Source organism: Bacillus sp. RC251 (assembly GCF_044908765.1).
GTDB lineage: Bacteria > Bacillota > Bacilli > Bacillales > Bacillaceae_G > Bacillus_A > Bacillus_A wiedmannii.
The window spans coordinates 1,556,915-1,614,585 of the sequence record NZ_JBIYDP010000001.1 but is presented as its reverse complement, the minus strand read 5'-3'; the positions used below and the strand labels follow the sequence as shown (position 1 = coordinate 1,614,585).

Annotated in this window: 51 protein-coding genes, 5 pseudogenes, 1 riboswitch and 1 other annotated feature (2 of these 58 running past the window's edge); of the genes and pseudogenes, 11 read left to right on the top strand and 45 right to left on the bottom strand. The window is 32.7% G+C overall.

Annotation, left to right across the window (positions count from 1 at the left end):
• From tenA to ABH961_RS08090, 5 genes are all read right to left on the bottom strand, one after another.
• A protein-coding gene (tenA, locus tag ABH961_RS08110) for a thiaminase II (protein ID WP_087985859.1) crosses the window boundary here: on the bottom strand, window positions 1–256 show its 5' portion. 434 nt of this gene lie to the left of the window's left edge; the window shows 256 of its 690 coding nt (coding positions 1–256); the start codon lies at window positions 254–256; the stop codon falls past the left edge of the window.
• Window positions 257–378: 122 nt separating this feature from the next.
• Window positions 379–484, bottom strand: a riboswitch (TPP riboswitch).
• A 72-nt stretch (window positions 485–556) separates the two neighbouring features.
• Window positions 557–1,471 carry a D-alanine--D-alanine ligase gene (gene ddlB, locus ABH961_RS08105; protein ID WP_098077270.1) on the bottom strand — a complete coding sequence of 305 codons (915 nt, stop codon included), beginning with the start codon at window positions 1,469–1,471 and terminating at the stop codon, window positions 557–559.
• Between the two features lie 4 nt (window positions 1,472–1,475).
• Window positions 1,476–2,924 carry a MocR-like pyridoxine biosynthesis transcription factor PdxR gene (gene pdxR, locus ABH961_RS08100; protein ID WP_098077267.1) on the bottom strand — a complete coding sequence of 483 codons (1,449 nt, stop codon included), beginning with the start codon at window positions 2,922–2,924 and terminating at the stop codon, window positions 1,476–1,478.
• Between the two features lie 160 nt (window positions 2,925–3,084).
• Window positions 3,085–4,128 (bottom strand): homoserine dehydrogenase, encoded by a 1,044-nt coding sequence (locus ABH961_RS08095; RefSeq protein WP_205729810.1) that lies wholly within the window; start codon window positions 4,126–4,128, stop codon window positions 3,085–3,087.
• An 87-nt stretch (window positions 4,129–4,215) separates the two neighbouring features.
• A complete protein-coding gene (locus ABH961_RS08090) occupies window positions 4,216–5,457 on the bottom strand; it encodes an esterase/lipase family protein (RefSeq protein WP_404519204.1) in 1,242 nt (413 codons plus the stop codon).
• A 276-nt stretch (window positions 5,458–5,733) separates the two neighbouring features.
• On the opposite strand from ABH961_RS08090, the gene ABH961_RS08085 reads away from it, so the two are divergent.
• Window positions 5,734–6,075, top strand: a complete 342-nt coding sequence (locus tag ABH961_RS08085) for a DUF3914 domain-containing protein (RefSeq protein ID WP_048547092.1) — start codon at window positions 5,734–5,736, stop codon at window positions 6,073–6,075.
• A gap of 74 nt (window positions 6,076–6,149) precedes the next feature.
• Here ABH961_RS08085 and ABH961_RS08080 read toward each other — a convergent pair whose 3' ends face one another.
• The 6 genes from ABH961_RS08080 to abc-f all read right to left on the bottom strand — a co-directional run bounded on the left by ABH961_RS08080 (window position 6,150) and on the right by abc-f (window position 13,025).
• Window positions 6,150–6,821, bottom strand: coding sequence for a lipoprotein BA_5634 family protein (locus tag ABH961_RS08080; RefSeq protein WP_048547090.1), 672 nt, complete (start codon window positions 6,819–6,821; stop codon window positions 6,150–6,152).
• Between the two features lie 68 nt (window positions 6,822–6,889).
• Window positions 6,890–8,824, bottom strand: coding sequence for an ABC transporter permease (locus tag ABH961_RS08075; RefSeq protein ID WP_048547088.1), 1,935 nt, complete (start codon window positions 8,822–8,824; stop codon window positions 6,890–6,892).
• Window positions 8,799–9,569: an ABC transporter ATP-binding protein gene (locus ABH961_RS08070; protein ID WP_048547087.1), complete on the bottom strand. Its 771-nt coding sequence runs from the start codon at window positions 9,567–9,569 to the stop codon at window positions 8,799–8,801. Before ABH961_RS08070 ends, ABH961_RS08075 begins: the two co-directional genes overlap by 26 nt.
• 304 nt (window positions 9,570–9,873) lie before the next feature.
• Window positions 9,874–10,374 carry a DUF3267 domain-containing protein gene (locus ABH961_RS08065; RefSeq protein ID WP_098642397.1) on the bottom strand — a complete coding sequence of 167 codons (501 nt, stop codon included), beginning with the start codon at window positions 10,372–10,374 and terminating at the stop codon, window positions 9,874–9,876.
• A gap of 408 nt (window positions 10,375–10,782) precedes the next feature.
• Window positions 10,783–11,376, bottom strand: coding sequence for a GNAT family N-acetyltransferase (locus ABH961_RS08060; RefSeq protein ID WP_098077255.1), 594 nt, complete (start codon window positions 11,374–11,376; stop codon window positions 10,783–10,785).
• Window positions 11,377–11,396: 20 nt separating this feature from the next.
• The gene (abc-f, locus tag ABH961_RS08055) at window positions 11,397–13,025 is read right to left on the bottom strand and encodes a ribosomal protection-like ABC-F family protein (protein WP_404519200.1); all 1,629 of its coding nucleotides are present in this window, start codon (window positions 13,023–13,025) and stop codon (window positions 11,397–11,399) included.
• 500 nt (window positions 13,026–13,525) lie between these two features.
• Here abc-f and ABH961_RS08050 point away from each other — a divergent pair, with 500 nt between their 5' ends.
• Window positions 13,526–14,515 (top strand): aldo/keto reductase family protein, encoded by a 990-nt coding sequence (locus tag ABH961_RS08050; protein WP_048547080.1) that lies wholly within the window; start codon window positions 13,526–13,528, stop codon window positions 14,513–14,515.
• 72 nt (window positions 14,516–14,587) lie between these two features.
• On the opposite strand, the gene ABH961_RS08045 is transcribed toward ABH961_RS08050, so the two are convergent.
• Window positions 14,588–15,487 (bottom strand): LysR family transcriptional regulator, encoded by a 900-nt coding sequence (locus tag ABH961_RS08045; RefSeq protein ID WP_098077252.1) that lies wholly within the window; start codon window positions 15,485–15,487, stop codon window positions 14,588–14,590.
• 368 nt (window positions 15,488–15,855) lie between these two features.
• Between ABH961_RS08045 and ABH961_RS08040 the strand changes: the two genes are divergently transcribed.
• Window positions 15,856–16,482: a DUF6518 family protein gene (locus ABH961_RS08040; RefSeq protein ID WP_404519197.1), complete on the top strand. Its 627-nt coding sequence runs from the start codon at window positions 15,856–15,858 to the stop codon at window positions 16,480–16,482.
• Window positions 16,483–16,942: 460 nt separating this feature from the next.
• Here the strand turns inward: ABH961_RS08040 and ABH961_RS08035 are convergent, their stop codons facing one another.
• The 3 genes from ABH961_RS08035 to ABH961_RS08025 form a co-directional block, all read right to left on the bottom strand.
• A complete protein-coding gene (locus ABH961_RS08035) occupies window positions 16,943–17,926 on the bottom strand; it encodes a sensor histidine kinase (RefSeq protein WP_098077246.1) in 984 nt (327 codons plus the stop codon).
• Window positions 17,923–18,630 (bottom strand): response regulator transcription factor, encoded by a 708-nt coding sequence (locus ABH961_RS08030; protein WP_098077243.1) that lies wholly within the window; start codon window positions 18,628–18,630, stop codon window positions 17,923–17,925. Before ABH961_RS08030 ends, ABH961_RS08035 begins: the two co-directional genes overlap by 4 nt.
• A 126-nt stretch (window positions 18,631–18,756) precedes the next feature.
• On the bottom strand, window positions 18,757–19,671 hold the full coding sequence (locus ABH961_RS08025; protein WP_098077239.1) for an acetamidase/formamidase family protein: 915 nt from the start codon (window positions 19,669–19,671) through the stop codon (window positions 18,757–18,759).
• A gap of 156 nt (window positions 19,672–19,827) precedes the next feature.
• Between ABH961_RS08025 and ABH961_RS08020 the strand changes: the two genes are divergently transcribed.
• Complete coding sequence (locus ABH961_RS08020) at window positions 19,828–20,256, top strand: cell wall hydrolase (RefSeq protein WP_048547071.1); 429 nt, start codon at window positions 19,828–19,830, stop codon at window positions 20,254–20,256.
• A gap of 60 nt (window positions 20,257–20,316) precedes the next feature.
• Here ABH961_RS08020 and lysS read toward each other — a convergent pair whose 3' ends face one another.
• A complete protein-coding gene (gene lysS / locus ABH961_RS08015; RefSeq protein WP_098077237.1) occupies window positions 20,317–21,870 on the bottom strand; it encodes a lysine--tRNA ligase in 1,554 nt (517 codons plus the stop codon).
• Between the two features lie 83 nt (window positions 21,871–21,953).
• Window positions 21,954–22,210 (bottom strand) — a binding site (T-box leader).
• Between the two features lie 66 nt (window positions 22,211–22,276).
• Entirely contained in the window at window positions 22,277–22,447 is a 171-nt protein-coding gene (locus ABH961_RS08010) for a DUF2197 domain-containing protein (protein ID WP_000551050.1), read from the bottom strand.
• Between the two features lie 230 nt (window positions 22,448–22,677).
• Here ABH961_RS08010 and ABH961_RS08005 point away from each other — a divergent pair, with 230 nt between their 5' ends.
• Window positions 22,678–23,379, top strand: a complete 702-nt coding sequence (locus ABH961_RS08005) for a class I SAM-dependent methyltransferase (protein WP_098630512.1) — start codon at window positions 22,678–22,680, stop codon at window positions 23,377–23,379.
• A gap of 140 nt (window positions 23,380–23,519) precedes the next feature.
• Here the strand turns inward: ABH961_RS08005 and ABH961_RS08000 are convergent, their stop codons facing one another.
• Complete coding sequence (locus ABH961_RS08000; protein ID WP_404519194.1) at window positions 23,520–25,013, bottom strand: UDP-N-acetylmuramoyl-L-alanyl-D-glutamate--2,6-diaminopimelate ligase; 1,494 nt, start codon at window positions 25,011–25,013, stop codon at window positions 23,520–23,522.
• A gap of 439 nt (window positions 25,014–25,452) precedes the next feature.
• Complete coding sequence (locus ABH961_RS07995; protein ID WP_098642391.1) at window positions 25,453–25,965, bottom strand: hypothetical protein; 513 nt, start codon at window positions 25,963–25,965, stop codon at window positions 25,453–25,455.
• 506 nt (window positions 25,966–26,471) lie between these two features.
• Between ABH961_RS07995 and ABH961_RS07990 the strand changes: the two genes are divergently transcribed.
• Window positions 26,472–26,882, top strand: a complete 411-nt coding sequence (locus ABH961_RS07990; protein WP_001013790.1) for a hypothetical protein — start codon at window positions 26,472–26,474, stop codon at window positions 26,880–26,882.
• Between the two features lie 121 nt (window positions 26,883–27,003).
• On the opposite strand, the gene ABH961_RS07985 is transcribed toward ABH961_RS07990, so the two are convergent.
• The 5 genes from ABH961_RS07985 to ABH961_RS07965 all read right to left on the bottom strand — a co-directional run bounded on the left by ABH961_RS07985 (window position 27,004) and on the right by ABH961_RS07965 (window position 30,395).
• Entirely contained in the window at window positions 27,004–27,285 is a 282-nt protein-coding gene (locus ABH961_RS07985) for a hypothetical protein (RefSeq protein ID WP_098642389.1), read from the bottom strand.
• 218 nt (window positions 27,286–27,503) lie between these two features.
• Window positions 27,504–28,133: a class I SAM-dependent methyltransferase gene (locus ABH961_RS07980; protein ID WP_098642388.1), complete on the bottom strand. Its 630-nt coding sequence runs from the start codon at window positions 28,131–28,133 to the stop codon at window positions 27,504–27,506.
• Window positions 28,134–28,371: 238 nt separating this feature from the next.
• Window positions 28,372–28,869 (bottom strand): DUF421 domain-containing protein, encoded by a 498-nt coding sequence (locus tag ABH961_RS07975; protein ID WP_048547056.1) that lies wholly within the window; start codon window positions 28,867–28,869, stop codon window positions 28,372–28,374.
• Window positions 28,870–29,083: 214 nt separating this feature from the next.
• A complete protein-coding gene (locus ABH961_RS07970; RefSeq protein ID WP_048547055.1) occupies window positions 29,084–29,251 on the bottom strand; it encodes a hypothetical protein in 168 nt (55 codons plus the stop codon).
• Between the two features lie 217 nt (window positions 29,252–29,468).
• The gene (locus tag ABH961_RS07965; protein ID WP_098642387.1) at window positions 29,469–30,395 is read right to left on the bottom strand and encodes a zinc-binding dehydrogenase; all 927 of its coding nucleotides are present in this window, start codon (window positions 30,393–30,395) and stop codon (window positions 29,469–29,471) included.
• Window positions 30,396–30,506: 111 nt separating this feature from the next.
• On the opposite strand from ABH961_RS07965, the pseudogene ABH961_RS07960 reads away from it, so the two are divergent.
• A pseudogene (locus tag ABH961_RS07960) lies at window positions 30,507–30,749 on the top strand (hypothetical protein).
• Between the two features lie 27 nt (window positions 30,750–30,776).
• Here the strand turns inward: ABH961_RS07960 and ABH961_RS07955 are convergent.
• The 9 genes and pseudogenes from ABH961_RS07955 to ABH961_RS07915 all read right to left on the bottom strand — a co-directional run bounded on the left by ABH961_RS07955 (window position 30,777) and on the right by ABH961_RS07915 (window position 41,452).
• On the bottom strand, window positions 30,777–30,980 hold the full coding sequence (locus ABH961_RS07955) for a hypothetical protein (RefSeq protein ID WP_048547052.1): 204 nt from the start codon (window positions 30,978–30,980) through the stop codon (window positions 30,777–30,779).
• Window positions 30,981–31,263: 283 nt separating this feature from the next.
• Window positions 31,264–31,473, bottom strand: a pseudogene (locus tag ABH961_RS07950) (S-layer homology domain-containing protein); the annotation flags it as partial.
• A 222-nt stretch (window positions 31,474–31,695) separates the two neighbouring features.
• On the bottom strand, window positions 31,696–33,780 hold the full coding sequence (locus ABH961_RS07945; RefSeq protein ID WP_404519190.1) for a serine hydrolase domain-containing protein: 2,085 nt from the start codon (window positions 33,778–33,780) through the stop codon (window positions 31,696–31,698).
• A 93-nt stretch (window positions 33,781–33,873) separates the two neighbouring features.
• A pseudogene (locus tag ABH961_RS07940) lies at window positions 33,874–35,040 on the bottom strand (serine hydrolase domain-containing protein).
• Window positions 35,041–35,948: 908 nt separating this feature from the next.
• Window positions 35,949–37,118 (bottom strand): serine hydrolase domain-containing protein, encoded by a 1,170-nt coding sequence (locus ABH961_RS07935; protein WP_098077215.1) that lies wholly within the window; start codon window positions 37,116–37,118, stop codon window positions 35,949–35,951.
• An 804-nt stretch (window positions 37,119–37,922) separates the two neighbouring features.
• Complete coding sequence (locus ABH961_RS07930; protein ID WP_048547050.1) at window positions 37,923–38,555, bottom strand: type 1 glutamine amidotransferase family protein; 633 nt, start codon at window positions 38,553–38,555, stop codon at window positions 37,923–37,925.
• Window positions 38,556–38,629: 74 nt separating this feature from the next.
• The gene (locus ABH961_RS07925) at window positions 38,630–39,592 is read right to left on the bottom strand and encodes a helix-turn-helix transcriptional regulator (RefSeq protein WP_087985879.1); all 963 of its coding nucleotides are present in this window, start codon (window positions 39,590–39,592) and stop codon (window positions 38,630–38,632) included.
• Between the two features lie 96 nt (window positions 39,593–39,688).
• Window positions 39,689–39,966: pseudogene (locus tag ABH961_RS07920) on the bottom strand (helix-turn-helix domain-containing protein); the annotation flags it as partial.
• A 91-nt stretch (window positions 39,967–40,057) separates the two neighbouring features.
• Window positions 40,058–41,452 carry an aminotransferase-like domain-containing protein gene (locus ABH961_RS07915; protein WP_098077210.1) on the bottom strand — a complete coding sequence of 465 codons (1,395 nt, stop codon included), beginning with the start codon at window positions 41,450–41,452 and terminating at the stop codon, window positions 40,058–40,060.
• 176 nt (window positions 41,453–41,628) lie between these two features.
• On the opposite strand from ABH961_RS07915, the gene ABH961_RS07910 reads away from it, so the two are divergent.
• Window positions 41,629–43,320 (top strand): M3 family oligoendopeptidase, encoded by a 1,692-nt coding sequence (locus tag ABH961_RS07910; RefSeq protein WP_098077206.1) that lies wholly within the window; start codon window positions 41,629–41,631, stop codon window positions 43,318–43,320.
• Window positions 43,321–43,334: 14 nt separating this feature from the next.
• On the opposite strand, the gene ABH961_RS07905 is transcribed toward ABH961_RS07910, so the two are convergent.
• Window positions 43,335–44,429 carry a helix-turn-helix transcriptional regulator gene (locus ABH961_RS07905; RefSeq protein ID WP_404519187.1) on the bottom strand — a complete coding sequence of 365 codons (1,095 nt, stop codon included), beginning with the start codon at window positions 44,427–44,429 and terminating at the stop codon, window positions 43,335–43,337.
• Window positions 44,430–44,621: 192 nt separating this feature from the next.
• Between ABH961_RS07905 and ABH961_RS07900 the strand changes: the two genes are divergently transcribed.
• On the top strand, window positions 44,622–45,569 hold the full coding sequence (locus ABH961_RS07900; RefSeq protein WP_098077200.1) for a phosphotransferase enzyme family protein: 948 nt from the start codon (window positions 44,622–44,624) through the stop codon (window positions 45,567–45,569).
• An 88-nt stretch (window positions 45,570–45,657) separates the two neighbouring features.
• Here ABH961_RS07900 and ABH961_RS07895 read toward each other — a convergent pair whose 3' ends face one another.
• The 5 genes and pseudogenes from ABH961_RS07895 to ABH961_RS07875 all read right to left on the bottom strand — a co-directional run bounded on the left by ABH961_RS07895 (window position 45,658) and on the right by ABH961_RS07875 (window position 49,771).
• Window positions 45,658–46,407, bottom strand: a complete 750-nt coding sequence (locus tag ABH961_RS07895) for an aminoglycoside phosphotransferase family protein (protein WP_098077197.1) — start codon at window positions 46,405–46,407, stop codon at window positions 45,658–45,660.
• A gap of 116 nt (window positions 46,408–46,523) precedes the next feature.
• Window positions 46,524–47,318 (bottom strand): VOC family protein, encoded by a 795-nt coding sequence (locus tag ABH961_RS07890; protein WP_098077194.1) that lies wholly within the window; start codon window positions 47,316–47,318, stop codon window positions 46,524–46,526.
• A 208-nt stretch (window positions 47,319–47,526) separates the two neighbouring features.
• Window positions 47,527–48,279 (bottom strand): annotated as a pseudogene (locus ABH961_RS07885) (class I SAM-dependent methyltransferase).
• Between the two features lie 53 nt (window positions 48,280–48,332).
• The gene (locus tag ABH961_RS07880; protein WP_098077191.1) at window positions 48,333–49,196 is read right to left on the bottom strand and encodes a serine/threonine protein kinase; all 864 of its coding nucleotides are present in this window, start codon (window positions 49,194–49,196) and stop codon (window positions 48,333–48,335) included.
• A gap of 236 nt (window positions 49,197–49,432) precedes the next feature.
• Window positions 49,433–49,771, bottom strand: a complete 339-nt coding sequence (locus tag ABH961_RS07875) for a winged helix-turn-helix transcriptional regulator (RefSeq protein ID WP_048547027.1) — start codon at window positions 49,769–49,771, stop codon at window positions 49,433–49,435.
• A 153-nt stretch (window positions 49,772–49,924) separates the two neighbouring features.
• Here ABH961_RS07875 and ABH961_RS07870 point away from each other — a divergent pair, with 153 nt between their 5' ends.
• On the top strand, window positions 49,925–50,641 hold the full coding sequence (locus ABH961_RS07870) for an SDR family oxidoreductase (RefSeq protein WP_097890194.1): 717 nt from the start codon (window positions 49,925–49,927) through the stop codon (window positions 50,639–50,641).
• Between the two features lie 42 nt (window positions 50,642–50,683).
• Here the strand turns inward: ABH961_RS07870 and ABH961_RS07865 are convergent, their stop codons facing one another.
• The gene (locus ABH961_RS07865) at window positions 50,684–51,259 is read right to left on the bottom strand and encodes an NUDIX hydrolase (RefSeq protein ID WP_098642381.1); all 576 of its coding nucleotides are present in this window, start codon (window positions 51,257–51,259) and stop codon (window positions 50,684–50,686) included.
• A gap of 221 nt (window positions 51,260–51,480) precedes the next feature.
• Here ABH961_RS07865 and ABH961_RS07860 point away from each other — a divergent pair, with 221 nt between their 5' ends.
• The gene (locus tag ABH961_RS07860; RefSeq protein ID WP_098047560.1) at window positions 51,481–52,707 is read left to right on the top strand and encodes an MFS transporter; all 1,227 of its coding nucleotides are present in this window, start codon (window positions 51,481–51,483) and stop codon (window positions 52,705–52,707) included.
• Between the two features lie 96 nt (window positions 52,708–52,803).
• Here ABH961_RS07860 and ABH961_RS07855 read toward each other — a convergent pair whose 3' ends face one another.
• From ABH961_RS07855 to ABH961_RS07835, 5 genes are all read right to left on the bottom strand, one after another.
• The gene (locus tag ABH961_RS07855) at window positions 52,804–53,613 is read right to left on the bottom strand and encodes a MerR family transcriptional regulator (RefSeq protein WP_097890873.1); all 810 of its coding nucleotides are present in this window, start codon (window positions 53,611–53,613) and stop codon (window positions 52,804–52,806) included.
• Between the two features lie 121 nt (window positions 53,614–53,734).
• On the bottom strand, window positions 53,735–55,180 hold the full coding sequence (locus ABH961_RS07850; protein WP_404519183.1) for a serine hydrolase domain-containing protein: 1,446 nt from the start codon (window positions 55,178–55,180) through the stop codon (window positions 53,735–53,737).
• Window positions 55,161–55,691, bottom strand: a complete 531-nt coding sequence (locus ABH961_RS07845; protein ID WP_404519181.1) for a hypothetical protein — start codon at window positions 55,689–55,691, stop codon at window positions 55,161–55,163. Before ABH961_RS07845 ends, ABH961_RS07850 begins: the two co-directional genes overlap by 20 nt.
• Window positions 55,688–55,993 (bottom strand): PadR family transcriptional regulator, encoded by a 306-nt coding sequence (locus ABH961_RS07840; protein ID WP_000338007.1) that lies wholly within the window; start codon window positions 55,991–55,993, stop codon window positions 55,688–55,690. Before ABH961_RS07840 ends, ABH961_RS07845 begins: the two co-directional genes overlap by 4 nt.
• Before the next feature lie 421 nt (window positions 55,994–56,414).
• Window positions 56,415–57,671 carry the 3' portion of an ATP-binding cassette domain-containing protein gene (locus ABH961_RS07835; protein ID WP_404519180.1) on the bottom strand. The gene runs 1,914 nt beyond the window's last position, so only the last 1,257 of its 3,171 coding nucleotides appear in the window; its start codon lies beyond the right edge, outside the window; it ends in the stop codon at window positions 56,415–56,417.

The following is a 57,671-nucleotide window of genomic DNA, read 5'->3' as shown; positions in this document are numbered from 1 at the left end:
GTAAAGATAATTCCGCCTCGTATGTATTTTGAGCATGATGTGCCATACGAGCTGTCGTTTCTAATTCTAGAGCCTTTGCAGCTCCTAAAGTTTGTACTCTAGCGAAGTGACTCAAATAATATGAATCTTGAAGTACGTAATAGCGAAAACTAGCTAAATCTAACGTTCCTTCACCAAGTTGTTTTACAAAAGGGTGATGAAAACTAGCTTCCCAAATTGAATCTACTTCTTGACGTAATGATTGTGAAAATGTCATTTAAATCCCTCCAATAAAGTATAAAATTTAAGTATTTACCCACAGTTATTAAATCTGTAAAATAAAAAAACTTTCTTTACAAACGTAAAGAAAGTGAAATTGACAGTATTTATTCATAAAATAGTAATGTCTTCCCACTTCCCTACGCTAGTATTAACCAGATCAGGTACTAAGAGTCTCAAATTCTCATTTGATCTCAGCCTATAATAGGCCCCCCTAGTGGATAAATATTTAATTTTCGTATTGTATTCATCATAACATACTTCACGTTACTGTCAAAAGTATTCATGATAGCGCTTCTTAAAACCCTTCTTCTTTTCTTACTTTTAATGAAGTTTCAATAATCATATCTAATAGTTTACTATAATGAATACCAGCTGCATCTGCACTTTTCGGTAGTAAACTTGCTTGTGTCATCCCTGGTAATGTATTAACCTCCATTACATATGGAATTCCGTCCTTTACCATCATATCTACCCTTGCATAAACGCTGCATTTCAATGCTTTATAACAAGCCAGTGACGCTTTGTTTACACGTTCCTTCAATTCAGCTGGAAGTTCGATAACTTCTTCAATTGTACTAACATCATCATATTTTGCATTGTAATCAAAGAACTCAGCTGCATGTCGGATTGAAATAATAGGTAACTGTTTTCCATCAAAAATTGAACATGTAATCTCATCACCTTTTATATACTTCTCTATTACTACTTCAGAATCCCATTCAAATACAGTTTCCAGCATTGAAATTAATTCATCTTTATCATATACAATCTTTACCCCAACACTTGATCCACCAGAGTTTGGTTTTACCACTAACGGAAATCCTAACTTATCTAATTCATCAAGATTTAGATCCGCCATTTTTGTAAGTTCAATCCAATCGGGTGTTTCTATACCTTCAAAGCGTAAAATCTTTTTCGAAATATTTTTGTCCATACATATACCGCTAGATAACATATTGCTCCCGCTATAAGGAATACCTAAACTTTCAAGCGTGCCTTGAACCGTCCCATCTTCTCCATATTTTCCGTGTAATGCAAGCAGCGCAAAATCAATGTCTTTCGCTTTTTCGATTAAATCCATTTTTTCATTTAACGTAATTGGTACGATTTCATATTTATTTTTATCTAAATTTGCAATCATTTCATTTCCAGTCATAATTGATACTTGTTTTTCAGAGGATACTCCCCCCATAATAACGCCAATTCTCATTTCCTCAACTCCAAATTTCAGTTTTTATTGTATCACCGATTATTTTTATTCCACGAACTATTTCTTCTTCTTTCAGACGTGAAAATCCTAATCGAAAAGTAGTCGCTCCTCCTCCATCAGAATAAAAAACATCTCCAGGAGAAAATGTAACCCCTTGCTCATAACACTTTTGTAAAAGTGTGCGGGCATGAATTTTTCCTTCTAACTCTATAAATAAATGAAGTCCACCATCACCGGTCATTCTTTGAAACGGAATGTACTCGTTACACGCCCCAACAGCTAACTCATATTTTTTCTTATAAACTGATCTTGCCTTTTTTAAATATTTTTCAAAATATCCTTCATGTAAATATTGAAATAGAACAGCTTGATCTAACGTAGATGTGTGAATCGTTCTTGCTCTTTTTACACTTTCTAAATGATGAATCAGTTCTTTATCTGCGATGATCCAGCCTACACGTAAACCAGGGAAAAGTACCTTTGAAAAGCTACTAATATAAATTACATTATTACCAGCGCCAGCAAAAGTTAATAATGGTGCTAAATGTGAACCTGAATAACGTAGCTCTTCATTAAATCCATCTTCTATAATAGGAACTTTATATTTGGAGAATAATCTCATCAGTTCCGTCCTTTTCTCCGAACTCGTAACAATACCGGTTGGATTATGATAGGAAGGAATTAAATATGCGAAATCAAACTCTTTTTCACACAAACTTTTTTCTACTTCGTTCGTATCGATGCCATCTTCATTCATATTAATCCCGTGAACTTCAAGTCCATGTAAACGGAAAAGCTTCAATGCAGCATGGTGAGTTGGATTCTCACAAATAACCCGCCCTGATTTCTTCGATAACGAGGATAGCACGATGTCTAATCCTTCTGTAAATCCATTTGTAATTAAAATATCTTTGTTCGAAATATCTACACCTTTCATTTCCATATAATGAAGTAGATAATTCATTAACGGTCTATAACCTTTTGCGTATCCGTAGTTTAATACGACATCCCCTTCAATGGACATACGAGTAAGAAAAGCTCTTTTGAAATTTTCCACATCAAATAGCTTTTCGTCCGGAGCAATGCTATTAAAAACAATCATTCCTTTTTCCCAGCGAACACCATGTTTCATTAAATCTAATTCATCCGCTAATAAGGTAACGGTATTAAGTTTATTTTTCCAATCTATTTCAACAGAAGAAGTGTTCGATATATCAACCTTCGCTACAAAATTCCCTTTACCTTTAACTGCATAAATGAGTCCTTCTTGCTCTAAATCCGCATAAGCAGCGAGTACAGTATTTCTGCTCACACTTAGTAATTCACTTAGTTCCCTAGTTGAAGGGATTTTTTGATCCCCGAGCAAATGACCTTTCATAATCATCTTTTTCAAATAATCTTTCAATTGAATATAAACGGGACGATCTTTCACAACTTTAAAATCTTTAAACAATTCCTTACCCCCTGCAATCATTTTTGCATATTTATTTCATTCTTAAAAGGTCCACTACATATGTATTTTTTATAAAGGGCGGTACGGTCTTATAAAGTGGAACTTTAATCAATGGGGCTGATTATCACCCACTGATTATTATCCCTTAGTAACAGGCATTTTACTGCCTATTACTAAGGGATAAATCTTTGCGGTATAAGTTAATTACATCTTTTAAAGCTGCTGCTGCGGCTCCGCGTGGATTGGAAGCACCACCAATTGTAGTAACTTGCCCCATCGTATCTGTAAAGAATGTAATTCCTTTTTCTGTCCCATTTACTTTTGCTAGCGGATGATCTTTATCTATTTCGTACGGTTCCACATGAAGAACCACTTTACCGTCCTTATCCTTATATGCTGAAGCTATTAATTTAATATATTTATTATGTTCTTTAGCATTTCGAATTTGTTGTTTTGTAACATGTTCGATTCCTTTTATATGTATATCAGTAAGCGTATTTTCTGTTCCCATTAAACTATTTGTCAAAAGTAACAATTTACACGCACTATCAGAACCACTTACATCTAATATTGGGTTCGTTTCAGCAATCCCTTTACTTTGCGCTTCTTTCAGTGCTTCTTCAAACGTAATATCTTCCTCATTCATTTTCGTAAGAATATAATTTGTTGTCCCATTTAATATTCCTTCTATTTTTTCAATATGGCAACCAGCTAAACTAAATTGTCCGATATCTAGTGTCGGTAGTGCAGCGGCTGTTGCACCGCTATATCGAATTCGTACATTTGCGCTTCTTGCTGCTTCATTTATTTCTCTCCAGTTTGTAACGAGCGCACCTTTAGAAATTGCTACTATATCCATCTGTTTCTCAATCGCTTGTTTCATATATTGTTTCCCTGGATTTCCATCTTTAAGATTTGTAACTGTTGATTCTACCAATACAGTACCACTTATGCTAGTTGTTGCACGTTCCTTCGGATGATACTCTAAATATTTTTCAATTGCAGCGGTACCGCCACCATACATCAATAAATGATGAAGAGATAAGCCGTCTTCATTATGTATTGCAATATTTCTCCCTAATACGCCACTTACAACTAATTGAATCCCATATGTTTCATATATATATGAATACTTTTCATTTAATAATTTTATAAACTCTCTGCCTACTGTTCCGTATCCTGATAATACAACTTGAATTTTCATAATATCCCCCCATATTTTTCTACCAAATCCCTCTTTCAATATAATATAAAGCGCTCTCGAATTCCATCGAGAGCGCTTTATTATTACCTATTTCGGTAAACGTGATAGCTTTTCAGCAATTGTTCTATAAAATTCTTGAATGCTAGAAAAACCTAACGTATCTGAAACACTTAATCCTACCATGTCGAGATGGTCCCAATTCGCTTTCGTTTCGATATGATTCCATTTTCCAACCTGTAATGGCTCATTATTATTTACAGCAACATTAGAAGATGGTGCAATCATAGAATTTGTATTTACTACACCATCATTTTGCCACCAAGAAGTATCAACTAACGGACGGTTTTCTTCATATCTCGCATAAGAACCTAAGAAAAATGCATTCCCCATCAACACTTTATTCATCGTTATATGAGGTAAATGTAAACCTGTTATAGGTGCTGCTTCTGATGCATGTCCACTATAAGATAAGTAATACACATCCGGTTGCGTCTTTACCCAATTATTTAACTCCTTTGCACCATCAGTACTTAAATCCCATTGACTAATGTCTTTTGTATTTTTCCAAATTGAACTATTTAGAATACGATTACTATATTGGAAAAAGGACTCTCCAGCATTCTTCTTTATACCCCATTGATCCAATTTAAAATCATATAACGATAAATTATTGTTTCCTCCAAAGCTTGCAGCTGTAATGAGTAACTCTTTAACGAACGGCAGCAGAAGACTACCATCCGCAAGTGTTGTACCGTTGTGAGGGGTTGCTAATGTTGTCACACTATGAACATATGATTTTCCGCCTTCAAATAGTGGTGATATTTTAGTGTCTGGGTGATTTTTCACATAATTCTTTTCTTCAAAACTACCTTCTTTTAATAGCTGTACTAATGTTCTAATCGTTTGTCCACCCATACTATGCCCAACTAAATGAACTTTATTTGTTTCACTCCAATTCGGTGCAAAACCACTATAAGTTCTACCAAAACGATTATGTCCATGTTTCTCAGCATGTGCGGCACCGTAGTCTACTGTACCACCGTTAATTTGCGCATATAATTCACATGCACGATCCCAGTTACTAGAAACAGGTCCAACAGCTGCGGTATGTACCATATAACCACTTTGTTTCAAATCTTCCTGTATATCATGAACACCACCCCAATATTTTACGCCAAGCATTTCTTCTCTACCCCATCCAGCAAATCCATTCACCAATATGACAGGATAATTATTTTGTTGTCTCTCTTCAGCGTACGTTATTTTCATTGCGAATGAACATACAGTCACTAATACGAAAAAACATATTTTTAAAAATAACTTCCCCATACTTCCCCCCCTAATAAAACGTTTACATTTTTCTTTAAAAAAATTCACAGCATGCTTTAATAACTTAAACATAATGTAAAGCATTTTATATACGTTGTATATATAGAAAACATATACAAATGTTGATAAATATTAATTCAAGTAAACATTTACTGTTTACAATACAACTTGTAAATCTGATTATTAGAATTTATAATTAGATATAGTTTCCTCATGTTAAATAGATTTAAAAACCATAAGAAAACTAATCTCATTGCTTGAAAAGGAGGAAAAAGCATGAAAATCGGATCAAATATTCATACATTATCTCAACCTACTAACATAACTCCATCTACTCTTGAGCATAATACTATCTCTTCTACTAAACTTGAAAGTAAGAAAGTAAATGATCCTATCAAGTTTGATATTCGTTCATCTGAAAAAGAAATGAAACAACCTGAGCATAAATTTAACGGATTAGATTTATGGAAGATGTTAAAAGATAAAGGTGTTCCTTTATGGATCATACTTGAAATGCTACAAAGGTCTCGTAAGGAAAAAGAATCTCAAAATAATTCAGTTCAAAATTCAAATGCGATTGAAGAACTGAGCGAGACGCGATTAAATGAAGTAATGTAAACTATGTTATCTAAATGGTCTAAATTAAAAAGAGTTCAAGGCTGATAAAATTCCTATCAACCTTGAACTCTTTTTTATGATTTTTCTCCAATCGTGACAAATTGAACTGATACTTCTTTCTCAAAATCTTTAATTAACTTTCTTACTTTTACATATTCATTAGTCAATGTATTATCTGTCGACATTTTAGGTTTTTCGTCCCCTAAAGATTTTTTCAGATGAAGAAGTTGCATTTTTGTTTCATTTGCCTGTATTTCTTTATATACACTATTGCTCGCCACAATTACATACCATAGTGTTCCATAATTTCGATTATTACCAAGCCAAGCATCACTTTCATATGTAACTGGTATCGCTTTACCTTCTATTTCAATACTTTTTATATTCTTTTCTTCTTCATTTATAAATAATAGTGAACTTTCTTTTGGAAAATTCGGTAACGTATCTAAAGGTTTAGAATGAGATGTATGATCTCTTTTACGAAAAATTTTTGCTGTAATCATCGCTTTTGCAGTAGATTCATTTAATATCAAAACCCTTTTTTGATCAAATCTACCTGTTTTCACCGAAAAAACTTCATGTTCTTTCGTATTTTCCTTATAACGCTTCATAACTGTTGAAGTATGATTCTCATCTCCAATGATTAATACGCCGTTAGCTGGAAATCTGTTTTCATTTTTAGAGCATGCACTTAAACTTATTAAAATTAATATACTTAATATGAAAATAGAGAGTGGTTTTTTCATCACAGTTCCTTTCATAACTCAAATTGTTTTTTTACATGCTTTTCTGCAATCTTACTTGCTGACATTCTCTACTGTTCCATAGTTTTATAAAGCTTTTGTAAGTAACGCCAACGAGTTATAAAGAAATATAAAACTTGTATACATATAAATGAAATTAAAATTATGATAGAGCTATTCATAATAGAAAAATCGACTAATTGTTGTAATGCCATATAAGCGACCACAGTATGAATCACTGCAACTATAATCGGTAAGAAGAACATTAATACTAATTGTCTTGTTACAACTTTTTTCAACTCTCGTTTACTTAATCCCATTTTCGAAATCATCTTATATTGCTGCTGATCGCGGTCCAAATCAGTATATAACCGGAAATAAATAAAACTAGCAGCGAAAGTAAAGAAGACGATTCCAACTAAAACACTTGCCATAAGTAATAACCCATTTGTTTGTTTTGCACTTAACAACTCTATAGTTAGTGCTCTAAATTCAAAATGTATGTCTCTAGGATCTTGATCGAATATGTCACTTAATTGGTTTGAAATCTCTTTCGTTTTTATCCAATCATCTACAACAAATCCATAAGTTCGATATTGAATAATATTTTCAAAATCTAGATTACTATTAAGCGGAATCTCATCATACACATGATCTTGAATCGCAATATTAATCCCTTCTGTATCGTGTGGCAAAACTAAATTATCTACAGTTTTTTTCACATGAAATGTCTTTGTCCAATCGCCTTGAATGACTTCAATATTCTTTTTATAATCACCATTTTTAAACTCTTGTTTTTGTGATACGACTCCAGGGATTAATAACATTTCATCTTCTTTTTCAATCGTTTCTTGTTGGTACCCGAGTGCTCTCGCAAGTTCGTTATATTCACTTAACTTCATTACATTTACATTACTTTCTGTATAAATATCTGAAGTGGAAGCCATTCGATATGGAATATTAGAATCAGCAAGATGTTTTTTTATAATCGAGAGATGTTTATCCGTTATTTTATTTTTATCAGGAGCTGTATACAGAAATGTATACGGGTTTGTCATCCTTACCAAATCTTTGTTTCCAAGAGCTGCTGTCGTGCCAATTGCTGTAAAAGCAACTGCTGAAATAATAGATACTATAAAAAACATTGTTGCATTATCTTTCATACGGTATATTAATTCTGAAAATGTTAATATGTTGGTTCTCTTTAAAAAGAAAGATTCACTCCTTTTCACAAGATGCAATATATAAACGCTACACTGTGTATATAAAAAGTACGTTCCTATAATTACTAGGAGAACACCCATTCCGAGCGTAATAAAACTATAACTTGGGATAAAGCGAAATACTAAAATATAGCCATATCCTATACTAAATAAAGAAAAAATTGATAATAAAATTGACGATTTCGGTTCAGGCTTTGGCTTTTCCCCTGCTTGAATAAGTTCCACAAGTTCTGTTACTTTTATCATTTTAAAAGTAACTAGCGAAACAATTAAAAATAAGAATAGAAACGTGATGCCAGTTAATAATACCGCCTTCACTGGCATATAAAAAGGTAAGCCGTTACTAATCATTAATACACTGGCACTTATTAATAAAACTAGTTTAGAAAATATAAGTCCAATAAGAACCCCTATACAAATTGAACCAAGTCCAATTAACATATTTTCAATTAACAATAACTTCTTAAGCTGTCTCATTGACATACCTTGCATCATTAAAATGCCAAATTCTTTCTTACGCGTTTTTAAAAACGAACTCACTGAATATAGAATGAAGAAGAATGAAAAGACAAAAATCAAACCTTGAGAAACTTCAAATCCTAATGTACCAAATGTACTTATTGTTTTACTTGTCGATTTCAACTCCCCCTGTAAATCAGGATGGAATAATAAAAGAGCATACGTAAAGAAAATCATTATAGAAAATGCACTACTTAAAAAATGGGCAGCATATGTACGCTTATTACGAAAAATATTATTAAATGCGAATTGACGAAAAGTCATGCCTTTTCCCTCCTAACAAAGAAAGGACATCCATAATCTTTTGATAAAATGCTTGCCTGCTTTCACCACGATAAATTTCGTTATATAGTTGACCATCTTTAATAAAAATTACTCGGCTGCAAAAACTCGCTGCATACGGATCATGAGTCACTAACATCATCGTAGCTTTTTCTTCCTTATTAAGAGTATCTAACATCTCCATTACATCATTTGAAGATTTAGAATCTAAATTCCCTGTTGGTTCGTCTGCAAGTAATAATTGTGGCTTATGAACAATTGCACGAGCAATTGCTGTTCTTTGAGCTTGGCCCCCTGATATTTCAAACGTTCTTTTATTCAATATATCTGTTATATTTAATTTCGCTGCAATTTCTTGTACTCGTTTGTTCATTTCTTGCACAGCAACACCATCTAAAGTCATCGGCAGTACGATATTTTCCTTTATTGTAAGTGTGCTAAGCAAATTAAATGATTGAAAAACAAATCCTAATTGTTTCCTACGAAATAAAGCTAAATCTTCTGATGATAACTGGAAAGGATTTGTACCATTTATTAAAATTTCTCCTGAAGACGGAGAATCGATAGTAGATACCATATTTAATAGCGTAGTTTTCCCGCTACCGGATGGACCCATGATCCCTATAAATTCACCTTCTTGAATTGATAAATCAATATCTACTAATGCTTTAAAAGGTATTTTCCCTTTATATACTTTACTAATATTTTTCGCATGTAAAATTTCCATTTCTATTCTCCCTTCATTTGCACTTCTCACAATAGAGTGTAAATGAATTCTCTTATAGCTCATATTGATTCATCTTTCATTTATCTTACACGCTTGTAAGATTTCTAAAAAAACTGATAATAACACTATTTACAAATTAAAATTAACGCATAACTATCTTATAATAATTGTATAGTGGTAGGAAATACAATATCCTATCCTTATTATACGAAAAAGAAAAGACCGATTACTTTATCGGTCTTTTCCTTCCCAAAGTTATATTTTTAACTTACGCCTTTAATTGAAATGTATTTGACTCACCATTTTAATTCTCTTTCACTTTATAATACCCTCTACAAAAAATTGAGTGCTTCGGTTTAATCGCAATTAACAAAGAATTGTATATATCTGAAGCAGAAATTATTGCATTTATCCAACATACAAATAATAAGATTGATTTAATATTGCCTGATACAAAAGATGATATAATGGCTGGAATGACCGATAGTACAATAATAGGTAAACTCATAAAGATCCAAAATCTCGCTTTGGATAGAATTGCATTCGTATTTAGCCAAAAAAATAGTCCACTACGGGTTAAGCTAATATCACCTTTATTATTTATGACAATAATATGTAGACATTCATGAATGATGAAGACCAAAATGCCTATGATGATGAGATAAAATATATTAAGATCAGTGAAACTTGCTCCAAAATAATACGATATTAGAAAAATAATGATTTGAAGTACATATACAAACTTCATATAATGTTTTCGGTGCCAATCATTTTGTATAAAAGGAGTCCATTCTAACAAATCCATACTTATTTGTGGTAAGTGACGAAACCAAATGATAATATGCTCTCCCCTCCCTCATTTAAACTATTCAAAAAATTCAAAATCAACTAACACTCAACCGCTAATATTAAATGCAAACCTTCGCTTGCCTTCACGTTTGCCGTACATTCTTCTATTTAAGCCTAAAGTGGTTCATGTTTAGGATGATTTGAGTAAGAAATTAGTGTTTTCATAGACATATACATTCGACAAAATTCCCCAAATACCTTTTAGAAATAATGTTATGAAATAGTTCTCGCATGTACAACTTACTGCATTTGTTTTTGGTGAAAAATACATCCAGAATCTACACTTTAGTATGGTTAACTAGTACTTTAGAATGCAAAAAGCTTAGAGTTTTAGCTCTAAGCTTTTTTTGCATTATCGCTCCCTTTAAAGAGCACTATTTTTTATCCATCCGGATTTACTCAATACATAATGATTATAAATTTGATTTTCTATCATCTGTTGACCCAAATAAGTAAACCCGCATTTTTCAATAACTTTATTTGATGGCACATTTTTAATTAAAGCAATTGCATTAAGGACATCCACATTTGTATTTTCAAATAAATAACCGATCAAGCCTTTTGTCGCTTGCGTTGCATAACCATTATTATGATATTCACTTGAAACAGCATACATAATTTCTCTGTTCGGTGCAGGGAGTTCATCTTTCATGCCTGTGCAGCACCATCCAATAAATTCATTTGTGGTTTTCTTAAATATTCCTAGTCTTAATATGTGATCATCTATGTTAGTCCTAGTTCTAACAGCATGAAGAAACGCTTTGTTTTCTGGTATTTCATCATTTGTAACCCAATTAACTCTTTGTTCTTTCGTTGATTTCCAGTCTGGTAAAAACTTTTCTATTTCTGGTTGATTTGATATTTTATAAATACTCTCTGCATCTTTGACCGTAAACTCTTGTAGGTATATATCACCACAATCTATTCTAAATAACTTAGTCAACCTCTCTTCTCCCATCTTAATCCCCCTTCCTTACGTTAAAGCGCCTTAATCTGCTTCGTAAGTTCCATAAACCGTTCATCTAGTTCTTTATATTCTTTGTCTTTAGAAGTTAAAAAGCTTAATTTTCCTAATACTTCTTGTCTTTCTGTTTCTAACGTTAAACGTAGCTCTTCAATTTCATCCCTTGTTTTCGTAGGTTCTTCTAGCTGTTTTTGTATCGTATTGTTTAAAAACACAAGTTTTGTGTTAGTTGTTTTCTCCAGAAAATATCGATCATGAGAAACGATAACGAGTGTTCCATTATACTCAGCTAATGTATTTTCAAGCTGTTCACGCGAAGGTAGATCAAGGTGATTCGTCGGTTCATCTAAAATAAGTACATCTTTTTCATCTAAAATATAAGCCATGAGCTTACACTTCACTCGTTCCCCCATACTCATATATTCAATCGGCTCTTTCCATTGGGAAGATTCAAATCCTAAATGTTTCATTAAATTTTGGACTTTTCCTCTTTCTTCAAATGTCTCTTTATAAAATAAATCATCTGGTGTTTTATCAAGTGGTAAATCAAATACTTCTTGTGTTAAATAACCGATGTTTGCTGAAGGTGAAATCCATACTTCTCCTTGCACAGTTTCCGTTCCCATAATCATCTTCAGTAATGTTGTTTTCCCGCTACCGTTTGGTCCAATAATCGCAATCTTCTCACCGTGCTGAATTGTAAAATTAACGTTTTCAAATAATGTTCGTTTATTAAATTCTTTCCGCAATTGTTTTACTTCTAAGAAACGTTTTCCTACTTTTTTACTCGCTTGAATAGAAAATTCAACTGAATAATCCTCTTTCACACGTTCTACTTTCGTTTTCTCCAGCTCTTTTTCAAGACGCTTTCGTTTCGATTTAACTTGCGCGTCCATTCGCTTCGCCTTTACACGATAAAATTCTTTCACACCTTCTTGTTTTGTAGACTGGGCATGTGCCTTTTGTGACCATGAACTTAATTCTTTTATATGAGTTTCTACTTGTTCTATCTTCTTTTGTTGTTTTTCATATTCACGCTGCTGCGTCATTCTTTTATGTTCCCGTGCTTTCATATAACTTGTATAATTACCACTATGATCAATTAATTTCTTATCCTCAATTGACCATATTCTTGTTGCGATAACATCTAAAAAATATCGATCATGTGATACGACGATAACTGTACCTTTCATATTTTTGATTTGTTTAATGAGAAATTCCGTACTCATCTCATCTAGATGATTTGTCGGTTCGTCTAATATTAAGACATTAGGATTTTCAGCAAACCCTTTTGCTAATCGAACTTTCAGCTTTTCACCACCACTTAAAGTAAGAAAATCGTTCGTTGGCACGCCCCATTTTGCAAGGAGTTCCGCTTCTTTTGCAATTATATCCTTACTAACAAATGATTCTTTTTCTTGTTCAACATATGCTGTTGTCATATTCATTTGCATCCATTCAACAGTACCTTTTGAAGGTTCAATCTTCCCATTTATTAGTTGAAGTAATGTTGATTTACCAGCCCCATTTTTACCAATTAATCCGATAACATCCCCTTGTTTTACTGTCACATTCATTTTCTCTAACAAAGTATTTTCCTTTATTTCAACATAAACATCATTTAATTTTAATAATTCTTTCATAATACCGATCCCTTTCATTAAGGGAGAATAAAAAAATCCTCCCAAATAAATTTGGCAGGATTAGTCATTAAAATATTTATACCCAAATAAGCTATTGCGCAACATAAATAGCAATACCGTTGCATGGAAATTGGGCAGACTAATCCTATTTTTTAGAAATTGAAATTTATTGAATTTCAACATTTAAAAATAAGATTAGTTAATCATCGTCCACCCATCATTCCTTTCCGTCGTTAGTAACCATATTGTACCATGATAGTACTGTATGAGTAAATGCAATTATATGTGCTATTAAAAATATTGCTTTCTTCTAGGTCTATTTATCATTTCTTAACTTCAAATTGAACAAGCATACCTTTATTTTAAGATTCCCCTAATAATTCCCTTCTAAGCACGCCCTCTTATATAATTTTTATATAACTGTATGATTAATTTTATATTATACAGACTACATTTCAGTTCTTATAATAAAGTTATCATTTTTAAGGAGGGATTCTCCAATGGAATTTAGCAAACTAGGAAACAGTGGATTAACAGTAAGCAAGATTGCATACGGGAACTGGATAAACCATGGCGGAAAAGTAAATGAAGATACCGCAAATGAATGTGTGAAAGCCGCATTAGATGTTGGTATTACAACGTTCGATACTGCAGATGTTTATTCGGACACTATTGCCGAGGAAGTACTTGGTCGCTCTTTGAAAGGAACACGCCGAGAAAGTATAGAACTTTGTACAAAAGTATGTCATCCGACCGGACCCGGAAAAAATGATCGAGGTTTATCACGAAAACATATTATAGAAAATTGTAATGCATCGTTACAACGGCTACATACAGACTACATTGATGTCTATTATGCACATCGATTCGATACAACAACACCTCTTGAAGAAACAATGTTAGCTTTCTCAGATCTTGTAAGACAAGGAAAAGTCCTTTATTTAGGCGTAAGTGAATGGAAATCGGAACAAATCACACGCGGTGCAGCACTTGCACGAGAATTGAAAATCCCTCTTATCGCTAGCCAACCTCAATATTCGATGTTGTGGCGAGTTATAGAAACTGATGTGATTCCAACATGCCAACGTGAAGGACTTGGCCAAATTGTTTGGTCTCCCCTCGCACAAGGTATTCTCACTGGAAAATATCAACCAGGTAAACCAATCCCTGCCCACTCACGTGCTAATTCAGATGCAGGAAAACCATTTTTCAATAAACTCGTACAACGTTGGATGAGTGATAATGTACTTACTGCTATACAGAAACTTAATCCTATTGCAATTGAAAATAATCTTACCTTATCTCAACTCGCAGTTGCTTGGGTACTACAAAATCCAGCTGTTTCCTCTGCAATTATTGGCGCTTCAGATCCGGAGCAAATAAGAGAAAATGTAATTGCTTCTAGCGTTACATTGTCACCTGAAATTATGGGTCAAATTGATAGTGTATTAAAAGGTTTCATTGAGTATGACCCAAGTAAAACAGGTTAAATCGTCAGTGACTTAACAATAAATATAGTACCTTTCCCAAATCACTACTGCCCATCCAATCAAGATGGGCCTTTACTTTTCAAATTCAAATTGTGAAGTCGTATAAATCTCTCTAACAACTGATAAGAAGTTCTCGAGCACGACAGACTTTTCATCCTGCCTCCATCCAGCGTATAAGTTTATTTCCGGTGTATGTTCCTGAATATCTTTATATATGACTCCCGATTTTTTATAACTCTCCACCGATGATGGAACGACAGAAATCCCCATTCCTGCTGCAACTAAATTAACAATCGTCTGCATTTGAATTGCTTCTTGAACAATATTTAAACTTACTCCTTGTTCCCAAAAGTAACTAATAATTAAATCATAAAAGTTAGTACCGAAATGACGAGGAAATAAAACAAATGGTTCATCTACTAGTTCTTTAATAGAAATATTAGGTAACGAAACTAATGCGTGATTTTCATGTAAAACCAATTTTAAACGTTCTTTAGAACAAACTTCGGAAGACAATATTTCATTATTCTGCTTAGAACGAATAAATCCAATGTGAATTTGTTTTTCATAGAGTGCTTTTATTTGCTGGTCTGTTGTCATCTCGCGTAATATAAGCTGAATTTTAGGAAAGCGTTCTCGAAATGTTTTTAATATGTTTATAACCGTTTCTGTAGAATCGACAAAACCGATGATTAAATGTCCAATCTTTCCTTCATCCGCAAGCTGTGTTTCTTTAATAGTTCTTTCTACTTGAAGTAACGTTTGCCGAGACCCTTCTAAAAATATTTTCCCAGCATCGGTAAGCTCAACCACTCTTTTTGTTCGATGAAAAAGTTGGACCCCTAATTCATCTTCTAATTTACGAATTTCTTGGCTTAAAGGAGGTTGTGCCATCATTAGACGTTCTGCTGCACGGCTAAAGTTTAATTCTTCTGCCACCGTTATGAAATATTTTATTTTTCGAATATCCATTACAATCCCCCTAACATTCACAACTAGTAAAAAATCCCTCCTTCTAATAAATTATAAATAAAAACAGGAGGAAACTATATCAATCCCTTTGCGTTTCTTTTTTATCATAAATCATTTCATGAAAATACGAGAGATTTATACTAAGTTGAATTACATGTTTTGGGCAATTTCATTACTTGCATGTATTATTTGATTTACCATTTGATTGAGTAACGAGTACTTGATATTTTATTCATCCAATTATAAATAACAAAATGTTATTCGTTATCCAATAACCACTTATTGTTTTTCGATAAATTTTTATTGATTATCTACCTGTAATAAGCTATTATATCTTTACAGAAAATATTAATGTAAGGATTGAATTTATGGACAGTACATTAAAAATTACAAAGTTTAATATGTTTGTAAGAAGTTTTCTCATGCCGATTATAGTAGGGATAATTGTTGGTATACTAACTAAATTAGGGCAAGGTATACTTCCAGGACATTGGAATTCATTAGCCAATCTAGGAAGCGTTTGGTTAGTTCCATCCTTTTTTGTGGCTAGCTTTAGTTATTCTAAGCGTACAGCTATACTTTCTGGCACCCTTGCACTACTCGGTATGGTATTAGGCTACTATGGTTATGCAATAGTTATTAAAAATGTAGCTCACTCTATTTATTTTATATCTGTATGGATTGTGTGTGCATGTATAGGAGGAACTATCTTTGGAACTGCAGGTTTTCTATGGAAAGATACTACGAATCCACTTCATAAATTCGGAAGCGCGCTAATTAGTGGAGTTTTTGTAACGGATGGACTTCACATTCTTTTAAATTTTGAAGACTATAGTCACATGTTACCTGTTGGATATACCGAAGTGATAGTCGGCATTATCTTGATTCTTGTATTAGAACGCTCTAATGCTAATCGAATTTCTTCTTTCTTAATGATGGTTCCTATCACTATTTTAGGATTAATTGGATATACATTATTAAGTTTGTTTGCTTAATATCATGAAAAAACAAAAGACTCATTCTATTATAATCCCATAATACATATCACGAATTCAAACATTATACTTATTAATGTTGATACACTTATTCATAGGATGGATTCATGAAGCTGTCTCTTTCAAAGAGATGGCTTTTTTCTTACAAAAACTATTTATCAGCTTTTTATTAAACCCTTCTAATTTAAAAATCATATTTATTAGCGTGTCATTATACATACTAAGATGACCTTTTACCATCTCATGTAATCGCTATAAAGTGAAACTTTAATCAATGGGGGTTTTCTTCATCCCCCACTGATTATTAGTTGAACCAATCGGACTTTTATGGGCAGCCCGACCCCCACCTAACTTCTTTGCTTTCGCTGAATTTTGAAGTGGGGGTCTTACTGCCCATTAAAGCGGGATAAAATAAGGCTAAAAAACTTATCTCCACAGTTCTTTAGCCTAGATCACTTATTTACACATTAAAAAATTTAATTCGTACAACGGTACCTTTACCAACTTCTGAATGGATTTCTACACTATGTCCTAATTGTTTCGTAATTTCATATACAAGATATAGCCCCATTCCAGTTGATTCTTTAAAATCTCTGCCATTTTCTCCTGTAAAGAAAGGTTTAAACACTCTTGGTAAATCTTGCTTCGGTATCCCTACGCCATTATCGGCAATTTCAAGTATAACTGTATTACCTTCCTTACAAGCTTTCACTTTAATCTTTTCTCTACTACCTGATGAATATTTAATCGCATTCGATAGTATTTGTCCAATTAAAAATTGTAACCATTTCGCATCACTTTCTACACTAATGTCCTTATCAATTTTAAGCTCTGGATATACAAAATTCCGGATAAAGAAGCGTTTATGTTCATGTACGGAATCATTTACTATTTTATGTAGTTGCACTCTTTCCACATAAAAATCTTGTGTAAATGCTTCTAAACGCGCGACATACAGAGCCATCTCTAACCCCTTTTTCAGCCTATCTGCTTCCTCATTTATACTTTCAAAACGAGGATCAACTTCATCTTGTGTGATTAATTCTATTACAGATACAGGTGTTTTCATTTGATGAATCCACTGATTCATAAAGGTTAAATGATCATTATTTTTTCTCTCTTGCATCTGAAGCTGATTTTGATAATGGCGATATTGCATCTCAAGAAGTTCTTGAAGAGCAGTCGACACAGCTGCAAAATCAGATTTTTGAACAGATTCATCTAGAGATTGCATCGGGTTTGCTAATCGTTCATAGAAAGTACGATGAGTAAAGTAACGAAATACTAAATAGCCTACCATAAAAAAGGCACCTAAAAACATTGCATATAATGCCGTTGCAATATGGTTATGCCCATCAAACCAATATACAAGAAATATGGCTAGTAATTGGATTGCTGTAAAACAAATAAGTGGTATATGATCACGAATAAATAATTTTATCATTTCTCCATACCAGTATCCCAAGTAATATGTAATCTATAACCGACACTACGAATCGTTTCAATCGCATCTTCAATCTGTAACGTTTTTAACTTTTTTCGCACACGAGTTGTATTTACGCTTAAAGTATTATCATCAACATAAGATTCGCTATCCCATAATTTATTCAACAACACTTCTCTACCCACAACACGCGGATAATTTTTCATTAACATTTCTAATAAAATAGCTTCATTTCTCGTTACATCAATTTCTTGATTCTTAAGCTTCAATACAAGCCTTTCAGGATATAAACAAAGACCTTGTTGTTCAACCATACGTTCTTCTACTTTCGGTGCATAATCTCCGTAAGCACGCCTTAAATGACTACGAATTTTAGCCATTACAACTTCGTAATGGAATGGCTTTGAAATGAAATCATCGCCACCGTTTTCTAATGCCATAACTTGATCCATCGTACCTTCACGGGCTGAAATAAATAGTATCGGACATGTAGAAACTCCGCGAATTTGACGACACCAATAGTACCCATCAAAACTTGGTAAATTAATATCTAATAAAACTAACTCTGGTTGTTCTTCTAAAAAAATGTTTAATACATTTTGGAAATCCGATACAATAATTCCTTCATACCCGTATTTCGCGACATGTGTTGATAATAGTTCTGCAATTTTCATATCGTCTTCTACAATCATAATTTTAACCATATGTTTACTCCTTTTTCGATCCACAATCTTATATTCAATTATATAAAATAAATACTACCTGTTTTTATATCATCCGTAAATTAAAAAAGGATACTTTTATACAACAGCATCCTTCTTCTATCATTCTTATTTAATATGAAATTCACTCAAATTAAAACCTAGCTTCTCCGCATAATTCATACCTAGTTCCATTCGAGCAGTCTTCAGCGGGTCCACAACTTGGCATACTTTTAAATCGCCTGCAGCTGATAATAAAAGCGTTGCGTCTGCTTTAGACATTTCTAATTCCTTATGTAAAAATGTCACCATATTACGTACAGCGCGATTCGCTGCATCATCTAACAATTTCTCTGAAGCAATCGTCATAAGTTTTTCTTTTTGGATCGCCATCGGTAGTGGCCATTTCTTTCCTTTTATAATCTGAACAGTTACCGTCACCTCACCAGCAACCTCTACTCCACTAACACCAATTTCACCATCACCCATCGCTGCGTGTAAATCGCCTAACGCTAATAGAGCACCAGGAACATTTACAGGTAATAATAATGTTGTCCCTTCTTTTATCTCTTTACAATCCATATTCCCGCCGTGATCATGCGGTGTGCCACATGAAATGCTCTCTTCTTTCGGCGCAGTACCAATTACACCAATCATTGGATTAATCGGGACTTGCAGTTCATTTGAAAATAAAACATGTTCATTATGTATCGGGACAATTTTCACTGTATTTTCATTTAGCTCTTCACCCATTACACCAAGATTTGCACCTGTAGTTAACACGCCTTGCTCTGCAATTTTAATTTTTTCAATCGTTACGACTAAAATATCACCAGGTTCTGCACCTTTAATATATACAGGTCCAGTCGCCGGATTAATTCGGCTCCAATCTAATTCTTGAAACGGAACATCTTCAGAATCAATTTGATTTTCAAAGCAATCATATGTTTCAAATACAAGACGACTCCCAATTTCTACTTCCATACACGGTTTATTTTCTGGTGACATTGCGTAAATAATATGGCCTCTATGAATTCGATACATTTTATCTCTCCCCATTTATATTAGTCTACAATTACTAATTAGCTTTTTTCACAAAAGCTCCTCTGAAAAATTAATAAATTTACATATAGAAAAGCACCTAGCTTATTTTCATACATACACTCTTTACTATAACAGGTAAAGAAAGGTGGTAGCACTATGCCCCTTATTCCATATAACGAAAGCGATGTTGATTTGCTAGCTCGTTTAATTCGTGCTGAAGCTGAAGGAGAAGGTCGACAAGGTGAACAACTTGTTGGCTGCGTAGTAGTAAATCGTGTATTTTGTGATTGCTTAGATTTTAAACAACTTCGATCTGTACGTGATGCAGTATATCAAAGCCCTGGCGGATTTGAAGCAGTGCAATACGGATATTTTTATCAACGCGCTCGTGAATCAGAAAAAGATATCGCTAGAAAAGTTTTACAAGGTGAATGGCGCTGGCCAGCACGTTGGGCTCTTTGGTATTTCCGTCCAGTTGGTGCTTGTCCACCTGAATGGTATAATCAGCCGTTTGTAGGACAGTTTAAAAGTCATTGTTTTTATGAACCACGTGGTGATGAATGTCCGAAAATGTATTCACGGTAGCAAAATATGAAACGCAAGTACTTAGCTTAGATCTCTGAGTACTTGCGTTTCCTTTATTTTTTAGAAATCTAATAATGTGATGAATTTTTCAATGCCTACTACATGTATTAATAACGGTATACGTGGGCCGCTAGACTGATTTATTATGAGCCTATATATAATAATAAATAATTGTTTTTGATTTTCTTTCATTATTTTTTTATTTTCATGATGACAAATCGAATACAATTGTTCCATTAAGTTAGAGTAATCTTTGTTAGAACGAAGTATATTGCAAACTTCTACTAGCCATTTTTTCTGTCTTTCATCTAATGTGTTGTAAAACTCTGTACTTCTCTCTAGATTTACCGCAATTAATTTTTCAGATTGAAAGTTTCTTATCCAATACTCTGCACGGTTACATATCGCTATCATAGCATCTAATGCATAACTCCTATCTGTATTTTCTAACATACCTTGTAAAATAGATGAATCAAAATTTAATAGCGGTAACGTTCCAGCAACCTGATTAAACTTTGGGTACTCTTTAAACCCGCTATCAACTTTAGAGAGTTTAATTGCATCAAATAAACCTTCATTTTTGAGCGTTTTATTTTCATAACTATCTTTTAATCGTTCATACTCTGTATAATTGCGAATCACATCTTCATCAAGGCCGATATGAAAAGCTGCGTTTGGTCTATATTTAGCAAACATAAAAAGAATCACTTCAGGCAAATACACTTTTAACAGCTCGCTAGGTGTAATACTATTCCCTGAGGAACTAGACATTTTTTTATGATTCCCTTTAATGCCAATGAAATCATAAGAAACATAATGAGGAGCTTCACGATTGAATATTTCCATCGCAATTTCCTTTGATACATTATAACTACCCGTTTCTGATGAATGATCTCTTCCACCCGGTTCAAAAATAACATCCTCTATCATCCACCTCATCGGCCAATCGATTTTCCAATTCAATTTCATTTTATATGTATTTAATACCGATAACTCATTTTGATTTCCGCATTCACATTCATACCGTACTATTTTTAATACTTCATCAAAATGTGTAATCGTTGTTGCATCTTTCCCGCATCTCTCACAATATAACGTAACCGGATAAAAGCTCTCTCGCTCTTCTTCACTACACTCTCCAGTTTTAAAACTCATTAAAATATCATATATTTCTTTTCTTTTATATAAAGCCTCTAATATGTTTTTGTTATACCTTCCGCTTCTATATTCAGCATGTTGGTATATGAATTCCACTTCAATCCCAAATACTTGAAGCGATTTCTCAAACTCTTTTTCAAAATGCTCTGCATACGAATTATGACAGCCATATGGATCTGGAATATCACAGTATGGCATACCAATATATTTTGCAAAAGATAGATCAATATTTTTAGGGACTTTTCTAAACCTATCATAATCATCCCATGAAAATATAAAACAAGTCTTTTTCCCTAAATCTTGAAGTGCTCTTACAACGAAATAAGTCGTTATTATTTCGCGAAAGTTCCCGATATGAACAGAACCAGATGGACTGATTCCAGATGCACAAACAAAAGTTTCTTTGTTTGGATGTTTCCTTATTAATTCATGTGCTACTTCATACGCCCAATGCATATATTATTCACCTCAACTGATTTTTTGTTTTCACACTTTCAGTTTTATGCAATAAAAAAACTCCCACCCCCAAGATTATTCATCTTGAGGACGAGAGTTGTTAACTTCGCGGTACCACCTCAGTTTGTTAATATGTCGCCATATTAACCTCTTCAGGTACGGCAAAATTTGCGTATACCCTATCTCTATAACGGGAGAACCCGTCGCACCATCCCTAAACAAATTAGTTCCTTGCGCAGCTCCAAGTCTTTTTTCATTAAGATTTATACCGCTCATTCTCAGCAACCAGAGCTCTCTGTACGTAACCTTTCTTAACTACTCTTCTCTTCCATGCCACTTTATATATTAGTTTTTTCATATGATAATTTATAATGCTTTTATTGTCAAACTTTTCCGGATATATAAGCTATCTAAATAAATGCTTTATCGCTTCTAATTGAATTTTGTGGCTACACTCATCGCAACAATATGTTCCTTTCGGTTTCTCTTTAAATCGTTTATATTTTTCACTACCTTCGTAAACACGAAATACATTTTTGCAAGAAAAGCAAACAATTTCATAAAACATCATATGCATTTTCCTCTCCATGTTTATACATTTTTTTAATCACTTAAGAAAATCAGTTTTCTATAGTACAAATCTTAATATCCTCTGACTAAAGGTTTACCTCTATTCTTATCGAATTATATAAATATCTTATAAAGCGAGGTGAAAATCTTGATTAGTAATATAGAATTAGTTTTATATGCGAAAGCAAGTTTAGCTGAAAGACCATGTTGGAATGAAAATATTGGAGCTGAAACTATATGAACCGTATCGATTACATAAGAAACGAAGAAAAGAAATATCATGACCTTTGCTATGAAGAATATAAACTATTTGAAACTGGCTCTTGGCTTTACAAACCGGTTAAAACCGTTATGGACTTAATGGATTACTTTGAAGGACAAACTAACTTACAAGTACTTGACCTGGGCTCTGGCGTTGGAAGAAATAGTATTCCACTTGCACAAAAAATAAAAAATGGTAGCGGCACTGTTACTTGTGTGGACTTACTGGATTCCGCTTTAACAAAATTACAAACTTATAGCAAAGAACATGATGTATTTGAAGTTATAAAAACAGAACAAGCAGCTATTGAAAACTACTATATTGCCCCTAACACTTATGATTACATCATTGCAGTATCAAGTTTAGAGCATGTTCAATCAGAAGAAGATTTAAAAAACGTGCTCCATTCTATGAAAAAAGGTACAAAGATTGGTGGTATCAATTGTTTAATTATTAACTCGAACATACAAGAAATCGACTTACATACAAATGAAGAATTAGATGCTTTAGTTGAAATTAACCTTCCTACTGATAAAATGATATATCTATTAAAAAATATTTATGAAGACTGGAAGGAAATGAAAGTTGAAATAAAAGAATTAGCTTATGATATAGTCCGAAACGAAAGACACATTTTATTAAAAACAAATGCTATAACATTTGTTTTTAATAAATAAAACTATAAAAGGTAAGGTTTTTTCCTCCTATATTCATAGAAACACCCTTACCTTTCAATTATAAATCCTTGGAAAATTGCTTCGTTATTAGTTTTAACTTCATTTAAAATATTATTTTTATTAGAAATACTATTTAGCTATTAATTGAATTCATTCATTTTATTAATAATTGCTTGTCGAGCTTTTTCTTTATCATCAAAATGAATAGTTGAATCTTTTAAAATTTGATACGTTTCATGCCCCTTCCCTGCAATCAAAACAATATCATTAGTAGATGCCATGTGTATTGCATGATTTATAGCTAGTTCACGATCTACTTCTATTTTATAATTCAAATTATTATTCTGTGAAAATCCTTTTTCAATATCTTTAATTATTGCCTTCGGGTCTTCCGAACGTGGATTGTCAGAAGTAATAAAAACAAAATCACTATAACTTCCAGCAATTCCACCCATTATAGATCGTTTTTTCGCGTCTCTATCTCCACCGCAACCGAAAACAGTAATGATTTTACCTTTTGAAAACTCGCTAATTGTAGAGAGGACATTTTCTAACGCATCCGGTGTATGAGCGTAGTCCACTATTACAAGGAAATCTTGGTTTTCGTCTATAATTTCCATTCTACCTTCAATGCTCTTTAAGTTATATAAGCTGTCACTAATGTTTGTAAGCGGAATACCTTCAACCAATGCAGCTGTTATTGCTGCTAATGCATTATAGACATTAAAGCGGCCTATTAGATTTAGATGGATTTCTATTTCTCCATTAAAGGATGCAACTACAAAACGAATTCCTTTTGGGCTTAAAGTTATGTTCTTCGCTTGAACATCTGCTTTATTATGTATCCCATATGTGATAACCTCAGCTGAAGTAATTTTTTTAAAGTATTCTACCGACGGATCGTCTGCATTCAATACAACAAATTTTTTATCTGTAATAGAAAAGTCATTTCCTAATCTGGAAAATAGAAGGCCTTTTACTTGCTTATATTCCTCAAATGTTCCATGGTAATCCAAATGATCTTGCGTTAAATTTTTAAAAACAGCGGTTTTAAAGTTATACCCTTTAACTCTTTCCATATGTAAACCTTGTGAGGTAACTTCCATAACACAATAATCTGTATTATGATTTTTCATCGTTTGCAAATTCCGCTGAAGTATCGGTGGTTCTTGCGTATTAATATCAGTAGGATACCATTTCGAACCAACTTTCACTCCGTTATTCCCCATAAGCCCTGTTTGAAATCCATAATCAGTTAAAATTTTTTCAAGTAAATAGGAAGTGGTTGTTTTACCATTTGTTCCTGTAATTCCAATTAGCTTCATTTTATTAGACGGGTAACCATAGAAATGTGACGCAATAACTGCCATAGCGTATCGTGCATCATTAACAATTATTTTAGGTATTTCAATATTTACATCTCTTTCTACAATTAACGCCACAGCGCCATTTTTTACTGCATTTTCAACAAATTGATGTCGATCTTCAAGAAAACCATCGATACCTGATACACATATAAATAAATTTCCACTAGTTATTTTTCTAGAATCCATTTCTAATCCCGTAATTTCTACATTCATATCTCCAATGGTTTCTTTAATCAAAAACAAATCCGCCAGCTCTTTTAGTTTCAAATCCCTCGCCCCCTTACAAATTCCCCCTACTTATTTTACCACTTTATATAAAATAATGGTTTAAAATTCCATATTAGTCGGACGAAATTTAATCATCTTCAATAAACAAAAAATAAAAGAGCACTTGTTTCCGCAAGTGCTCTTTTTGGGGATTTTGAGATACCCTATTAACGAAAGTTAAGGTTACTTAAAGTTAATAGGTATTTCTATTATATGCTTGTCCTTTTTATTTGTGCATAATCAATATATAAGAATTTATATTAACACTAAATAATTTCCTTAATTACTATTTTAGAATAAAGGTTATTCAACTCATTGCAAATAGCCTAAAAAAGATAAGCCAAAACTATTATTAAAATATAAATTTAATATCATACATTACTTGTTCAGCTACAGTATCAGCTAATTGATTAACAAATTGATAAAACAAATACTAAATTTATTTTAAACCTAAAATCGGTAATACTGTGTAATTAATCCTATATCCTTCAAACCCTGATGGCTTCACATCGTATTCCCACTTATGGAAGCATTCTGTTAACATGTATCCTACTTTTCCTTTATTCTCGTCTGTATTATGATTAATATAGCCGCATTGTTGGTGCGAGGTAATGAGATCCCCAGAAATTTTCTCCACATTCTTAAAACGGCTAAGATCAGGCGTCACATCTATCCAACTTTTATTTGTTACTTTATCATAACGAGCTTTTAAACGATAAATAATCCAACCATTTGGTTGTTTGAGTACACTATTCTCTAAAGAGGCCTTACCTGAATAGTAAGTAACTACATCAATCTCAACTTCTTCTTTGTTTTTCATATCTTCCATGAATTGTACAACTTCACTATAATCTGTTTCTTTTAGTTCTTCCTCAAAAACACCAAGTGATACTAAAATTAGTATGAACGCTGTAATTGAAAATAAGGTAATGATTATCTGTTTTCTTGTCATATAGTTCCCCCTAATTATATTAAACACTACACATGATATGGCTTTGAATATATTCACTCTAGTGGTATAACGTTTTTCCTCCATTTTAAATTTCACCATAATTAACCACATTATTGTTTCTAGAAATACTAAATGAAAATCATATTTTCAACATGGTTAAACTTCATTTTAAGCAGACAACAGATAAGGTATACTTCGCCCATTACGATATGACCACCTACTAATCTTTTTCTTTTGTACAAGCAATTAATAGCCGAAATTTTCACAAAACATTTTGACGTATTACTTATTCCAATATAAAATTATATGCAAACAATCAAAATTAACCTAAAATATATAAAGGGTATACCATACTAACAGTTAAATGCTTAGATTTGTCCTTTTCCATAATTAACAAGGATAGAGTAACATGAAAATAGAGAACGAGTACCGTTACTAATCACATGCAGGTTCTTTGAAAATTACATTTTCATACTATAAACATAAATAAAAGGGGTACATACGAAATGAACGGTTTAATGGAAAATAATTTAAGAACTTTGTTCCTTCTCTTTGTTAGTATAATTGTACTAGTATTTCAAACTATTATTTTTGTAAGAATAGTAAGAAACTGGTTCAAAACCAAAAATATAGATAAATTAAAAGAAGATAAACAGTATATTAAAAAGCTAACTATAGTATACATAGCAATTATGGTAATAGGCGCTATTACAAACTTACCTTTATTCGGATTTATATTGTTAGGTTTTATGTCTAATACTATTATATTAATGTCTTTAAAGATAGAATTGTCTAATACAAAATCAAGTCAGTTGAAAACTGTGAAGAACTCAAAGCTCATGTTATGGTTTGTAATGAACACTATACACTTAGTGCTTTTCTTTGTTGAGGGGATAAAACTCATTAAACGTATATAAGGCGATACTTTGGGATAACGATACGAGTTCTTACGCATCACTTAATTACATTACATTGACAAATTTATAGAAGGGACTGTATCTTTTAAAAGAAACGGTCCCTTCTATAAATATATATGTATTAAAATTTATATTTTTTTACGGTACAAGGAATAGTTACAATGTACAAATCTATAGCATAGATTGTAACCCAAATACCTTTACCTTCAGCTTCTAACTTTTTTTCTAATTGAGACAAATGCTCTGAAACTTTTCTTTTCCCCCATCTTCTAGGAAGCCATTGAAAAACCTTAGGAACATTATATTTCTTATTATACCAAGTATTCAATCTCCAGAAAATGAAAAAAAACAATACAATAATTATGATACGAAAAATATCAAAATATGAAATTCCTAAAATCATATTTTATTTTCTCCATTTCTTCTTTTTCTGACATTAAAACTCCACAAAAAATATCAAACACATTTTGTTTCTCATTTTATCACTGTATTTCCCCATATTTTAAGCGCTATCTAATCTTGTTTCTCTAGACCTATCGCTATTAAGACTTCTAATTCATTCATAATTTCTTGTGTGTTTTATTATTTATACATAATATACAATTAATATATACTAATTTTTTACAGGTCTTTTCTACATTTTATCATTAAGAAATTAATTGAAGGTTTATTTTCTACATTCTTATTTGGTTCATCAATTTCCGAAACTTGTACTAGTCCATATTTATTAAAATCTTGTTTTATAGATTCAGAATCATAGAAGTACATTTTTATACCTTCCATTATCTCATAATAATCTTTATCCAACTGTCTTCCTTTTCCATACATTGGAGCTTTTTTAGATACAGTTGTAAAAACCATATATCCATCAGGTTTTAACTGATTATAACAATCTTTAATAAATTTCTCTCTTTCCTGCTCATTCAACAAATGAAGAAGTGCATGACTAAATATCCCATCATACAGTTTATTATCAAAAGGCATTTCGCTTACTGAACCGTGATACATACTAACATCTTCTAGTCCATTTTCTCTTGCTAAATCGATCGCCGTTTTCGAAATTTCAATACCTGTTACATTTATACTATTTTCGATAAATACCTTTGCGTTTCTCCCATAGCCAATACCCGGAACTAATATGTCTTTAACGCTCTTTTCCACAAAAAAATCTTTTGTCAAAAGTGCAGATTCTGTAGGTTCAAATCCCCACATCGTTTGTTTCTCAATAAAGCTTGATTCCCAAAATTCCATTATATTTCTATCTCCTTATTTTTATCTCATGTTTAATATCACATGAAAGACCTATTCATTGTAACGCTGCTTTTTTCACCACAGTCACTATAGGTCCATTGAATATAGCATATTAATAAGCCTATATCTAATTTAAAGATTGGTGTAAAATCCACTCTTTTTTATTAACCATTATGCTTTTCTAGAAAAACAAAAAAGCCAATACTTCCCTTGTGGTATTAGCTTTCCTCAAGAGAAATTACCTTTTTGTATTGTACTGATCTAATATTTTTTCTAACATTTCTAAAGTTATCGGTTGAGCTTTCTCTATTAATTGATAACCAATACGCCCATTCGGCTCAGCTGTAACTTGCTGCAAACTCTTTAAATCATGTATTCCTTTTTCTCTTAATTGCATATAAAGTTGTTGTTCAGACATTTTTGCCTTCATCAAGTTCGCTTTAATAATCTCTCCGTTTTCAACAATTACAAAGCTACTGCCATTTAGAAATTGTTCCGCCTTCCTTGATTTCAGTTCAAAGAAATGAATGATAAGAAGTACGCTTGCAAATATTACAGCTGCAAATATAGATGGGACTACTTTCCTACTTAATACAGGCTCTACAATAATACGCGCAATTGATACTACTATAATGATTTCAGCTCTTGTCATTTGGCTAACGGATTTACTGCCTGTCATTTTTAATGCAAGAATCCCAGTGAGAATTAAAATAATGCTTTCAACAATAATATGCATAATTGCCCAATCCTTTAATGGTAAATGTTATTAGCATTCCCATTTCATATAGCATTCTAAATGAACTTTAATTAAACTTTTTTGTGAAAATTAAAACTTACATATATAGAAAATGGATCTATTTAGCCCAACCTTTTTTCAATAAGGATTTGATGATCCATCTTCTAATGTCAAAAAAAACAAAAGCACCCAAATGGATGCGTATAGATTAAACTTATTCATTATTACTTTCTCCACTTTTATCATCAACTGATTTCGAGTCTAACATGCTACCTATATCAGGCGGTAAAGCTAACTCTATACCAGCTACTGGTTGATTATCTTCATTAAACCATTGTTTCTTAAATTTAATCAATTCTTCATTTTTCTTATTTTCATCCATATTACCCCGCCTTTTATGTACATGATATTAAATACCTTACTTAATATGTACATTGAGAAAGATAATATACTATTTGTACATAATGAAAAAGCAAAACCCCTTCCCTGTTTACACAACCCGTTGTACCTATTAAAAATCCCCGTACATTCTACTCCTCGTTTTGTTATCATATTAGTGACGAAATATAAGTGAGCTACGTGATAAGTACATGGTCATTTTATTTATATGAGACAAATACTTTTAAAGGAGTAATTATTCCTTCACTTAATTCCTCAAAACATTTTTTAAGTGCAGTATAATGAATTTCATGTTGAAAAATCTCTTCTATCCATGGCGTCTGTTCTATTTGACTAAAAAACCAATCTGCATGTTTTTGGTAATCATATCCATCACTTGAACCAATGATTTGCAATTCTTTTCGATAAAAGTCAGCGGTTAATGTTAGGTCTTCTATATTACCATCAGAAAGAATACATATCGCCCCATTACTATTAATAGCCTTTTGCAATGTGTGAAACCCTCTATTTGTAGCAGAACATTCTAAACCGTAATTATACGTATTTATAACTTTCTCTTCCAAATCAAAGAGATTTTTCGCACCAAACTTCTTTGCAAATTCCCTTCTATTTTTATTAGGCTCAACAACATCCACATGCTCAACACCTACATAGTATTTTAAAAAATAACAAGCGAGTAAACCAATCACTCCCATTCCAGTAATGAGTACTTTTTCATCCCGTCGCGGGTCTAGCTTCAATACCCCTTTAGCAGCATCACACGAAAGAATAGATAATAAAGCAACTTTAGATTTTATATAACTAGGCACTCGAATTACTTTATCCCCTTTAACTATTCCTACTGTTTCATGTCCATAAAAAGAAACTACTTTATCGCCTACTTTTAATTTTGTTACTTTATTACCAACTTGAATAACTTCACCATAACTTTCATATCCAGTCTTTCTTGGATAAAAAGGATTGGTATCTGTAACATCAGATCCATTATACTGCGGTAACTCTGCTCCAATACTTATTGCACCTGCAATTGTTTTAACGATAATTTCATCATCCTGTATAGACTTAATTTCGCGCGCTTCCCACTTAAGCCTTTTTTGTCCTTCTAAAACTAATTTATTTTGTTCCATTTATAACCCTCTCATTTTATAAAAATATATTCTCACTAAATTTCAAACAATGTATAATAGATTCATCTAAAATTTAAGCTATAAAGTTGGCTAGCAACCAACAGTGATAATATGATAATTGAATTTGATGGATACAGAATGAATGAGTATGCTATTGGCCGTAACTATTCTCTAAACGAATTAAGAACAATGTATTTACATGTAAAAAATGAAGAGATATCTAATGAAGATCTTCTAAGCTTATTTTGTGTATAGTACCATTATGAAAAAATTCCAAAATTACTACAAGAAGTCATCACGAGCGATGTTGTCATTGATTTATATACGGACTATATTTATATCCCTAATAGATAACAGGAAGCTAGATGAAATGAATAGAAATTAGGATTCAGCTAAGTGTTTAATAAAATAAGTGACTGCCCAAATTAATGTCGCAAATTGAGTGACAAAATACATTGTCCATTCAAAACCATTTAATTTTCTCTCTCGTCTTACCTTTTTTAAGTATCTGTAAAATATAAATGTACTAAAGAACATAAGTAACAACGATAATTGTTGTAAATCATCGACTATACGTACCCCCATAGACTCGATTACCCTCCTATTCAAAGTAAATGCTATACTTTAAGGATATCATTTATTGGTAGTTTATTTCCATTTAAAACAATTATGTCCTAAACAAAAAGAGCACTCAATAATTGAGTGCTCTAAAAAGTATTAACGTAACACTTTTCTTCTACTTTTTATAACTCAGTTCTATCACTTCGGTATATGATTACTATCATATTTCCTTGTATAGGGGTAACGTCACATGCCCATCAACTTAAGAATTCCGAATTACCCCAAAACAAAAAAATGAGCTTTTTTGCTACAAGTTAGCACAAAATTTCGTTCTGGGGGTATTTACTCTTCTTAGCTTGATAGCGATGTGGTAGGACCCTATATTTGACTCTTTTTCTACACCTAGATATTCTAGAGTTCGTTCAAACATAAGTGCAGCCTGTTGACGTGTGAGTGTGCCATATGGCGTAAACTTAGTAGCTGAAACACCTCGGATAATTCCTGTATCGTATAGGGCTTGTACATCATAATACCGGCTGCGAACGTATTTACATCAAGAAGATTAATGGAGCAAATGATGATTGCCCTGAATTGGTATGATAGCTGTTTTTGCAGAGTTTGAGCGTGATATTATTCGTTGAAATTCTCTTCTTAAAGATAATATGTAAATACAAACAAAACCAGCAAAACACCGTTCCTATTTCGTACTGGTTTTGTTGAAGTCCATCTTGAATTGTAGCTAGTTCAACGTAATTGCAAATTCTGAATTCGGTGCCCCAGCAATTACAACCGTTCCATTCTTCGGCAGTTTTACTTTGTTATTGCCGCTCACGATGGTAAAGTTGACGCATACTCCATTCTCATCATACACCGCGAACGCACCCTTTGATGGCAATGTCACGGTCATCCTTTTTCCTGCTGCCGCTTGCGGGATCGTAAACCATTTAGCATGCCCATTTGCTTGCAGCGTAACTTTGGATGATTGGCCAGCATCAAGTGGTTTTACGTTGGTTCCACTTACGTATAACAACCCGGCCATTTCCATATATTCATTGCCGCCTTCTGTATAGAAATGCGTTTCCGTCGTATCACGGCCATTCATCACGGGGATTTGGAGCTGATGCGTCGCGGTGTTCGGACCTGTAATTTTTCTGCCCTCCCAATAGCCCGCCAGGCCTTCCTTACGAGTAATTTGTGTGGTAATAAGTTTCGGTTGTACGAGATATTCAATAGAACTAAATTTCTCATTCACGAGATAGAATTTAACACCTTCCCGCTTCGCCCATGCGGCAGCGGTTTTCTTCGATAGCACATTGTCTTCTAGTTTCTCGGCTAAATAGTGAGTCATCACACCTTGCCCTAAGTCTGGTGTCGATTTATATGTGCTCTCCCTCAAATAAGTTCTTCCATTCTTCTCGGTGACAAAGTTGAGCTTAGAAGTACCCTTCTCATTAATAAAGCTTCCATCCGCAGTATATACATATGTTTCTTCTTGATTAGATGGTAAGAACAGTTCTCCATTCTTCGTAATTTCAATTTTGAAATGAGTTTCGCTATTTCCATAAAATCCCGCTTTCTTTGCCACGTCTTGAGGCATCTTGACCTTAACCGGCTTTCCAAAAGATTTGTTAGGCTTGATGTTCTTAATTGTACCCTTCTCTTTAAGCGTGGCGAGCAGCAATTCCGTTGCCAGCAGTTGATTTGTAGAGCTTCGTCCACCGGATGACAACACAGCCGCTGCCATTTTCTGTTCCGGAAGCACAACCAGTATAGCATGTTGCAGTGCCGTGTCGCCGCCCTTAGCCAAGCCTTTTATCCCATATTCACTGAATGGGTATAGTTTCACACTATCCCAGCCAAGACCATAGTTAAAAATATTATCTCCATCCCCCGGCCACATTCCTTTTTTATATTCCTCTTGCTCCATCGCCTTGACTACCTTATCAGAGAGGATCCTTTTTCCCTGTCCTATAAATAATTGTGAGAATCGTACCATATCTTCTGCCGTGGAAGAGACCCCTCCCGTACCAATCACATTCACAGATTCAATTGGAAGCTGCCCATGGTACGCCGGAAAATAAAGTCCAGCCCGCTTTTCGTCTCTCCATTTGTCCTGCGGCGTTTTTGTATGATTCATCTTTAAGGGTTCTGTAAACCATTGATGTAGAAATTTGGTAAAGCTCATACCGCTGACTCTTTCCACCAAAATTTCGGCCAGCGTAAAGCCATCGTTGCAGTATACCGAGAACGCGCCAGGGTCTGCTTTCAGGCTCTGGTTGGACAATTGCTGCAACAAGAAATCATGGGAATAGGTATCATTATCGTTAAATAAAAATGCATTACTTAACGTTGAACCTTGCAAGCCAGAGGAGTGATTCAACAGCATACGCGGGGTAATGCGTTTGTACCGCACATCTTTCATATTAAAATCAGGAACATAGTTGACCACAGGAGCATCCAAATCGACTTTTCCTTCGTCGACCAATTTCATTACAGCCGCTGTTGCATACATTTTACTGACTGAACCAATCCCGTATAGAGTATCTTTGGTTAGTGGCTGTTCCCCTTCCATATCGTTCTTTCCAGCCTGCCCCGACAAAGTAAGCTTGCCATTATCAATTAGCGCATACTGCACGCTAGTCGTCCCATGGGACTTCGTAAGTAGCGCAGCCTTCTCTGCTGCAATCTTCTTCAACTCTTGGCTAGCTACTTCTGCGTTAGATACAACTGTAGTCTTACTGTCAGAAAATGCTTTCGCCCCTGTTGGTAGAATCATAGTTAGCGCTAATGTAACGGCTAATACACCAGTTAGTTTATTTTTCATGAGGGAATTGCCTCCTTAGATAAGTAATCAATTTCATCATTTATTTGTTTAACTATGAAAATATGATAAAATTTATCTGTTCTTCCTTTTGGTTTACTTGCTAAATTCAGCAAGTAAAATATTTTTAAAAGGATCAGGACTATCAGCATTAAGGCTGTTCAAATTGACAGCTAATGTATGCTTGCCTCCAAGTGTGCCTCCAGCAAAAGTAACAAACCCTGGAATGCTACCTCCGTGTCCCCATATTGAGACACCGTTTGGAAGCTTAGCTTCATAGATTCCAAGACCATATCTGCCAAGTGCAGCTTCTCCTGTTGGAACTGTAGTAAGCATTTGTTTTAGTTGCTGTTCTTTTAGTAATTTACCCCCAAGTAAATAAGAGAAGAATTTGTTTAAATCATCAGCTGTAGAAATCATATCTCCGGCCGAGCTCCCCATACTTGGGTTATAATCAGTAACATCTTTTGGCTCACTTGCTCTGTCTAATTGGATATATCCACGGGCATGCTTGATTCCTGAAATCACGCTTGAATTTCCGGGTAAGAATGTATTCGATAATTCAAGTGGTTCAATAATTCGATTTTCAATTTCTTCCGCATAGCTGTTACCAGTTACTTTTTCAATAAGAATCCCTAGTAATACGTATCCTGTATTTGAATACGACCAGCTCTTTCCTGGAGCAAAATCTGGAGGCATGGATATTCCCATCTTTACTAATTCTTCAGCAGTATAAGGTTTTTTTGTATCCATGATATTAAAATCCTTTGACCTTGTGTAATTAGCGATACCACTTGTGTGGTTCAATAATTGCCGGATAGTAATCTATTTATCATCATATTCATTTCCTTGAATGACACCAGGCAACCATTTTTCAATAGAATCGTCTAGATTCAAGCGGTTTTCTCCTGCTAATTGAAGTATAACTGTTGCAGTGAACGTCTTTGTCACGCTGCCAATTCGGAATCGAAAATCTGTTTTCATTGGTTTCTTGGTACTTAGATCCGCTACCCCAGCTGCATAACTCCATGTTTTTCCACCCTTAGAAACTTTAGCAAGTATCCCCGGGAATCCAAGTTGCAATGTATCCCGCACTGCTTGCTTGACAGAATTACGATCTCGTTGAGTACTTGTTTGTACCGAACTAGATACACTTTGAGTAGGTTCTGCTTTTGCAATTAAGGTCGGCGTTGTGTATAACAGAGAACTTCCAGCTATTAAAAGGGCCAGACTTGCACATGTAATTTGACTACGTGTTTTCATAGGGCATTCCTCTCCTCTATTCATATTGTATAGGTGGTTTCTTGCTATTTCGTATTAACCACACAGCTACCATCTCCACCAATGAAAAAAGGTCAACATTGAATTCGTAATCATCTTCATATTTATTATTTTTACAAACGCTATTCTGTCCTGGGTAAATCCCTCTTTTTCCACACATATGTTAACCACATAAATTACTTCTTTTCCTTGAAACAGCCTTGTTACTGGTCTGTTTTTCATATATAAGTCATATCTGTTCCGCCTTTCACGCCTCTTTATATTTTTATCATACACAATGAAAATTTCTTTTTTCTTACCCATTTCTTACAAATTACTTACTTTCAGAATCGCTTTTATAATAGGATAGAAGGAACATCTGTGCCGTAAAGTTCAGTAAATATATTAATCAAAAAGAAACACAGTTTTTTTACTTCTGTGTTTCTTTTTACCATCCTTTTAAATATTAAGAGTCGATTTACCCTTAACAGGATGAATTCTGGCTCTTTTCTAATGTAATTTTTCTTCTTGCAATACAACACAAATGACATTGTGCTGCATGAAACACTCCTAACGTTGTTAAAACCACTGGTTTTTACGTCAAAATTTATTTAACTTAGGGCGGATACTCCATATCCATCAGCTTAAGAAAAATAAACGCCCTTAAAACGAAAAAATAAGTTACCTTCTCAAAGTAACTACCTGTAGAAAAAGAAAATGTTCATTTAGGAGATATATTAAAACCTTAGCTTGATAGTAATGTGGGGCTACCCCACATCCATCAACTTAAGGAGAATAAACGCCACCAAAACAAAAAAAGCCCCAAATTTTTCTCGAAAATAAGGTGGGGCTTTTGAACCAGAAAAGTATATTTTTAACTATGAAAACTACGGTAAATTTTCCCTTTTTTCCTACTTGCTAAATTCAGCAAGTAAAATATTTTTAAAAGGATTAGGACTGTCAGTTCTACCCAAACTATTCCAATTGACAACCAACGTATGCTTGCCTCCAAGTGTACCTCCAACAAGAGTTGTAAACCCTAGAATGCCACCTGTGTGTCCCCATATCGAGACACCGCTTGGAAGCTTAGTTTCATAGATTCCAAGACCATATCCATCGATTCCTTCTTTTCCTGTAGGAACTGTAGTAAGCATTTGTTTTAGTTGCTGTTCCTTCAGTAATTTGCCACCGAGCAAGTAAGAGAAGAATTTGTTTAAGTCGTCAGCAGTAGAAATCATATCTCCAGCCGAGCTACCTGCACTTGGGTTATAATAAGTAACGTCTTTTAGCTCACTTGCTCCGTCTGGTTGGGCATATCCACGGGCATGGTTAGTGCCTGGAATAACACTTGAATTGCCTGGTAGGAATGTATTCGACAATTCAAGTGGTTCAATAATCCGATTTTCAATCTCTTCCGCATAGCTGTTTCTGGTTACTTTTTCAATAAGAATGCCCAGTAATACGTATCCTGTGTTTGAATAAGACCAGCCCTTTCCTGGGGCAAAGTCTGGAGGCAAAGAAACACCCATCTTCACTAACTCTTCAGCCGTATACGATTTTTTTGTATCCGTAAAATCAGCGTCTTTTGACCTTGAGTATTCAGCGATACCACTTGTATGGTTCAATATATGCCGGATAGTAATCTTGTTACCATCATATCCATTTCCTTGAATGACACCAGGCAACCAGTCTTCGATGTAGTCGTCTAGATTCAGGCGATTCTCTCCAGCTAATTGAAGTACAACTGTTGCGGTGAACGTCTTCGTCACACTCCCAATGCGAAAGCGAAAATCTGTTTTCATTGGTTTCTTGGTTCTCAGATCCGCTATTCCAGAGGCATACCCCCACGTTTTTCCACCCTCAGAAGTTTTAGCCAGTATCCCCGGGTATCCAAGTTGCAATGTATCCCGCATTGCTTGCTTGACGGAAGTACGATCTCGTTGAGTATTTGTTTGTAACGAACTAGATACATTTTGAGTGGGCTCTGCTTTTACAATTGAGGTTGGTGTTGTATATAACAGGGAACTTCCAGCTATTAAAAGGGCCAGACTTGCACATGTAATTTGACTACGTATTTTCATAAGGCATTCCTCTCCTCTATTCATATTGTATAAGTGTTTGCTTACTGTTCCTTACTTCCTGACAAGACTTAGGGAAAGGCCCTCACGCATATAGATTAAAGCCCCAGTACAAAGGTATCTATCAATACCAACAATTTGAGCCGGTTAAATCTCCATCCCTTCTATTACAAAATTATTTAAAGGTATGAAAGCATATTATGTACCCTTATTTATTGTTAGGATTAACACAACATGAGACATAGCTCCAACCCATATTTTACTTTATTTACCCATAATATGTATTGAGAAAGAATGTAAATTCGAATCCTTTTCGTACCCCAACTATTGATCGTTTTTTTCACCTATTATAATTAGTTATTTAGAATTTCATAATAAAAAACTGTAAAAAAAATAACGAGTCCCTTAACGTACAGGAAGCGGTTGAAAAATATGTCTAAACGCACAATTTTCTTTTTTTGATATGGTGACCCCATCGCAATCAAGCTAAGGTTTTGAAGTACCCACTAAATGAAATTTTTCTTTCTCTACAGTTAGTTATTTTAAGAAGTCAGCTCATATTTTTGTTTTTGCGGTGTTTACTTTTCTTAAGTTGATGGGTATGTAACGTCACGAAAATACGGATTTACAACGTTTAGGAATTTTCAATACTAAAAAGCCCAACTTCACCGTTAATTCATAGAGAAATTGGGCTTTTTCATTACTCCATAACCATTTTTAAGTTATATTTAAAAACCATGCTTTGACATTGTCTAGAGCATGGTAATTATTTAAACAAATATAAATCTGCTAAGTTGATTTTTCAGCTCAGCTATTTAATGAATTCATTAACTCGAAGAAGTATTCAGGTTTATGAGTCTTATTTAGGTTATACCATGCATGTAATGTATCTGGTGCAAATACATCTAATTTTTTCAGTACTTCCATCGCAAATTCCAGAGGAGCTATTCCTGATGCAGTAACTAAATTCGCATCAGATACCGCAGATCCCAACTCGTAGAACTTTTCTCCTTTATAGTTAGGACATACCATTTTAGTGTATTCTAAATTATTACTTGTATGCTTTCTAGTATCTAAGTATCCCATATTTGCAAGGGCCTCAGTTGCACCACAAATTGCAGCAACAATAGTACCAAACTTTAAAGCTTGGCCAACTCTTTCCAAGATAGGTTGATGAATCTCTTCACTCCAAGTAGTCCCTCCTGGTAAAATTAAAAGATCTTTACTCTCAAAAGTACATTCATCAAGGGAAATATCTGGTTTTATGCTCAATCCCCCCATAGTAGTAATCATTTCTTTATTAGCTCCTACTGTAATTACTTTTAAAGGTACTAAATCTTTTTTAAAATATCTTCCTGAATTTAGTTCGGTAATTAAATATCCATATTCCCAGTCCGACATTGTATTAAATACATATAGAAAAACTTTTTTTGTTTGCATCCCATATCACTCCAATCACAATTGATATGGATATTATAATATAACTTCCCTGACAGTTAACGTCAGGGAAGTTATCATACTTCATGAAATTTTATTAATTCCGACAGAACTTCAATAAGTCTTTTCTTAAGACTTATTGGCTCAATAACTTTAATAGATTTATTGTACGGTAAAAGTAAATAAGGTACATATGTATGTATCATATCTTTTTCAAGAAGAAAAACTGCTTTATTTGAAGTCCGCACTTGTAAATAATGTCCTAAAAACCAATGTTGGCAAATATCAGCCAATACACTTTTATCCCCACTAATAACCAAAGAAATAATCCCTTCCTTATCTTCTATAGTTGGAAGAAGGTTTTTTATAAAAAAGTCACGTGCTGAAAAATTTTCTGGCCGGTTAAACTTATTTTCGGTTAGTATTAAATTTTCAATTCGATCTACTCTAAAACTACGGATATCATTCCTAAGATGACAAAATCCAATTACATACCACTTATTATTCCAATAGATAATTCTGTACGGATCGACCAATCTATAATTTAATTGCTTTTTCCCACTTTTATAATAAAGAATTTTTACTGAATACCCATCAGTTACGGCCTGCTCCAACTCCTTCAAAAAATGTTCCATAGAGGATGAACTAAATCGACTTATTACTTCTAGACTACTTAAATGTCGGTTTATCTTTGCTTCCTGCTCTTGATTTGAGTATTTACTTAGTTTTGAAATGGCCCTATTTAATGCTTCACCTCCATAATATCCGGCTTCTTCTGCAAAAACAGCAGCGTGAAATAGTGAAGTTTGCTCCTCAAAATCAAAGAAAAGAGGAGCCTCAATAAAATTGTTCAATAAAGTGTATCCACCGTTATGTCCTGGTTCTGAAATTATAGGTACACCACTTGTTGAAATTGTATCAATATAGCGATACACAGTCCTTATATTCATCTCTAACTTTTCTGAAATTTGTTTTGCAGTAATTTTTTTACCTGAGCGAAGCATCCATAGAATCGCTAACATATTATCAATTTTAGGCATGTAATTCCACCTCTCTATGGAATTTATCCCTTATTATATATTTCTGATTTTTAGTATAACTCATCAACTGTTCCTTTCCGATAGCTTTCTACATAATTAGGCCCTAGACACATTTGTAATTTCACAAATTTGATTTACATTCATATCTACCTCTTCATAAAGCTTTACTGCATAATTCATTCCTGCATGATTTTTATGATATTTCTTTAACCAACCTTTAAATTTTCCTTCTTTCTTATTCAGTTCAATCCCTTTATGTTTCCGCCTACGGATCAGATCACGTTCTAATTGCTTTACACCCGCTATAACCCCGTAATTAAGAATTGGCTGTAGGGATTATCTTCTGATAAATCTAGCCATGTATCTTTTAAGGATTATAATTATCATCTTTATTATAATATGCAGTCGCAACAATATTCTCAATTATTATAGCGATACACACAAACAAGAGAATTATTTTGCGCCTCACAACAAACCTCCTTTTTCATTTTTTTCTTTTTTAAATTGAAAGGTTGTACGCTCCACTTGTTTGATTTCCTCAATTACTTTACGAATTCCTACTTCAATCCTATCTTCCTTCACATTCGTTACGTTTAACTTTAATAGTCTTTCTTTCGGAAAACCTCTCACATAATTTTTATCAATTGTATCAATACTTATTTGTTTTTCACTTAGTCTTTGGAAAAACATTTCTGAAATACTCGTTTTATGTAATTCTAAACAAGTGTGGATTCCAATTGCATTTTGCTTTGTATATGTAAATAAAAGCGGGTTTTCATTATGCATTCTTTCTAATGTTTCTGCTAATTTTTTAGATCTATCGTGATAGGAAGATTTAATTTTATTTTTATGACGTTCAAACATGCCACTCTTTATATAAATTTCTAAAGCAGCTTGGGATATCATAGGGCTATCGATATCTAAAATCTTTTTATATTTATGGAAATCATTTGCAATGGATGGCGGAATGACCGCAACTCCAACTCGTAAACCTGGAAAAATAATCTTTGAATAACTTTTCAAATATATGACATGATTCCCATTATCCAAGCTATATAATGGATCTGCTTTTGAATCCGTTTCTAAATCTGCTAAATAATCATCTTCCACTATAAATACATTATATTTCTTAGCCAATAACACGATTTTTTCTTTCTCATCTTTAGAATAAGAAGTTCCGAGCGGATGATGATATCTTGGTATTGTATAAAAGAATTTTATTTTACCTGTTCGAAAAATACGTTCCAATTCATTTAAGTCAATCCCTTCATTCGTACGTTTAATACCGATTACAGGAATTTTGTTTATTTCTAGATATTCAATATATAGATGATATGTTGGTTGTTCAATTAATATCGTTTCATTTTCATTTGGAAATGGTATAGAAGTTAATATTGCAAGTGCCTGCTGTACACCAGACGTTATAAAAATATTTTCTTCTTTAGTGAAGACTTGATAGTTTGCTAATTGTTTTTGAATGACTGGAATTAAAGACGGTAAACCTTTCGGCGTGCCATATACAAACAAGTCATTTTTATATGTATCAATGGCTTTATTAATACAATGTTGAAAATCTAAATATGGAAAAACATCTGGATCTGGTGCTGAGGAAGCAAAATCAATTATCTCGTTATTTTCTATAGTACTCCCTGATTTTCGAACAACGTAGTATCCACTTTGAGGGACGGAATAAATAATATGACGCTTTTCTAATTCATGTAGTGCCCGTATAACTGTCGCCTTATTACATTCATATTGCGTAACAAGTGATCGTATAGACGGTAATTTCTTTCCTTCTTTTATCACTCCATGTTGAATCATGTTTTCTATATCATTAAAAATATGTAAATACTTATACATTATTTCACTCCCTTATGCAAGGACTTAAAAAGATTCCTCATTCTCAAGCAAACAGAAATACATCCCTTCTATCACTTTAAATTTTAACATTATTTCACATTTTCTCCTCTTAACAAGGAAATTACAATTAATAAATAGAATATCTTCATGAATAAATAAAAAGTGAGGGATATATAATGCAACGTGTAAATACGATTGATATTAGTAATGTACTACAATTGGAAAAAACTCTTTCGACTTTATTAAATAAAAGGATTTCTTCAAAACTAGACCTTGAAAACTGGTTAAAAGAGCAATCAAAAGTAATTTGGGAAATTGAAGAACAATTAAGATCACATTATATCGCTTTTCAATGTAATACAGATAATAAAGAAATAAAAGATACTTTTGAATATGATCAACAATATGTACGGCCTCTTTTGAAACGTTATCAAAATTCATTTGATACTAAATATTTAGAGTCCCCTTTTCGAATGGAACTTGATCCAAAAACGTATAGCTTACTAGATAAAAAAATTAAGAATGCGCAAACATTATTTTGTGAAAAGAACATTGATTTAGAAGTGCGCGAAGACAAACTAGTAACCGAGTACTTCGAAATTACAGGTGGTTTAACTGCACAATGGGACGGTGAAGAAAAAACAATTACTGAACTACAGTCTTACTTACAAGATCCGGATCGTCATATACGAAAAAAAGCAAAAACGCTCATTTCTGAAACATTTTTATCTGTTGAAGATACATTACAACAGATATTAAATGAATTAATCGCAATCCGTCATCAAAAGGCGCAAAACATTCAATTAGATAATTATCGTGATTATATGTTTAAAAAACATGAACGTTTTGATTATACGCCTGATGATTGCTATGAGCTTGCTGAATCTATTCGTAAATACGTAGTACCACTTATCGATAAAATATTTAATGAGAAAACATCTGAACTTCAAGTAGATAGTCTTCGTCCATGGGATCTAAAAGCAACCGCTCCAAATAAAAAAGTATTAAAACCTATTGAAAAAGCGAGTGATTTAATCGAAAAAAGTTCTCATATTTTACACAAACTAGATCCTGAATTTTCCGTATTACTGGAACGTATGCATAAAAATAATTGCTTAGATTTAGAAAGTCGTAAAGGAAAAGGACCAGGAGGATTTTGCGAATATTTACCTGCTTCTCAATTATCTTTTATTTTCATGAATCTCAATCATACACATTATGATGTTACTACTTTCCTCCATGAAATGGGCCATAGTATTCATAATGATTGTATGAAGCAGTTAGAACTTCAAAAGTATTTAGAAATCCCTTCAGAATCAGCTGAACTAGCTAGTATGACAATGGAATTGTTTTCGATGGAGTATTGGGATACTTTTTATGGGAATACAGAAAACTTTACAAAAGCAAAAATAGATTTCTTTAAAGATATTGTTAAATATTTACCACAAATGCTTATAGTTGATCAATTCCAGCATTGGATGTATGAAAATCCTAATCATACAGCTAAAGAAAGAAATGAAAAACATTTAGAATTACATAACACTTACCAATCGAATGTAGTAAATATTGAGGGATATGAAAATTGGGTTGCAACTGGCTGGTTACCTGTGCTACATATATTCGAAATACCATTCTATTACATCGAATATGCAATCGCACAACTTGGTGCGCTGCAAATGTATAAACAATATAAAGAAAATCCTAAACAAGCAATAGAGAATTATAAAAAGGCATTATCATTAGGTAGTTCTAAATCTTTAACTGAAGTATATGAAGCAGCTGGTATTCGTTTTGATTTTTCTAGAGAAACGATTAAAGAATTAATGTTATTTGTAGAGCGTGAATTAGAGTCACTTGAACAATTGTAAGAAGGAAGCTGTTCCTATATTTTAGGTTCAGCTTTCTTCTTTATTTTATTTATCAATTCTATGTACTGAAAATCACCATATCCGATTGTTGGAAAAAGTTGAAACAACTTTATTAATAATTCTTGATTTGATAAACTTTGATTTTTAGAGATGAATTTCATTACGATATTATCTTCTTTTAGCATTTCTAAATATAAGTCTATAGCCTGATACATTACAGGTGGTACCTTATGAGAAGTCTTTTTATGGTTTACTAATAATTCATTGTATATAGTAGAATAATTACCCAATTCAAGTTCAATTTGATTTACTTTAAATTCATCCTCCCTGAAACTATTTAAGTATACTTTCCCTTCATAACAAGACTGTTCAAGATATGAAAGAATAGTAAGTAGATTTATTTGGCAAAACATATCTTCACCAAACCATAAAACAATGCATTTATACTTTTTCGTAAAAAGATTTTTTAACGGATCTATGACCTTTTTTGTATAACTTTCTACTGAACTGTTATGTCCTTCTGCTCTTGTTTTAATAAACTCATCATTAAAAACTTGTGTAGTAGCCAGGTTCACACACATTGCCTCATTAAATGGTGCATATTCAGAATCACTCATTAGCTTTTCATTTTTAAATTCTTCATACATCATTTGACCATTTAATATGTTTAATACATCATTCTCAAACAGCTCACTCATTGCACTACGCAACTGCTCAACCTCTAATTTTCTAGAAAAATTCATTTTAAACTCCCCTTCTTTATTTATATTGAGTTTAACAAATGATTGAATTGGCATTTTGTTAAGCTTAAAGTCTCTTGGATTCATCCCAAAAACATTTTTGAAAGCTCGGCTATATGCTTCTTGCGAAGAATACCCGTAATCAAAAGCGACATCGATTATCTTTCTATCCAGTTTTAGGTCTACAGTAGACAAGTACATTTTTCTAAGAAGGACATAACGTCTAATACTAATACCTGTTACTTGATGAAATTTAAAAGAACAGTAATACGGGGAATACCTCATATAACGGGATAATTCATTTAATGAAAATTCTTCTTTTAAATTGCTCTCAATCCAATCAATCATCTGCTGTATATGTGCATTCATTTCCTTCACTCCTTATATAAAAGTATAAAAGAGATTCGTTTCTTTCTTTTGATATTTCTTGTGTTTTATAACATGAGCCATTAATTACTTCATGCTTCATTTTAAAGGATATCAAAAATAAAACACGAATGTTGTAAATTACGAATCTTTTAGTTCTCTAGTAAAAAATTAAAGTTTGGAAAGGACGTTACAATGAACGAGCTAGAAAAAGAAATACTTCAATTAATAAATAAACTATATCCTTTGAATTTTATTAACATTACACCAATAACAAATGAAATATATAAATGTCTCACAGAACAAGGTGCATACTTCATTAGAATTACAAACTATAAAGCGTATGAAGAACAATTAGAAGAAGTTTCATATACGAATTTTTTATATCAAAATGGCTTAGGTGTTCCACCAATAATCCCTTCTTTACAAGGGAATTTTGTAGAAAAGTTAACATTAGATAAAGAGATTTTTGCCGTATTATATAAAGCTGCGCCTGGTATACATTTACCAAAGTACGAATGGGATTCTAATATATTTAAAAAGCTTGGTAAACAAATTGGAAAATTACATCGTATTTCTAAAAGCTTTGAAAAGACTAAACCAGTTAAACATATAAACGACTGGTATGAAAATGAAGAATATAATTTTCTTAAGTATATCCCTCAAGAAGAAACTACTATAAGAGAAATTGCATCAGACGTTTTAACTTCTATAAAAGAGCTACAAAAATCCATTTCAAATTACGGCTTAATTCACGGAGATTTATGGTTAGAAAATATTTTAGTTGAAAACAATTCAAACTTAATAATGATTGATTTTCAAGACTGTGAAAAACATTTTTATATATTCGATTTAGCAGTTCCTATTTATAGTGCTTTAGAATATTCATTTGCTGGAAATGGGAATATCATTGACTATGAGCATTCTATTACAAAAGCACTATTTGAAGGGTATCAAGAGGAAAATGAACTACCTAAAGAAATGATAGACAAGTTTCCATTATTTATTAAATTAAAGGAGATTTTTGAATATAGCTTAATGCATATGTATTGGAATAAGGAAGAATTAACTGAGGAACAAGTACGGATAATGAATCTTTATAGGATGAAGATTGAAAATAAATATACCTATATCAATATTTAAAAATGCTGTTGTTTAACTACAAGGAAACTTTAGTTAAACAATAGCATTTATTTATTAATTATCTACTAAACAACCTTTGTTTTATTACTTATAAATACTGCTTCAATAATATGTTTAAATACACTTCATTTTGCGGAGATACTTTCTCAGAAAATCTAGCTGCAATCATAATAGGAGCCCATTGAAAGATCTCATCTCTTGTTAGATCAGTATTACTGCAATATATTTGTAAATACATTTCTGCTAATTCTATATAAGACTGCGCATACAATAAATATGTACGAAACACATCTGCACGAATATCACCTGAGCAAGCATCTACCCAGTCTATAATATTTACATACTTTTCACTCAAAATTAGATTAAATGGATGGAAGTCGCCATGGCATAATCTAGGTTCAAATTTGATTGAATGTAACTTATTCAATATACTTTCCTTTTGTTTTTCATCCAATTTATGTACAGATTTAATTTGACGCTCTAACCTTTCCCCCATTGCTTCCATTTCATCCGAATTCACACGTATAGCATGAATCTTTTTTTGTTCATTCACACAAATATTTATGTAATGCTCTGCCTCATTTAGATTATTAAGCAGGAGATCACCTATACTGTCACCTTTTACGTATTCCATAATAATTGCCTGTCTATTTTTTATCTTTGTCACTTCAAATACGTTTGGAACTGATAGTCCGCATGAATAAGCATATTTTTGTTTTTTTGCTTCATTCATAGACTCTGTATCAGGCAGATATTCATTAAATAATTTTACAATCTTAGTATCATAGAGATAGATTTCTGCTGTATTCCCTTTAGCTATCGGATTTCCTAAATTCAATTCATTTCTCTCCTTACTGTAAATTAAGCTGACACATTATACTCCCCTATAAATTCAGTGTAATTATGCTGAAACCCTTCTCCACGAAAATATAAAAAACTTACCACTTTCTATCTTTAAACAGAAAGTGGTAAGTTTAATTTACTAGGAATATCGGAAGAGAAATTTGGTGTATGCACAATTGAAAATGCATATCCCTGCTCAATAAATGATACTTCGTTATGTTTACATTGAAATGGGACACTATTTTTCTTAAAGTTAATTTGGATTTGCTGTAAAAATGCTTGATCTGTTGTTCCGAAAGATACGTGTACTTTTGGTGGTAAAGCCTTCATCGCAATCGGGATCCAACTTCGCTGCCACCAAGTTGCAACGATGTATGCAGTGCCACCTATAACAAAGTTGAAAATATCCCCATCTTTCATCGTTTTCATATTTAGATTGGATTTTAACCATTCTGTAAATACAGGTACACTTTTAACAGGAAGTCCGATTTCCCTTACATATAAAATATTTAAAGGGGACTGCGGTACTAATACATCTTCTTTAACATAACTATGTGCGATAATTTCGAGTAGATTTCCATCCCCGTCTTTAAAGTATACATTGAATAAACCATTCTCTTCACCAATTACATTTCCATTTTGCCATTTCACAATGAGTAATCCAGAATCCTTTAGCCATCTTACTGTTTCATGAAATTTTGAATATGGAATTTCAAAAGCAAAGTGAGCAGGTGCAATTGGTTCATATACTTCTTGAAAACTAATTGTTGTATAAGGTGTTACTTCAAATTGAATAAATGATGTCGTTTCTTTTTTTATTGGAAAAGATAATATATTCTTATATACTTGTTTTACCCCTTCTATGGAAACTGTTTGTAGTTTTATATCTGATATATGTGTAATCACGTTATATTCCCCCTTGTTTCTTATTATCTATTCGTATTGTATTACATTTATAAATAGATAGAATCAAACGGAAGGATGGATTTTCCAAATGAAAACTACAACTTTAGTATGAATATGTTAGCTTCTTTCATTGTTAATATATAGTATTGTTTCCATACAAAAAAGCTGCCTTTCCTTAAACGAAAAGCAACTTTTACAATAAAACATATTATGATTTTACAGCAATCATCATAAACCTTTTTGAATTTGTACGAATCCCTTTTTCAGAACTATTTGCGTCAATGAACTTTTGTAAAATAGTAAAATCTTCTTCCTCTTCTCCAAAATTAGGAATAATAGGCGTATGTTTTAATAAGAAAATGAGGTCTTCAGGGCTACTGTAATAATCAGTGACATCATATTCACTTACTTGAACGCGTTCAAATCCTGCACTACTAAGTTCCCTCATATACTTTTCTTTTAAAGTTCCATCTCTTTCACCTAAGCATTGTCCTCTACCAAATGCTTCTTTTAAGTTTAATTTATCGTGTTCACTAACTTGTTGCGTTAAGAAAACAGCATCCTTTTTCATTACTTTTGATAATTCAGTCGCTGTAAATGGTGCATGACAACTTGAAGCTATATCAAAATGTGCATGCGGAAACACTAAAGCTTCAGAATCCATTTGAAGAAACTCAACATTTTATATGCCTGATTTTTTTAAGTTAGAATGTGCTGTAGCAATCATCCCATTAGAATTATCTATTCCAATTAACAATTTAGCCGAAGATGCTATGTTAAGTACATTTTCTCCTCCACCTGTACCAACATCTAGTAAAATATGTGATGGCTTGCATCTTTCTTTTACCTCTCTATAAAAGTCCCATGAATCTCCTACAGTTTCACATTTTATTTTACTAAAATCCCATCCATTTAATCTTCCTACTTTATCATAAAAGTTTTTGTATTCTAATTCGTTCATTTTATGTGTTCCCCTTTGTTAATACATATAATTTAAAATGAATCATCAATTATTTATTCTATATATGAAAGCCAAGCTTCATAAAATGCTTGAATAGTACGATATCTATTACTTTTTTCTTTATGTAGCGCTTTTGTACATATATTATATAATTCTTGTGTGCTCTCCCATTTTTCATAGCTTTTATCATTTTTTCCGCCAATAAAGGCAAAAGCAATTCCGGCTAATACATACACATTCGTTTCGCTTGTAATTTGTGCATGCAGTTCATATTCCTCCGGTGCTTTGAAGCGAGCTGTCCCCCAAAAATCTTTCCCAATTTCATTGAATACAGGTGTTTTTTGAAAGAAATCAATATCACAAATCGTCAGTTTTGATTGCTCGAAATTATATAAAATACTGCCATCATAAAAATCAACCATGACATAGCCTAATGACTCCACATAGGCTGCAAACTCAAAAATTTGTGTCAATATGTTAAGTCTCTCCGTCACGGATAATTGTCTTAACTTAACAAAAGGCGAATTTGGTGCATGGTGCTTTTCAAACGGTGTAAAGTCCCAATGATTGTGCATGCATTCCCCATCAATCCAATGAAACCTTAAACAAAATCCATTTTTCATTTGAATCGAATTAATATATGGAACTAGTAAAGGATGTTGAATTTGTTCATACACTTCTTTTGCTTTCATTAATCGTTGGATTGCATCCTCTACATTACCTTTGTATTCTAAATTGCGTGCACCAGCATACTTCAAAAAGTAGCGTTTTCCTTTTTCAATGATACCAAAGCTAATATTCCCTGAATCTTGCTGATCAAAAATAGTAAATACTTCTACATCCTTTAACCAATCAAAATTATGATCCTCAGCTAATGTTATTGGGTATTCATTTTTTCCAATTTTAATATTCATCATGTGCTGCTCCTAGCTTTGAGCGAACGTAGTTATAGAGGCATGATACGCATACTCAAATTATTTTTACCTCATACTTTATTTTCTTCTGTTTTTTCATAAAATATCACTCCTTTCAAATAAAGGCCCTTAATTTCATTCAATAACTACCAAAATATTCTTACTTTTTATTATATATTATAAAATACAAGTTATAAGGAAAATATATTCCTTGTGCATAAATAGTTTACATAATAATTTTATAGTTTATTTCTATTTATATAATCTAAATGTCTTCTTCCCCAACCACACATACTATCTAACACTGTACTTACTGTTTTTCCATGCTCAGATAAACTATATTCCACTTTAGGTGGTATTTCTTGATAAATTTCTCGTTCTATTAGTTGATCTTGCTCTAATTCACGCAATTGCTTCGCTAAAGTCCCTTGAGATATATCTGGTATTAATCGCTTTAATTCACCAAATCGTTTTGTTCCATCAGTTAATAATATAAACAAAATGAGTGGCTTCCATTTCCCTCCGATGATTTGTAATGTCGCTATTACTCCTTTTAATTTCGGTTCTTGTAAATCCATTTTTTCACCTCTCAAATCCACATGAATAGCGGTTAGTACGAAATTTGCGACTATGTACATATAAAGTGCGTACTTTTCACTCGCTATCTTTTAGCGAATAATAAAAGCATAGCAATTTTATTTTAAAGTTTTTATTAAGGGAGTGGCTAAAATATGTCTATTACTACATTAAAAGATAATCGTATCGTTATCATTGGTGGGAGCTCAGGTATCGGATTAGCAACAGCAAAACAAGCAATCGAACAAGGAGCACATGTTATTATTGCAGGGCGTTCGAAAGAAAAACTAATGATTGCTCAAGAAATAATAAGTAACAACCGTCTTCAAACTTATGTATTGGATAATCAGGATAAAAACCAACTAGAAGATTTTTTCAAAAAGCTTGGGAATTTTGATCATTTGTTCACCCCAGGAGCCTCTTATACCCTTGGACCAATTACTGCTACGGATGATATTGCTGAAAGCAGCTTTATCGGCAAGTTTTGGCCACAATATTATGCCGTAAAATATGCAATTCCTTTTCTTTCAGACTCCGGATCTATCGTATTAATGTCCGGTGCATTTAGTCAAAGACCACTTAAAGGAGCACCTGCTTATGGAGCTTGTAATGGTGCTATTGAGAGTTTAGGGAAAGCTTTAGCTGTTGAAATAGCTCCTATAAGAGTTAATGTTGTTTCCCCTGGAACGATACGGAGGGAAAATGAACAAAACGAAAATAGACTAACTGCTTATGAAGCTTATAAATCTCTTTCTCTTCTAAAGAGGCCTGGGCATAATGATGAAATTGCACATACTGTTCTATATTTAATGCAAAATAGTTTTACTACAGGCAATGTATTGTTTCCTGATGGAGGATACACATACCATTAAATTATTTAAAACAAAAGCCCCTTATTAAGGTGGCTTTTGTTGCTAATTTAGAAACTGCTGCAGTAATACAGGATCCTCTTTTAAAATTCCTGCTAAAAACATAAATTGCGGATAAGGTTGTAAGATTAAGTCTATATCCATTTTTTCTTTCAATATAGCTATTCCACCTTGCTTAATATAATCTTTTAGTGTTATTTCCTTACTACAAATTAGCCTAATATCACTTAAAGTAAGTAATAAAAGTCCATTCGTTTCAGAAGATGGATATGGCTTATTTTCTGAATGTGCCATATACATAATAGATAAAGTTTCATCTGGACTATCAATAATTAATATTGGATTGATCTCATTTGCTACCTTTATTTTCTTTGATTGCATATTCCAGTTCTCTTTATAATATGTACTTGGTGAACTCAAAATAGTAATATCGATAGTAGCTTCTTCTCTCACTTCTCTTTTAGCAGTTTCTACTGCTGTTTCTTCATCTTCTTTATGTCCGCCGAGCCTTACTACACCTAATGTATCTCCTTTACTCGTTGGCCCAACTTGGAAAACAAATAAGTTCTCGTATATTACATATGCACCAGATGTTCGTACATTTTTATCTATATGTATCAATATTTCCCCTCCTTAATCAACTTTCTCGCAAAATAGTTTACTATAATTTTATTATGTTTTTAAATAATCTTCAATCCAAAGCCTTCATTTTTATTCCCTCCTTAAAATTTTAAAATACATCTAAAAAGTAGGATTCACAAAAGAATCATAGAATTCTATATATAACAAATATTGAACGGATTTTTTTCAAATTCCTCTATAATAAAGGTGGTATAAATAGTGTGAAACTTAAACAAGAACAAAGATTTACCGTAAAGACAACTTTCTCTAAAGAATACAAGATTTTTATTTTTGGTTTACTCATTTCACGAATTGGGGATTCACTATATACTTTTGCATTGCCTTGGATTGCCTATCAATTAACCGGTTCAGCTGTAATTATGAGTTCTTTATTTTCTATTAATGTATTGCCAATTGTTTTATTCGGCCCTTTAGTTGGTGTAATAATTGATCGATACGATCGAAAAAAATTACTTTGGATAGCGGATATTACCAATATTATTTTAGTAAGTCTCGTACCAATTCTACACGCATTACATCTATTAGAAATCTGGCATTTATACGTAATTACTTTTATCTTAGCAGTTATGTCTATGCTTTTTGATGTAACAACTGTTACAGTCATTCCGCAAATTGCTGGAGAATCCTTAACGAAGGCCAATTCTTTCTATCAAATGGTCAATCAATTGGCTAGTTTATTTGGTCCAATGATAGCTGGGGTTTTCATTTCTTTTATTGGCGGCTTTCAGTTGCTTTGGATTAATGTTCTTTCATTTATTGCAACATTAGTTGCTGTGATGTTATTACCGTCTATGAAAAACACAAATAAAAAATGTGAAGATAAAAATACACTTCAAAATGTACTATCTGATTTGGTTAATGGATTTACATGGCTCAAAAATGACCGCTTAAATTTAGCTTTATCTTTTCAAGCTATGATAGGAAACTTTGGAGCAAGTGCGGTTTTAGGTGTATTCATGTATTATTTATTATCCACATTACAACTTACCCCAGAACAAAGTGGGGTTAATTATTCATTAATTGGAATAGGTGGTCTTTTAGGAAGCTTGATTGCAGTTCCTTTAGAAAAAAGGTTGCAGCGCGGCATACTAATTCCTTTACTCCTATTTGTTGGAGCAATTGGCTTAACTTGCGCGCTTTGGAATACATATTGGTTCGCTCCTGGAATTGCTTTCGGTGTTGCAATGACTTGCAATATTGCATGGAATACAATTGTAGCCACCGTTCGCCAGGAAACAGTTCCATCAAATATGCAAGGGAGAGTTTTAGGATTTTCACGTGTACTTACACGATTAGCTATGCCACTCGGGGCATTAGTAGGAGGCATTATTTCAGCTTATAATCCAGTGTATGTATTTGCTTTAGCTGCCTTTACGAAGTTACTGGAAGTTTTTATTGCACTATGTAGTCCGATACGAAAGCTATGATGGAAGGAAAGATAATTATGTATGATTGGTTAATTAAAATTTATGGATAAGTTTATAAAGAAAAAAGGCATATTATAATGCCTTTTTTCTTTATCATCATTTAACTGGATAACAAACTTCTGTAACCCATTTATTAGGATCCAATTCCATCGCTGGGCTCACATGATAAATATTAAACATCGGGCCTGCTAATTCGTAACCTTCTGTCTCAATCCATTTTGCGGCTGCTTCATTTACGTTTGTTATTTGTTCATAACTTCCGTTTACTGTTACAGAAGCTACTTTGATTGGCTCTTTTTTTTGAAAATAAACATCTTTTGTATTTTTATGCTTTCCTAAGATATTTAGCTGTATTTCTACATCTACATCATTTTTTTTGTATTCTTGATCATGGAAGACAGCGATACTATAACTCGGATGGGCCATACTAATATTTTTCATATGAATTTCTTGCATTAACATGGTCCATAAATCGCCTTCACAATTATATGATGGAATAACCTTTCTAACACTGGCTACATATCTTTCTGGAATTTCTTTTATTGAAACGTGGTAATTCATATCAACAACATCCTCTCTCATCGTTTTCATTGAATCTTCGAGGAGACGTAATTGTTTTTTGAGGTTAGTCATGTCTTCTTTAATTTGAGCACTACGATTTAAAAATTGCTCCTTAATACCCTCTATATTATCGCATTCTATTATTTTTTTAATGGTAGCGATATTAAATCCCATATTTTTTAACGTTTGAATTTGATTTACTTTCTTTAATTGGGCTGCTGAATAGTATCGGTATCCACTCTGCTCATCAACTTTTATTGGTTGTAATAATTCCACTTTATCGTAGTGTCTCAACATCCGAATACTAATGGAAGATAGTTTTGAAAAGTCTCCTATTTTAAACATGATTTCCTCCTATAAGTTACATCTACTTCGAAGTTCAACTTCATCTTAAACAATGACATTGTGTGAGAGTCAACTGTTTCTAACACTTAACTTATATTTCTTTCATTCTTTCCCCTTATACTTACTTCCTTCTTAAGGCTATAAGAATTGATATTAGTCCGTTCGCAGCTAATAAAGTTACAATAATACTTGTAAATACAGCTACGTCTGGCGCAAATATTTTAATCGTACGCCAAGGTGAACTTGTACTATAAGTAAGCAGTGGGATGAAAATAATGGATAATAGTAGGGATAGACTCCCTGTGAATAACCAAATTAGCTTTTTTACAGTTTTTATATATTTATACTTTTTAATTAATATAATTGATATTATGAAAAGTATAAGTGTAACTATCAACAAAATAATTTGTGTTAATGGTATGTTTTTAGGGATATCAACCGGTTCTTCCTCATTCAAAATACTAATAATCCCATTTTTCAATTCCGATAGTGCTGATTCTTCTAAAACATGATTTTTATTTGTTAAAATCACACCACCCCAGCCACTTTTATTTAAAATAAATATTTCTGCACGAGCATTGGGCGTTGATCCTGAATGCCAAATCATCGTTTCACTTTCATTTATATTTGTTGTTCTTAATCCAAAACCATAACTTTTTTCTGAATTTATTTTATAAAGTGGTGAAAGGTAAAGATCCATGTTTTCTTGCTTTAAGAATTGAGCATCCTCTGACCGATTCAAAAACATAGTATACTGAATCATATCTTCTAAATTTGCAGTAATATAGCCATACGGTGCCCCGGCATTATCATAGGCGACTATACTTTTTTTCGGTATGCCAAACCAAGACTGATAACCTGTTAAATAACCTTTTTCATATGCAGTCTCTTTACTTGCTGCCGCACCATTCATATTTAATGGCTGAAAAATATGCTTTTCCATATATGATGAATATGTTTCATTTGTAACGGCCTCAATAAGCGCACCAAGTATTATATAATTCGCATTACTATATTGATATTTTTCACCTGGTGGAGCAGTTAATTTTACATTTGAAAGCGTCATTACATTTTCTTTTAATGCTGTAGAATTTTTGGATTGCTTATCTGATAATGCTAAGCCCTCATATGTGTTGATTCCGCTTGTATGAGTTAGTAGTTGTTGGATTGTTATAGTTGAGGATATTTGAGGATTTTTTAGTTTAAACCAAGGGAGATATCGTTGAACTGGGTCCTCTAATTTTATTTTTTTATCTTCTATTAATTTCACTATAGCTAAAGCTGTTAAAGATTTACTTATTGAGCCGATTGCAAATGGCGTTTTACTAGTTACCTTTTTTTCAGATTCTCCAGTAACCCCCATCGTTTTTGTGAAGAATACTTCTTTATTATGTACAATTGCAACAGCAGCTCCTGGAATATTCTGTTCCTTTATAAATTTTTCAATATACTTATCTAATGTAACTTTAACATTCTGCTGAGCGTAAACTTTTGGATGTGTGATACATAGCATAAATACATTACAAAGAATACAAATTAGAAAGACTTTATAGATCGTATTCTTCATTATACTTTAGATGCTTTCTTTTTTTATAACTTACTAAGCTAATATATACTACTACAGAGAGTGTCAAACTAGTCATTATTAATAATGCGTTCCACCATTGATTCTCTGATATGCGATATAAAAGATTATACTGAAATGCATTTTTACTATTAGTTGGATTAAATGATTCAGTTAAAAATATTGAAAATATAGTTTGTGAGCTGAGGTAAGTAATAACTGCGATGAATATGCCATGTAACATAAATGTGTTATATTTGTCCTTTTCATTTTGAAGTTGTTTCATTTTAACTTTTAAATCAATTTCATTTACTTCTAAAAAATCCTGAACAAATAATTGAGGTGTACCTAAATCATCTATACTATCTTCACCATGTTCACGACATTCTTGAATATGTTCTAATATTTGTCGCTTAATATTATGCCTTTCTTCTAAACTTATATCGTATTGCTTTAATTCCTTTAGTACGTCTGTTAAAAATTGCTTTTCTTTACCTATCAATCTATTCCTCATTTCAGAAGGTCTCCTTTCAAACCGCTTTTTAATAATGTTTGAATATCCGATTGCAATTCTAACCACTCATTAATTTTCTTCTCAAGACGTATTTTTCCGTTTTCATTAATTTCATAATAAATCCTAACTTTACCACTGTCTGTTACTACTTGATAAGTATTAACCCACTCTTGATTTTTCAACTTAGTTAATATGGGGTAAATACTTCCTACTCCTTTCAATTTTAAATTGTTTACTTCAAGTTCTTTCATAATCTCATAACCATAACTTTTCTTTTTCGACAAAATAGATAATACACACATTTCTAAATGACCTTTAATTAAACTTGTTCTGTCCATAGGATAAATTTAACAGAAATATATACTTCATTCAAGTATATATTTCTGTTAAATCCAAAAAATCAGACAACAGAACGAAGATATTATAAGCAAAAGATATTACTTGCGAACTGTTTCCCCCCCTAACAATCACTTTTATAATATAATAATTACATAATATATCAACTGTTTGTCCCTTTTATTTTTCTATCTCTCCTCCATATCTTAGTTGGAAATGTAGTATACGGGACATAAAAATACTAAAAAATCCAATTCCTTAATTTTCACATTAAGAAATTGGATCTTCTTTCATTACCTTGTAATACTCATACTGCGTTATAATAAACATTATAAAGAATATACGTTTTATATAAGTTATGTTAATAACACATAAACTAATATAACTTTACTGATTACTCTCAAGACATTCATAAACCGCCATCATATCTCGTTTATCCAATTCACGAATGCGATTAAAAATTGGTATTTGTGTAACAGCTTCTGTTAATAAGCTTTCATGCACAACATCACAAACTTTTCCAGTTAACCATGTTTGTACATCCACGCCCTCAACAACTTCTTTTAGTCCTTCGTCATTAATACCAGTTGCAGTACAAGTTACACATGGGATTGTTAGTTTAAAGACACCATCATGTAGATTATCTTCCGTTATAACTTTCTTACCTTTACAGAATGGACATGGATTACTTTTTTTAATTTTGTTAATTTGAGTAACTAACTTTTTGTATCCAAACGCTTCGTATACATACGTAAGTTTTTTATATTTACCAATTGTGAAATATTTATCTATAATGGTTTCTCGCGTTTCATAAACATTAGGGAAATCACAAACAGTTACTTGATTATTAACACTAATGGATTCAATATTTCCTTTTATTTCGTCCCAGAATGGTAAGACATTTTGTAACACCATTTCATAGTTTGAAAAGCTTGCCTGTTCTAATTCAAACATTTTCAGTGCAACTTGTGCTTTTCTTGGCAGTAAAGAAACATCTTCTGTCAATCTCATATCGCCACCAACAATAAATTTCAATTTTTGAAGTGCAGGTAAATCACCGACTATTTTCAACACTTCATCAACTGGTTGATTGATAATTTCCCGAATATCGAAGTTACCAAATTTAAGCGGTTTATGATGATTTAATGCCGTCCCTTCACAAATTGGACATGTCATCTTTTCTTTAGAAGTCTTAATTTCTTCTTTAATAGCTGCTTTTGAAATAACAATATATCCACCAATAATCGTATTAAATCCTACCCATGTTCTGCGTGTCTTTCCTTTTTTATCATAAAATGATTTTTCAAAATATCCGTACCAAAACGTATGCTTTTCTTCTTCTGACATATCATTATAGCTCTTTGATAAATCGTGACCAAGCTCATTTTTAATTTCTTCAAATAGAAATTTTATTTTTTCATATTGATAAAATTTTAATACTTTCATGATTTCCGTATCAAATAAACCGTCCCAAAATGGAACGTTTTTATCTTGAATTGTAATATCTTTATCGAAAACTTCAATTTGAAGACGTCCAGAACAAGATGGACAATGGTTGTCTTGTGAATAGAAATCAAAACTTCTCGTATCTTTATTAGTTGGATGAGCAGTTACAATATGATTAATTAATCCACCAATTTCATA

Coding starts and splice junctions, on each gene's coding strand:
- ddlB (WP_098077270.1), bottom strand. CDS start 1,471: ATGAGAATTGGCGTTATTATGGGGGGAGTATCCTCTGAAAAACAAGTA.
- ABH961_RS08095 (WP_205729810.1), bottom strand. CDS start 4,128: ATGAAAATTCAAGTTGTATTATCAGGATACGGAACAGTAGGCAGAGAG.
- ABH961_RS08090 (WP_404519204.1), bottom strand. CDS start 5,457: ATGGGGAAGTTATTTTTAAAAATATGTTTTTTCGTATTAGTGACTGTA.
- ABH961_RS08085 (WP_048547092.1), top strand. CDS start 5,734: ATGAAAATCGGATCAAATATTCATACATTATCTCAACCTACTAACATA.
- ABH961_RS08080 (WP_048547090.1), bottom strand. CDS start 6,821: ATGAAAAAACCACTCTCTATTTTCATATTAAGTATATTAATTTTAATA.
- ABH961_RS08075 (WP_048547088.1), bottom strand. CDS start 8,824: ATGACTTTTCGTCAATTCGCATTTAATAATATTTTTCGTAATAAGCGT.
- ABH961_RS08070 (WP_048547087.1), bottom strand. CDS start 9,569: ATGGAAATTTTACATGCGAAAAATATTAGTAAAGTATATAAAGGGAAA.
- ABH961_RS08065 (WP_098642397.1), bottom strand. CDS start 10,374: ATGGATTTGTTAGAATGGACTCCTTTTATACAAAATGATTGGCACCGA.
- ABH961_RS08060 (WP_098077255.1), bottom strand. CDS start 11,376: ATGGGAGAAGAGAGGTTGACTAAGTTATTTAGAATAGATTGTGGTGAT.
- abc-f (WP_404519200.1), bottom strand. CDS start 13,025: ATGAAAGAATTATTAAAATTAAATGATGTTTATGTTGAAATAAAGGAA.
- ABH961_RS08050 (WP_048547080.1), top strand. CDS start 13,526: ATGGAATTTAGCAAACTAGGAAACAGTGGATTAACAGTAAGCAAGATT.
- ABH961_RS08045 (WP_098077252.1), bottom strand. CDS start 15,487: ATGGATATTCGAAAAATAAAATATTTCATAACGGTGGCAGAAGAATTA.
- ABH961_RS08040 (WP_404519197.1), top strand. CDS start 15,856: ATGGACAGTACATTAAAAATTACAAAGTTTAATATGTTTGTAAGAAGT.
- ABH961_RS08035 (WP_098077246.1), bottom strand. CDS start 17,926: ATGATAAAATTATTTATTCGTGATCATATACCACTTATTTGTTTTACA.
- ABH961_RS08030 (WP_098077243.1), bottom strand. CDS start 18,630: ATGGTTAAAATTATGATTGTAGAAGACGATATGAAAATTGCAGAACTA.
- ABH961_RS08025 (WP_098077239.1), bottom strand. CDS start 19,671: ATGTATCGAATTCATAGAGGCCATATTATTTACGCAATGTCACCAGAA.
- ABH961_RS08020 (WP_048547071.1), top strand. CDS start 19,828: ATGCCCCTTATTCCATATAACGAAAGCGATGTTGATTTGCTAGCTCGT.
- lysS (WP_098077237.1), bottom strand. CDS start 21,870: ATGCATTGGGCGTATGAAGTAGCACATGAATTAATAAGGAAACATCCA.
- ABH961_RS08010 (WP_000551050.1), bottom strand. CDS start 22,447: ATGCATATGATGTTTTATGAAATTGTTTGCTTTTCTTGCAAAAATGTA.
- ABH961_RS08005 (WP_098630512.1), top strand. CDS start 22,678: ATGAACCGTATCGATTACATAAGAAACGAAGAAAAGAAATATCATGAC.
- ABH961_RS07995 (WP_098642391.1), bottom strand. CDS start 25,965: ATGACAAGAAAACAGATAATCATTACCTTATTTTCAATTACAGCGTTC.
- ABH961_RS07990 (WP_001013790.1), top strand. CDS start 26,472: ATGAACGGTTTAATGGAAAATAATTTAAGAACTTTGTTCCTTCTCTTT.
- ABH961_RS07985 (WP_098642389.1), bottom strand. CDS start 27,285: ATGATTTTAGGAATTTCATATTTTGATATTTTTCGTATCATAATTATT.
- ABH961_RS07980 (WP_098642388.1), bottom strand. CDS start 28,133: ATGGAATTTTGGGAATCAAGCTTTATTGAGAAACAAACGATGTGGGGA.
- ABH961_RS07975 (WP_048547056.1), bottom strand. CDS start 28,869: ATGCATATTATTGTTGAAAGCATTATTTTAATTCTCACTGGGATTCTT.
- ABH961_RS07970 (WP_048547055.1), bottom strand. CDS start 29,251: ATGGATGAAAATAAGAAAAATGAAGAATTGATTAAATTTAAGAAACAA.
- ABH961_RS07965 (WP_098642387.1), bottom strand. CDS start 30,395: ATGGAACAAAATAAATTAGTTTTAGAAGGACAAAAAAGGCTTAAGTGG.
- ABH961_RS07955 (WP_048547052.1), bottom strand. CDS start 30,980: ATGGGGGTACGTATAGTCGATGATTTACAACAATTATCGTTGTTACTT.
- ABH961_RS07945 (WP_404519190.1), bottom strand. CDS start 33,780: ATGAAAAATAAACTAACTGGTGTATTAGCCGTTACATTAGCGCTAACT.
- ABH961_RS07935 (WP_098077215.1), bottom strand. CDS start 37,118: ATGAAAATACGTAGTCAAATTACATGTGCAAGTCTGGCCCTTTTAATA.
- ABH961_RS07930 (WP_048547050.1), bottom strand. CDS start 38,555: ATGCAAACAAAAAAAGTTTTTCTATATGTATTTAATACAATGTCGGAC.
- ABH961_RS07925 (WP_087985879.1), bottom strand. CDS start 39,592: ATGCCTAAAATTGATAATATGTTAGCGATTCTATGGATGCTTCGCTCA.
- ABH961_RS07915 (WP_098077210.1), bottom strand. CDS start 41,452: ATGTATAAGTATTTACATATTTTTAATGATATAGAAAACATGATTCAA.
- ABH961_RS07910 (WP_098077206.1), top strand. CDS start 41,629: ATGCAACGTGTAAATACGATTGATATTAGTAATGTACTACAATTGGAA.
- ABH961_RS07905 (WP_404519187.1), bottom strand. CDS start 44,429: ATGAATGCACATATACAGCAGATGATTGATTGGATTGAGAGCAATTTA.
- ABH961_RS07900 (WP_098077200.1), top strand. CDS start 44,622: ATGAACGAGCTAGAAAAAGAAATACTTCAATTAATAAATAAACTATAT.
- ABH961_RS07880 (WP_098077191.1), bottom strand. CDS start 49,196: ATGATGAATATTAAAATTGGAAAAAATGAATACCCAATAACATTAGCT.
- ABH961_RS07875 (WP_048547027.1), bottom strand. CDS start 49,771: ATGGATTTACAAGAACCGAAATTAAAAGGAGTAATAGCGACATTACAA.
- ABH961_RS07870 (WP_097890194.1), top strand. CDS start 49,925: ATGTCTATTACTACATTAAAAGATAATCGTATCGTTATCATTGGTGGG.
- ABH961_RS07855 (WP_097890873.1), bottom strand. CDS start 53,613: ATGTTTAAAATAGGAGACTTTTCAAAACTATCTTCCATTAGTATTCGG.
- ABH961_RS07850 (WP_404519183.1), bottom strand. CDS start 55,180: ATGAAGAATACGATCTATAAAGTCTTTCTAATTTGTATTCTTTGTAAT.
- ABH961_RS07845 (WP_404519181.1), bottom strand. CDS start 55,691: ATGAGGAATAGATTGATAGGTAAAGAAAAGCAATTTTTAACAGACGTA.
- ABH961_RS07840 (WP_000338007.1), bottom strand. CDS start 55,993: ATGTGTGTATTATCTATTTTGTCGAAAAAGAAAAGTTATGGTTATGAG.